51 protein-coding genes and 1 pseudogene (2 of these 52 cut by a window edge) are annotated in these 57,671 nt (G+C 58.9%); 26 read left to right on the top strand and 26 right to left on the bottom strand.

Annotated features, from left to right (window positions below):
- Positions 1-568, bottom strand: partial view of a dihydrodipicolinate synthase family protein gene (locus tag V0R60_RS06360; protein WP_136475718.1) — the 5' portion only. The gene continues 335 nt to the left of window position 1, outside the view; 568 of the gene's 903 nt are visible here — the first part of the coding sequence; its start codon is at positions 566-568; its stop codon lies beyond the left edge, outside the window.
- Positions 569-605: 37 nt separating this feature from the next.
- Positions 606-1,388: an aldolase gene (locus tag V0R60_RS06355; RefSeq protein ID WP_136475719.1), complete on the bottom strand. Its 783-nt coding sequence runs from the start codon at positions 1,386-1,388 to the stop codon at positions 606-608.
- A 160-nt stretch (positions 1,389-1,548) separates the two neighbouring features.
- Between V0R60_RS06355 and V0R60_RS06350 the strand changes: the two genes are divergently transcribed.
- Positions 1,549-2,091: a helix-turn-helix domain-containing protein gene (locus V0R60_RS06350; protein ID WP_136475720.1), complete on the top strand. Its 543-nt coding sequence runs from the start codon at positions 1,549-1,551 to the stop codon at positions 2,089-2,091.
- Positions 2,092-2,096: 5 nt separating this feature from the next.
- Positions 2,097-2,885 carry an AraC family transcriptional regulator gene (locus V0R60_RS06345; protein WP_136475721.1) on the top strand — a complete coding sequence of 263 codons (789 nt, stop codon included), beginning with the start codon at positions 2,097-2,099 and terminating at the stop codon, positions 2,883-2,885.
- On the opposite strand, the gene V0R60_RS06340 is transcribed toward V0R60_RS06345, so the two are convergent.
- Positions 2,871-3,458, bottom strand: coding sequence for a LysE family translocator (locus V0R60_RS06340; protein ID WP_330078943.1), 588 nt, complete (start codon positions 3,456-3,458; stop codon positions 2,871-2,873). The genes V0R60_RS06345 and V0R60_RS06340 overlap by 15 nt on opposite strands.
- Before the next feature lie 288 nt (positions 3,459-3,746).
- Here V0R60_RS06340 and V0R60_RS06335 point away from each other — a divergent pair, with 288 nt between their 5' ends.
- The gene (locus V0R60_RS06335) at positions 3,747-5,318 is read left to right on the top strand and encodes a TerC family protein (protein ID WP_330078944.1); all 1,572 of its coding nucleotides are present in this window, start codon (positions 3,747-3,749) and stop codon (positions 5,316-5,318) included.
- On the opposite strand, the gene rarD is transcribed toward V0R60_RS06335, so the two are convergent.
- Together rarD and V0R60_RS06325 are read right to left on the bottom strand one after the other, a co-directional pair.
- Positions 5,281-6,168 carry an EamA family transporter RarD gene (gene rarD, locus V0R60_RS06330; protein WP_330078945.1) on the bottom strand — a complete coding sequence of 296 codons (888 nt, stop codon included), beginning with the start codon at positions 6,166-6,168 and terminating at the stop codon, positions 5,281-5,283. The genes V0R60_RS06335 and rarD overlap by 38 nt on opposite strands.
- A gap of 36 nt (positions 6,169-6,204) precedes the next feature.
- A pseudogene (locus tag V0R60_RS06325) lies at positions 6,205-7,781 on the bottom strand (EAL domain-containing protein).
- 319 nt (positions 7,782-8,100) lie between these two features.
- Between V0R60_RS06325 and hppD the strand changes: the two are divergent.
- The gene (hppD, locus tag V0R60_RS06320; protein WP_136475726.1) at positions 8,101-9,177 is read left to right on the top strand and encodes a 4-hydroxyphenylpyruvate dioxygenase; all 1,077 of its coding nucleotides are present in this window, start codon (positions 8,101-8,103) and stop codon (positions 9,175-9,177) included.
- A gap of 52 nt (positions 9,178-9,229) precedes the next feature.
- On the opposite strand, the gene V0R60_RS06315 is transcribed toward hppD, so the two are convergent.
- Together V0R60_RS06315 and V0R60_RS06310 are read right to left on the bottom strand one after the other, a co-directional pair.
- Entirely contained in the window at positions 9,230-10,036 is an 807-nt protein-coding gene (locus V0R60_RS06315; protein WP_136475727.1) for a CSS-motif domain-containing protein, read from the bottom strand.
- Positions 10,037-10,145: 109 nt separating this feature from the next.
- Positions 10,146-10,850, bottom strand: coding sequence for a type 1 glutamine amidotransferase domain-containing protein (locus V0R60_RS06310; protein WP_136475728.1), 705 nt, complete (start codon positions 10,848-10,850; stop codon positions 10,146-10,148).
- Positions 10,851-10,998: 148 nt separating this feature from the next.
- On the opposite strand from V0R60_RS06310, the gene V0R60_RS06305 reads away from it, so the two are divergent.
- The gene (locus V0R60_RS06305) at positions 10,999-11,457 is read left to right on the top strand and encodes a nucleoside deaminase (protein ID WP_136475729.1); all 459 of its coding nucleotides are present in this window, start codon (positions 10,999-11,001) and stop codon (positions 11,455-11,457) included.
- 28 nt (positions 11,458-11,485) lie between these two features.
- Here the strand turns inward: V0R60_RS06305 and V0R60_RS06300 are convergent, their stop codons facing one another.
- From V0R60_RS06300 to V0R60_RS06265, 8 genes are all read right to left on the bottom strand, one after another.
- Positions 11,486-12,445, bottom strand: a complete 960-nt coding sequence (locus V0R60_RS06300; RefSeq protein WP_330078946.1) for a lysylphosphatidylglycerol synthase domain-containing protein — start codon at positions 12,443-12,445, stop codon at positions 11,486-11,488.
- Positions 12,442-13,653, bottom strand: a complete 1,212-nt coding sequence (gene clsB / locus V0R60_RS06295) for a cardiolipin synthase ClsB (protein ID WP_330078947.1) — start codon at positions 13,651-13,653, stop codon at positions 12,442-12,444. The genes V0R60_RS06300 and clsB overlap by 4 nt, the downstream gene beginning before the upstream one ends.
- Positions 13,650-14,405 (bottom strand): endonuclease/exonuclease/phosphatase family protein, encoded by a 756-nt coding sequence (locus V0R60_RS06290; protein ID WP_330079114.1) that lies wholly within the window; start codon positions 14,403-14,405, stop codon positions 13,650-13,652. Before V0R60_RS06290 ends, clsB begins: the two co-directional genes overlap by 4 nt.
- A gap of 188 nt (positions 14,406-14,593) precedes the next feature.
- On the bottom strand, positions 14,594-15,649 hold the full coding sequence (locus V0R60_RS06285) for a tetratricopeptide repeat protein (protein WP_330078948.1): 1,056 nt from the start codon (positions 15,647-15,649) through the stop codon (positions 14,594-14,596).
- A gap of 296 nt (positions 15,650-15,945) precedes the next feature.
- Positions 15,946-17,370, bottom strand: coding sequence for a TolC family protein (locus V0R60_RS06280; RefSeq protein ID WP_330078949.1), 1,425 nt, complete (start codon positions 17,368-17,370; stop codon positions 15,946-15,948).
- Positions 17,367-20,546, bottom strand: a complete 3,180-nt coding sequence (locus V0R60_RS06275; RefSeq protein ID WP_330078950.1) for an efflux RND transporter permease subunit — start codon at positions 20,544-20,546, stop codon at positions 17,367-17,369. The genes V0R60_RS06280 and V0R60_RS06275 overlap by 4 nt, the downstream gene beginning before the upstream one ends.
- Positions 20,547-20,558: 12 nt before the next feature.
- Positions 20,559-21,800 carry a multidrug efflux RND transporter periplasmic adaptor subunit MexE gene (mexE, locus tag V0R60_RS06270; RefSeq protein WP_330078951.1) on the bottom strand — a complete coding sequence of 414 codons (1,242 nt, stop codon included), beginning with the start codon at positions 21,798-21,800 and terminating at the stop codon, positions 20,559-20,561.
- Positions 21,801-21,973: 173 nt separating this feature from the next.
- Positions 21,974-22,255, bottom strand: a complete 282-nt coding sequence (locus V0R60_RS06265) for a hypothetical protein (RefSeq protein WP_330078952.1) — start codon at positions 22,253-22,255, stop codon at positions 21,974-21,976.
- A gap of 167 nt (positions 22,256-22,422) precedes the next feature.
- Here V0R60_RS06265 and V0R60_RS06260 point away from each other — a divergent pair, with 167 nt between their 5' ends.
- From V0R60_RS06260 to V0R60_RS06235, 6 genes are all read left to right on the top strand, one after another.
- The gene (locus V0R60_RS06260) at positions 22,423-22,932 is read left to right on the top strand and encodes an RNA polymerase sigma factor (protein ID WP_178084183.1); all 510 of its coding nucleotides are present in this window, start codon (positions 22,423-22,425) and stop codon (positions 22,930-22,932) included.
- Positions 22,929-23,771 carry a FecR family protein gene (locus V0R60_RS06255; RefSeq protein ID WP_136475737.1) on the top strand — a complete coding sequence of 281 codons (843 nt, stop codon included), beginning with the start codon at positions 22,929-22,931 and terminating at the stop codon, positions 23,769-23,771. Before V0R60_RS06260 ends, V0R60_RS06255 begins: the two co-directional genes overlap by 4 nt.
- A gap of 89 nt (positions 23,772-23,860) precedes the next feature.
- Entirely contained in the window at positions 23,861-26,284 is a 2,424-nt protein-coding gene (locus V0R60_RS06250; RefSeq protein WP_330078953.1) for a TonB-dependent siderophore receptor, read from the top strand.
- Between the two features lie 242 nt (positions 26,285-26,526).
- Positions 26,527-27,207 (top strand): (2Fe-2S)-binding protein, encoded by a 681-nt coding sequence (locus V0R60_RS06245; protein ID WP_330078954.1) that lies wholly within the window; start codon positions 26,527-26,529, stop codon positions 27,205-27,207.
- Positions 27,207-28,202: an FAD binding domain-containing protein gene (locus tag V0R60_RS06240; RefSeq protein WP_330078955.1), complete on the top strand. Its 996-nt coding sequence runs from the start codon at positions 27,207-27,209 to the stop codon at positions 28,200-28,202. Before V0R60_RS06245 ends, V0R60_RS06240 begins: the two co-directional genes overlap by 1 nt.
- A complete protein-coding gene (locus V0R60_RS06235; RefSeq protein WP_330078956.1) occupies positions 28,202-30,412 on the top strand; it encodes a xanthine dehydrogenase family protein molybdopterin-binding subunit in 2,211 nt (736 codons plus the stop codon). Before V0R60_RS06240 ends, V0R60_RS06235 begins: the two co-directional genes overlap by 1 nt.
- A gap of 15 nt (positions 30,413-30,427) precedes the next feature.
- Here the strand turns inward: V0R60_RS06235 and V0R60_RS06230 are convergent, their stop codons facing one another.
- Complete coding sequence (locus V0R60_RS06230) at positions 30,428-31,342, bottom strand: LysR family transcriptional regulator (RefSeq protein ID WP_330078957.1); 915 nt, start codon at positions 31,340-31,342, stop codon at positions 30,428-30,430.
- A gap of 300 nt (positions 31,343-31,642) precedes the next feature.
- Here V0R60_RS06230 and speB point away from each other — a divergent pair, with 300 nt between their 5' ends.
- From speB to betA, 5 genes are all read left to right on the top strand, one after another.
- Positions 31,643-32,614 (top strand): agmatinase, encoded by a 972-nt coding sequence (gene speB / locus V0R60_RS06225; protein ID WP_136475743.1) that lies wholly within the window; start codon positions 31,643-31,645, stop codon positions 32,612-32,614.
- Positions 32,615-32,629: 15 nt separating this feature from the next.
- Positions 32,630-34,138: an aldehyde dehydrogenase family protein gene (locus V0R60_RS06220; protein WP_136475744.1), complete on the top strand. Its 1,509-nt coding sequence runs from the start codon at positions 32,630-32,632 to the stop codon at positions 34,136-34,138.
- 98 nt (positions 34,139-34,236) lie between these two features.
- A complete protein-coding gene (locus V0R60_RS06215) occupies positions 34,237-34,416 on the top strand; it encodes a hypothetical protein (RefSeq protein ID WP_136475745.1) in 180 nt (59 codons plus the stop codon).
- Positions 34,413-35,882: a cytosine permease gene (locus tag V0R60_RS06210; RefSeq protein ID WP_330078958.1), complete on the top strand. Its 1,470-nt coding sequence runs from the start codon at positions 34,413-34,415 to the stop codon at positions 35,880-35,882. The genes V0R60_RS06215 and V0R60_RS06210 overlap by 4 nt, the downstream gene beginning before the upstream one ends.
- 4 nt (positions 35,883-35,886) lie before the next feature.
- On the top strand, positions 35,887-37,572 hold the full coding sequence (betA, locus tag V0R60_RS06205; RefSeq protein WP_330078959.1) for a choline dehydrogenase: 1,686 nt from the start codon (positions 35,887-35,889) through the stop codon (positions 37,570-37,572).
- A 119-nt stretch (positions 37,573-37,691) separates the two neighbouring features.
- Here the strand turns inward: betA and V0R60_RS06200 are convergent, their stop codons facing one another.
- A complete protein-coding gene (locus V0R60_RS06200) occupies positions 37,692-38,144 on the bottom strand; it encodes a hypothetical protein (protein ID WP_330078960.1) in 453 nt (150 codons plus the stop codon).
- A gap of 75 nt (positions 38,145-38,219) precedes the next feature.
- Positions 38,220-39,188 carry a LysR family transcriptional regulator gene (locus tag V0R60_RS06195; RefSeq protein ID WP_330078961.1) on the bottom strand — a complete coding sequence of 323 codons (969 nt, stop codon included), beginning with the start codon at positions 39,186-39,188 and terminating at the stop codon, positions 38,220-38,222.
- A 97-nt stretch (positions 39,189-39,285) separates the two neighbouring features.
- Here V0R60_RS06195 and V0R60_RS06190 point away from each other — a divergent pair, with 97 nt between their 5' ends.
- Complete coding sequence (locus tag V0R60_RS06190; RefSeq protein ID WP_136475750.1) at positions 39,286-40,284, top strand: cyclase family protein; 999 nt, start codon at positions 39,286-39,288, stop codon at positions 40,282-40,284.
- Positions 40,285-40,329: 45 nt separating this feature from the next.
- Here the strand turns inward: V0R60_RS06190 and V0R60_RS06185 are convergent, their stop codons facing one another.
- From V0R60_RS06185 to V0R60_RS06170, 4 genes are all read right to left on the bottom strand, one after another.
- Entirely contained in the window at positions 40,330-42,729 is a 2,400-nt protein-coding gene (locus V0R60_RS06185) for a TonB-dependent siderophore receptor (RefSeq protein ID WP_330078962.1), read from the bottom strand.
- Between the two features lie 125 nt (positions 42,730-42,854).
- Positions 42,855-43,790 (bottom strand): FecR family protein, encoded by a 936-nt coding sequence (locus V0R60_RS06180; protein WP_330078963.1) that lies wholly within the window; start codon positions 43,788-43,790, stop codon positions 42,855-42,857.
- On the bottom strand, positions 43,787-44,326 hold the full coding sequence (locus V0R60_RS06175; RefSeq protein ID WP_218571427.1) for an RNA polymerase sigma factor: 540 nt from the start codon (positions 44,324-44,326) through the stop codon (positions 43,787-43,789). The genes V0R60_RS06180 and V0R60_RS06175 overlap by 4 nt, the downstream gene beginning before the upstream one ends.
- Positions 44,327-44,484: 158 nt before the next feature.
- Positions 44,485-45,129: a hypothetical protein gene (locus V0R60_RS06170; protein WP_330078964.1), complete on the bottom strand. Its 645-nt coding sequence runs from the start codon at positions 45,127-45,129 to the stop codon at positions 44,485-44,487.
- A 296-nt stretch (positions 45,130-45,425) separates the two neighbouring features.
- On the opposite strand from V0R60_RS06170, the gene V0R60_RS06165 reads away from it, so the two are divergent.
- Positions 45,426-46,013 carry a hypothetical protein gene (locus V0R60_RS06165; protein ID WP_330078965.1) on the top strand — a complete coding sequence of 196 codons (588 nt, stop codon included), beginning with the start codon at positions 45,426-45,428 and terminating at the stop codon, positions 46,011-46,013.
- Between the two features lie 11 nt (positions 46,014-46,024).
- Positions 46,025-46,798: an SIR2 family NAD-dependent protein deacylase gene (locus V0R60_RS06160; RefSeq protein ID WP_330078966.1), complete on the top strand. Its 774-nt coding sequence runs from the start codon at positions 46,025-46,027 to the stop codon at positions 46,796-46,798.
- 150 nt (positions 46,799-46,948) lie between these two features.
- Here V0R60_RS06160 and V0R60_RS06155 read toward each other — a convergent pair whose 3' ends face one another.
- From V0R60_RS06155 to V0R60_RS06145, 3 genes are read right to left on the bottom strand one after another with little or no spacing between them, the layout of a single operon-like run.
- Positions 46,949-48,283 carry a di-heme oxidoreductase family protein gene (locus V0R60_RS06155; protein ID WP_330078967.1) on the bottom strand — a complete coding sequence of 445 codons (1,335 nt, stop codon included), beginning with the start codon at positions 48,281-48,283 and terminating at the stop codon, positions 46,949-46,951.
- The gene (locus tag V0R60_RS06150; protein ID WP_330078968.1) at positions 48,280-49,581 is read right to left on the bottom strand and encodes an ABC transporter substrate-binding protein; all 1,302 of its coding nucleotides are present in this window, start codon (positions 49,579-49,581) and stop codon (positions 48,280-48,282) included. Before V0R60_RS06150 ends, V0R60_RS06155 begins: the two co-directional genes overlap by 4 nt.
- Complete coding sequence (locus V0R60_RS06145) at positions 49,568-51,610, bottom strand: TonB-dependent receptor plug domain-containing protein (RefSeq protein ID WP_330078969.1); 2,043 nt, start codon at positions 51,608-51,610, stop codon at positions 49,568-49,570. The genes V0R60_RS06150 and V0R60_RS06145 overlap by 14 nt, the downstream gene beginning before the upstream one ends.
- A gap of 342 nt (positions 51,611-51,952) precedes the next feature.
- Here V0R60_RS06145 and V0R60_RS06140 point away from each other — a divergent pair, with 342 nt between their 5' ends.
- From V0R60_RS06140 to V0R60_RS06130, 3 genes are all read left to right on the top strand, one after another.
- The gene (locus V0R60_RS06140) at positions 51,953-52,987 is read left to right on the top strand and encodes a L,D-transpeptidase (protein WP_136475760.1); all 1,035 of its coding nucleotides are present in this window, start codon (positions 51,953-51,955) and stop codon (positions 52,985-52,987) included.
- Between the two features lie 99 nt (positions 52,988-53,086).
- Positions 53,087-53,809 carry a murein L,D-transpeptidase catalytic domain family protein gene (locus tag V0R60_RS06135; protein ID WP_330078970.1) on the top strand — a complete coding sequence of 241 codons (723 nt, stop codon included), beginning with the start codon at positions 53,087-53,089 and terminating at the stop codon, positions 53,807-53,809.
- A gap of 141 nt (positions 53,810-53,950) precedes the next feature.
- Positions 53,951-54,514, top strand: a complete 564-nt coding sequence (locus V0R60_RS06130) for a hypothetical protein (protein ID WP_136475764.1) — start codon at positions 53,951-53,953, stop codon at positions 54,512-54,514.
- 105 nt (positions 54,515-54,619) lie between these two features.
- Here the strand turns inward: V0R60_RS06130 and V0R60_RS06125 are convergent, their stop codons facing one another.
- A complete protein-coding gene (locus V0R60_RS06125) occupies positions 54,620-54,955 on the bottom strand; it encodes a hypothetical protein (protein ID WP_330078971.1) in 336 nt (111 codons plus the stop codon).
- A 191-nt stretch (positions 54,956-55,146) separates the two neighbouring features.
- On the opposite strand from V0R60_RS06125, the gene V0R60_RS06120 reads away from it, so the two are divergent.
- The 4 genes from V0R60_RS06120 to V0R60_RS06105 all read left to right on the top strand — a co-directional run.
- On the top strand, positions 55,147-55,641 hold the full coding sequence (locus V0R60_RS06120) for a GNAT family N-acetyltransferase (RefSeq protein ID WP_136475767.1): 495 nt from the start codon (positions 55,147-55,149) through the stop codon (positions 55,639-55,641).
- Between the two features lie 91 nt (positions 55,642-55,732).
- On the top strand, positions 55,733-56,290 hold the full coding sequence (locus V0R60_RS06115) for a GNAT family N-acetyltransferase (RefSeq protein ID WP_136475768.1): 558 nt from the start codon (positions 55,733-55,735) through the stop codon (positions 56,288-56,290).
- Between the two features lie 139 nt (positions 56,291-56,429).
- A complete protein-coding gene (locus V0R60_RS06110; RefSeq protein ID WP_218571428.1) occupies positions 56,430-57,482 on the top strand; it encodes a GGDEF domain-containing protein in 1,053 nt (350 codons plus the stop codon).
- A 47-nt stretch (positions 57,483-57,529) separates the two neighbouring features.
- Positions 57,530-57,671: the 5' end (the start) of a sensor domain-containing diguanylate cyclase gene (locus V0R60_RS06105; protein WP_330079115.1), read on the top strand. Its footprint extends 815 nt past the window's final position; only the first 142 of its 957 coding nucleotides appear in the window; the start codon lies at positions 57,530-57,532; its stop codon lies beyond the right edge, outside the window.

Genomic DNA, 57,671 nt, shown 5'->3' with positions numbered 1-57,671 from the left:
TGTAGAACGGCACTTTACCTTCACCGAGCAATTGCAGCTTGTGCATACGCTGAATGTCGCCGGTACTCTCCTTGACCATGGTTACATTCTCGACCTCCCGCACGATGCGCAAGATCAGCTCAACCGACATGTCGGTACCGCTGGTGGCAGGGTTGTTGTAGAGCATGATTGGAATGTTGATGCTGGCACCGATGGCCTGATAGTGCGCGAAGATCTCCGCCTCGCTGAGTTTCCAGTAGGCCGTTGGCAAGACCATGACCGCATCGGCGCCATGAGCCTGGGCGAAGCGCGCACGGCGGATGGCGCCAGCGGTGGTGAGGTCGGAGACGCTGACAATGGTCGGCACTCTGCCGGCAATGTGCGCAAGGCTGAATTCGGTGGCCTGGTCCCATTCCTGATCGCTCAGGTAGGCGCCTTCACCGGTGCTGCCCAGGGGCGCGATGGCATGCACGCCACCTGCAATCAAGCGATCGATGGACAGCCCCAGGGCCGCGAGGTCAAGGTGCTGACCGTCGCTGGTGAAAGGCGTAATGGTGTAGCCGATAATGCCGTGGAATTGAGTAGTCATGAACAGTGCTCCGCAAGAAAGGCAAAAGGACAAGCAATCAGCTCAGGCAGTCGGCATGTGCCCGCAGGCACTGCCGCGCATAATAGTTAAAGGCTGCGCTGTGGCGTTTCGGGCGTGAGATCCAGTCATGGGCTTCACGGCCCAGGGCTGGCTCGATGGGTTTGACTTCACCAGCGGCCATCGCCAGCAATTGCAGCTTGGCCGCACGCTCGATCAACTGGGCGATGACACAAGCTTCCTCGATACTTGCCCCGGTCGATAATTGACCGTGGTGCGAAAGCACAATGGCGCGCTTGTCACCCAGTGCGGCGCTGATGATTTCACCTTCCTCGTTACCCACCGGCACCCCGGGCCAGGCCTGAAGAAAAGCGCAGTCTTCGTAGAGCGGGCACAGATCCATGTGCGAAACCTGCAGCGGCACCTCGAGCATCGATAAGGCAGCCACATGAGTGGGGTGGGTGTGAATGATGCAGTTCACATCGGGGCGCGCGCGGTACACCCAACTGTGAAAGCGGTTGGCCGGGTTAGGCATCCCGTGGCCTTCGAGTACTTCCAGGTCTTCATTGACCAGCAGCAAGTTGCTGGCGGTGATCTCGTCGAAGCCGAGTCCCAGTTGCTGGGTGTAGAACGTGCCAGGCTGTGGTCCGCGGGTGCTGATTTGCCCGGCCAGGCCCGAGTCATGACCGTTGTCGAAGAGAATTCGACACGTCAGGGCCAGCTTTTCCCGTGCAGTCCACGTATTATCGGCAAGCGAGCCTTGCATCTGTGTAAGGGCCTGCTTTATCAGCTGGTCCTTGGGCAGTGCCAAAGTCTTGGCCATAGGGATATCCTCGATGGTGTAGAGAAAATGTCAGGCTGGCCCGCCCCGGCTACTTGGAAGGTGAAGGGGCGGTTAAGCGCATGACACAAAAAAGGATAAATGACACAATGTGTCATTAGCAAGTAAAAGCTTGCCCGTGGCATTGGGAAAATTGCAGCGCATGTCTATCCGATTGAAATTGTTGAGAAAAAAATTGGGAATTACCTTGGAGGTGTTGGCCGAAAAGTCCGGCATGACCAAGAGCTATTTGTCCAAGGTTGAGCGTGGCCTGAATACGCCCTCCATTGCCGCAGCCTTGAAGTTGGCGCGGGCGCTGAGTGTCAATGTCGAAGAATTGTTTGCCGAAGATTCGCCTGGGCAGGCGCGTTTCAGCCTGGTTCGTAGCGGCGAGCGTCAAGCGCTGTCAGGAAGTGCCCAGGGGCCAGGTTACGCAGTGCTGGCCAACCATATTGGTAGCCGCAGTTTGCTGCCTTTCATCATCAGCCCGCCGTCTGATTTCAGCGATTCCACCTTCAAGGAGCACCTTGGGGAAGAATTCCTGTTTGTTCACGAAGGCCAGGTTGAAGTGGATTTCATGAGCGAGCGGGTCATCCTCGAACGTGGTGACGCGCTTTATTTCAATGCCCAGACACCGCATCGGCTGCGCTCGCTAGGCGAGGTACAGGCACAGTTGCTGGTGGTTGTGCATGACGCTGAAGGTTGATACCGATGGGCAGTCATTCGCGATTCTGGCGTGACCCGGCGCTGCCATTCATCGAAGCGCGCAGCGTCGATGATGGGCGCAAAGTCTGCTATGCGCCGCATTCCCACCAGAGCTTTTCCATCGGCGCGATCACCCGTGGCCGCAGCACCTATGTGAACGGTGACGGCCGTCAGCAGGTAGCTGAAGGCACCGTTGTACTGATGAACCCAGGAGCAGTACACGCGTGCAACCCGATTGATGGTGAGCCATGGTCCTACCTCATGCTGTACGTGGACCTGCCATGGTTGCAGGCATTGGGCTTCCAGCCGTTGGAAGTGTCTAGCAGTGACTCGCCACGGCTGTTCCAGAACCTCTGCGAACTTCACGCGCTGTTGGAAGACGAACAAGTAAGCAGCACCAGCAAGCTTGCGGCCTTGCGTATTTTCTTCAGTGAGTTGATCGAGCGGTTGCCTTGCGGGCATCGCGCTGATCATCAGGTCAACAAGCGCTTGCTGGCGGCTGCAGCCTTCGTTCGCGAACATTGCACTGAGCCGCTTCGACTGCAGGACATCGGTGATGCCGTCGGCCTGTCCAGCTCGTACTTGATTCGGGCGTTCAAGCAACACTTTGGCTTGACGCCACACGGTTACCTGCTCGATCAGCGGGTCCAGTATGCCCGGGCACGGTTACGCTGCGGCGCCGTCATTGCTGAAGTAGCCCTGGAAGCCGGCTTTGCCGATCAGGCACACCTGCAACGGGCCTTCAAGCGCCACCTGGCGGCAACGCCCGGGCACTACCGATCAGCCCACCAGTAGATACACGGCACTGGCCAGCAACAGCGCTGCCAGCACGCGGTTGAACACGCGTACCCTGCCTGGATTGCTCAGGTACTGGCTGATTACACTTCCAGCCCAGGCCCAACTGGCAATGGATGCGTAGCAAATTGCAAAGTAGATCCCGGTGAACTGCCAGAGCAGGCCGGTTTCGCCTTCGCCGACAAACGCCCCGACACCCGCTACACAGGCCAGCCAGGCCTTGGGATTGAGCCATTGCAAGGTGGCGCCGGCGAGCATCGAAGGTGCCGCAGCTGCGTCACTGTCGGCCAACTCGCCACGGTCGCTGGCCAGTTTCCAGGCCATGTACAGCAAAAACACTACGCCGCCTGCATGCAGCACCTGGGTCAACGCTGGCCAGTGGCGCAGCAACTGATGCAGGCCCAGGCCAATCAGCAACAGCAGCAGGCTGAACCCCAGGGTGGCCCCGGTGACATGTCGCAGACTGGCGCGTAAACCATGGCGGGCGCCACTGCCTAGGGCGACAATGTTGACCGGGCCAGGGGAGATGGAGGAGGCCAGCGCAAAAGCGGCCATGGATAGCATCAGGCTCATCAGTGTGTCTTCCGCAAATAAGGTCGACGCAGTGTGCAGGCTTGGTCGTCGCGGATATTGAAGAAAACTACCCTCGTGGAGGCATCGGTGATGCGCGCGGGAAAGTTTTACAGAATTTGAAATAGTTTTGCGCTGTGAGAAAACCCTGCTGGAATTGTAGGATCTCCTCCCCAATTGATATTAGGTTGTTATGACTTCGTTTTCGGAGCCCCCCAGTACCTGGCCATCTCGGCCATCCTTCCGTCCTTGTGACGTTTCTTCCCTGTTCACCTCGATGAGTACCTACCCATGGAATGGCTAGCCGACCCCACGGCCTGGCTGGGCCTTGCCACGCTGATTGTGCTGGAACTGGTACTGGGTATCGACAACCTGGTGTTCATTGCCATCCTTGCCGACAAGCTGCCACCGCATCAGCGCGACCGTGCGCGGGTCATTGGCCTGTCGCTGGCGTTGATCATGCGCCTGGGCCTGCTGGCCAGTATTTCCTGGATGGTGACCCTGACCGCGCCGCTGTTCGAGGTATTCGACAAGAGCTTCTCCGGTCGTGACCTGATCATGCTCTTCGGTGGTGTGTTCCTGTTGTTCAAGGCCACCATGGAGTTGCACGAACGTCTCGAAGGTCATGTGGCGCAAACCAATGGCAATACACGCCACTCTGCGTTCTGGCCGATCGTGGCGCAGATCGTGGTGCTGGACGCGGTGTTCTCGCTGGACGCTGTGATCACTGCCGTGGGCATGGTTGAACACTTGTCGATCATGATGATCGCGGTGATCTTCTCCATTGGTATCATGATCGTCGCCAGCAAGCCGTTGACGCGCTTTGTCAACAGTCACCCGACCGTGATCATGCTGTGTTTGGGCTTTCTGATGATGATCGGCTTCAGCCTTACCGCTGAAGGCCTGGGCTTCCACATTCCTAAGGGCTACTTGTACGCGGCGATCGGTTTCTCGATTGCGGTGGAGGTGTTCAACCAGTTGGCTCGTGCTGGTCGCAAGCGCAGCCTGCAGCGACACCAGCCGCTGCGTGAGCGCACAGCCCATGCTGTGCTGCGCTTGTTGGGCGGGCGGCGCGTCGAGGCGGACGAAGTGGGTGAGGATATCGCCGATCTGGTCGGCGACGGTGAAGAGCACGTGCTGTTCGATCGTCGCGAGCGGGTCATGATCAGCGGTGTACTGAACCTTGCCGAGCGTCCGATCAAGACCGTGATGACCGTGCGGGCCGAGGTCGATACGGTTGATCTGGCGCAATCGGCCGAGGAGATTCGCAAAGCGCTGATGCATTCGTCCTACTCGCGCCTGCCGCTGATTCGCGACGGCCGCATAGATGAACCGCTGGGCTTTGTGCACAAGAAGGAACTGCTCAAGGAACTGCTGGCCGGTAACGAGCCCGATCTGGAGAGCCTGGTGCGTGCTCCGTTGAACCTGCTGGAAAGCTTCAGCATTCTCAACGCCTTGGAGCAGATGCGCAGCAAGTCGACCCATATTGCGTTCGTGGTCAATGAATTCGGTGACTTCACCGGCATCCTGACCATGACCGATATCCTTGAGTCGATCGCCGGTGAGTTGCCCGATGCCAGCGAGGTGGAGGGACCTGGAATTGTCGAGGACGGGCAGGGCTTTGTCGTCAGTGGCGCCTTGAACCTCAGTCAGATCCAGGCGCGCACCGGTTTCGTTGCCAAACCCACCGAGGACTACCAGACCCTTGCGGGCTTGGTGATGAGTCTGTTGGACCGTTTGCCTGTGGTAGGCGACCGCCTGGAGTGGAACGGCTGGCAGATGACCGTTGTTGCGGTTGAGGAACGCCGGGTTCGCGAGGTGCGCCTCACGCCGAACGACGCTGCTGGCGCAGCAAGTGCTTGATGCCTTCAAGGATCAGCACCAGCACCGCCAGCCAGATCGGCAGGTAAGTCAGCCACTGGTCGGGACCGATGGTCTCGCCCAGTAGCAACGCCACAGCGACCAGCAACACCGGCTCGACATAACTGAGCAAGCCGAACAAGCTGAACGCCAGCATTCGGCTTGCCAGTACGTAGCAGATCAGCGCCATCGCACTGATCACTCCCAAGAGCGGAATCAGCCAATACAATCCAGGGTGCTCGATCAGGTCCCGGGCACTCAGCGGGCCTTGGACGACGAAGTACAGTGCCGCTGGCAGTAGTAGAAACATGTCCGCCCAGAGGCCACCCAGATGGTCGGTACGGCATTTGCGCCGCAAGACGAAATACAACGGGTAGCCGATGGCGACCAACAGGGTTTCCCAAGCGAAACTACCATGCTGGTACAGTTCGTGACCCACCCCGGTTGCAGCGCATGCCACGGCCAGTTTTTGCAGGCGCGAAAGGCGCTCGCCGTAGACCACTCGACCGGTCAGGACCATGGTCAGCGGCAAGAGAAAATACCCCAGTGACACTTCCAGGCTACGCCCGTGCAGCGGTGCCCAGAGAAACAGCCACAGCTGCACCCCCACCAACGCTGACGTACCTATTTGTCCCAGTAACAGCAGCGGTTTTTCCCGCATGCGCCTGAGCAGTCCGGTCACCAGTTGCCAGTCTTTGCTCAACAGCAGGAACAGGGTCAGGCAGGGAAGGGTCAGCAATGTGCGCCAGCCAAAGACTTCTTCACCGTCAAGCGGCGTCAGCAGGGATGTGTAGAAATACATCACGGCGAACAAACAAGACGCCATGACTGATGAAACGATGCCTTTGAACACGAGGGCCTCTGAAGTAGGAAAAAGAAAGGCGCTTAACTATCCAGCGTCAGCGTCCGGTTGTCCGTGACTGACCCCAGGTCTTGTGCCTGCAAGGCCTGGATGAACGCCTCGGCCGACATGGGTCGGGCAAACAGGTAGCCTTGCTGGAAGTCGACGTTGTGCCGGGCCAGGTAGTCACGTTGCGCTTCGGTCTCAACGCCCTCAGCAACAATCCCCAGGCCCAGTTTGCTCGAGAGCTCAATGATACTGTCGAGGATATGCAGCGACAGCGCATCGCCGCCGATCATGGCCACAAAGCTCTGGTCGATTTTCAGATAGTCAACCTGAAACTGGCGCAGATAGGCCAGGCTGGATTGACCGGTACCAAAATCATCGACCGCAATCATTACACCCAGCTCATGAAGCCCGGCGAACAAGGCATGGGTGACGTCGCTTGGCGCAACCAGCTTGCGTTCTGTCAGCTCCAGGGTCAGGCGCACGCGGTCGTTGGGAAACGCCGCCAGGAATTGACGGCAATCGTCCAGCAGCGCCATGTCCTGGCAGTGGTCAGCGGTGATGTTGATGCCAATGTGAAAGCCGTCCTCCATGAATTCGGCATGCGGGGCCAGCAACTGGGCCGTACGCTGGAACAGTTGGCGAGTCATGGGCACGATCTGCCCGCTGTGTTCTGCATAGGGAATGAATAGGTCCGGACGCACCAAGCCTTCATGAGGGTGCTGCCAGCGCATCAGGACCTCGACACCGGCCCAGCGGTAATCGCTGCTGCGCACCACTGGCTGAAAAAAAGGCACGAATTCATTGGCTTCAATTGCGCGTTGCAATTCGGCACGAGGCGAACTGGCCCGGCGCAGTTGCCAGTAACAGGTTGCACCGGCTATGGCGCCGAGTATTACCAGCAGCAGGAACATGGCCAGGTACTCGCTGCGCATCTGTCGAGCAACCTTGCCCTCGCTGAATCCGCTATGAATAGAGAAGGGGTAGCGCGTTGAGACAAACTCGGTGGCTGCGACCTCTGGCTGTGGAACGACGCCGGACTGAACCTTTCCAGCGCGGTCCAGCCAGTGTTGGCCGACTTGCAGAATGAGGTAATTGTCATTGCCGAGCAGATAAAGCGCCCCGATCAGATGATCACCATCGACGGTAACAACAGCTGCCCGCTCGCCTTCAGTCATGCGGTACACCAGTAGGGGGTGTCCAGGGGTTACCGAGTTTCCGTCCATCAGCCAGAGTTTGCCGGCTACGTAGTCGCTGGGGTCGACCCGTTCACTGTGAGGGCCGAACAGTGAACTGCAGTACAGTTCACCGCGGTATTCAAGGTTGGTGGAGCGAACAAAGGCGCGCCGGGTTACCTGGTCGCGCAGGGCGAGCTTCTCATTGACGCAAGGTTGCCCCGCCAATGGCAGCAGGTCGTTAGCGGCCTTGGCTAGATTATCGAGAATGCGCTCTATCTGATTGCCGACTCGTTGCGCCGTGGCTTGGCTATGGTTGTGCAGTTCCCGCTCGGATTGCCACTGCATGATTAATAGGCCGCAGAGGACAGGCATCAACCCCACCAGCCATGGCAGCACATGGCGCCAGAAGCGTAGGGGGTGATGTTTTACCGAAAAGGGCATGGCGACTAACCTTAAAAGATGGAGCTGTGCAGAGGATAGCCGTCCGTCGGCGCTTCGTGTGTCTGGATGTTTAAGTTAAAGTGCGACAAATTTGATTACGCACTGTAGAATTGCCTTACGCATACAATAATAAGATTTCTCATCATCGAGGAATCAGCCCGCCGAGAATGGGTCCATATGAAGTGTCATGGGTTCAAGCTGATTTATGGTGACTACCTCGCACGCAGTGTGAGGGGTGTCTCCTGCGCGCCGCCATCATCGCTCCACATCGATAGCAAGCAATCACCGTTTTTAGCGCTTTGATGATGAGGTAATGAGCATGGCCGACATTTTTGAAAACCCGATGGGCCTGATGGGCTTCGAGTTCATTGAGTTCGCATCGCCGGCACCGGGTGTGCTGGAGCCGATTTTCCAGATCATGGGTTTCACCAAGGTGGCAAGCCACCGCTCCAAGGATGTACACCTGTACCGTCAGGGCGACATCAATCTTATCCTGAACAACGAACCGAAAAGCATCGCGTCCTACTTCGCTGCCGAGCACGGTCCTTCCGTTTGCGGTATGGCGTTCCGTGTCCGCAATGCCCACGAAGCCTACGCCCGCGCCCTGGAGCTGGGGGCTCAGCCGGTGGAAATCGAAACCGGTCCGATGGAGCTTCGTTTGCCTGCAATCAAGGGTATCGGTGGCGCGCCGCTGTACCTGATCGACCGATTTGAAGAAGGCAGCTCGATTTATGACATCGACTTCAACTTCATCGAAGGTGTCGACCGCCATCCGGTAGGCGCTGGCCTGAAGATCATCGACCACCTGACCCACAACGTTTATCGCGGCCGCATGGCCTATTGGGCGGCGTTCTACGAGAAGCTGTTCAATTTCCGTGAAATTCGTTACTTCGACATCAAGGGCGAGTACACCGGTCTGACCTCCAAGGCCATGACCGCGCCAGATGGCATGATCCGCATTCCCTTGAACGAGGAATCGTCCAAGGGGGCCGGCCAGATCGAGGAGTTCCTGATGCAGTTCAATGGCGAGGGCATTCAGCATGTGGCCTTCCTGACCGACGATCTGCTGCAGAGCTGGGATGCGCTGAAAAAGCTGGGCATGCGCTTCATGACTGCTCCGCCGCAAACCTACTACGAAATGCTCGAAGGGCGTTTGCCAGGTCACGGCGAGCCGGTGGACCAATTGCAGGCGCGGGGAATTCTGCTCGATGGTTCTTCACAACCTGACGACAAACGTCTGCTGTTGCAGATTTTCTCCGAAACCTTGATGGGCCCGGTGTTTTTCGAGTTCATCCAGCGCAAGGGCGATGACGGCTTCGGTGAAGGCAACTTCAAGGCATTGTTCGAGTCCATCGAGCGCGACCAGGTGCGTCGTGGTGTGCTGAACGCCGAGTAATCCGCTGCAAGTAAAAAAGGCCATTGAGCAGGTGTTCAATGGCCTTTTTGCGTTAACGGGCATGCTTTTGTGTCTGACGACCTTTTGCTCTTCTGTATAGGCCCCAGTACCCAGCCGCGGAGGTCATGATGCCTACCAGCAACAGCGAAGGGAAGGTTGAATTCATTGCCTGGCGCATCGCCCGCCAGGTCTGACCTTCGGGGTAACCGGCGTGCACGGTATAGCCAAATTGTTCTGAGGTGAGCTTCAAGCTGTTCTGCGCTTGGTTGGGTACGCGGCTGGCGTCCCCATGGCCTGTCGCCCAAATGTACTGGGTACCGAATTGCAGACTCAGGACCACTGCGTTCTGGAATCCGAGCAACTCCGCCTGCAGGACTCGCAAGTCGGCCACCGCAACCACTGCATAAGGGCTGGTCTGCTTGCGGTAGCGCAGGATGGCCGAATTTGGGGTTGCCCGGTTGCCAGCGGCCACACGAAGACGCTCGTTGACATCGCTGCCCTCGTCAATCATGTAGTCGGTGGAGCCATACAGGGTACTGCAAAAAACCCGATGGTCCTTTTCCAGAGCCATCGAACGGACATTGGGTTGTTTGATCACTTCTTTGCGTAGCTCGGGCAAAATGTCGTCGCACGGGTTACCGGTGAACTTCAATGCTTGAGTACTGGATTCATGCAGGGTTTCGATCACTCTATCGATGGCGTAGATCGCTTCGTTTGCCGTGACGGCAATGGTTTCTTCCTGCTTACGGTCGACTTGCAAGGCTAGTACTAGCAGGCCGCAAGCGACTGGCGCCAATCCGATCAGAAGGGTGACCAGAAACTCGATCAGGCTACGCCCTGCGTTTGAGTATGGAACCATGGTGGGTTGCCTCTATGCTGAACCGAAGCCCAGCATAGAGAAATGCCCCAGACGCGCCTGTAGGGTTGCATTGTTGGCATCTGTAGTCCTATTCAGCTTGAGACTTGAGTCAAGCGCGCTTGTGTCCTGCCAGCGCCTTCACGACCAAATCTGCTACCGCGCTGCCGGAAGCGGGGTTTTGCCCGGTGATCAAACGGCCTTCTTTCTGGTCGGCGATGGCAAATGCTTTCCAGGGATCCTCGCTCTTGCGGTAGAGACCACCGCGGGCGCCCAATTCGTTCTCGGTGAGGTAGGGCACCACTTTGTCCAGCTCCGCCAGTTGTTCCTCCACATTGGAAAAGCCGGTCACTTCACGATCCTTGACCAGAAGTGTGTTGTCGCTCAGCTTTATATTGAGCAGGCCTACGGCACCATGGCAGACCGAGGAAACCACGCCGCCTGCTTCAAAAATGTGGCGTGCCAGTTCCTGCAGTCCGGTATTGTCCGGGAAGTCCCAGATCACACCGTGGCCGCCAGCGTAGTAGATCGCGGCATAGTCCTGGGCTTTGACCTGGCCGGGGCTCAAGGTAGTGCCCAGGCGGTTCATGAAGGCTTTGTCGTTGTACCACTGCCAATCGATGTCCGCAGCCATTGCCAAACTGTGCGGGTCGATCGGTACATAGCCGCCGGTAGGACTGATGTAATCGACCTTGAAACCGGCTTTTTCGACCTTTTCTACAAAGTGAACCGCCTCACCCAGCCAAAGCCCGGTGGCCCGCTTGAGTGTCGGGTATTTGGCTGTGTTAGTCAGGACCACCAGGATTTTCTTACTCATCTTCAGGCTCCCTTCACAGGTTCGACCCGGTCCGTCCGGATCGCCAAGGAAAACCCCTACAGCATAGTTGGGGTTGGCCGGGATGCCATTGCGCACGTGTGCTAGTCTTGCGACAACCACTGATTTTGACATTGGAGTCAATAAACTCATGAGCACCCCATCGGTCCACCCGGATGAATTCATGCAGGCTGCCATTGATGAGGCCAGAAAGGGCCTGGATGAAGGAGGTATTCCCATCGGTTCAGTGCTGGTGCACGAGGGCAAGGTTATTGGACGGGGGCACAATCGGCGGGTGCAATCGGGTAGCGCTATTTTGCATGGCGAGATGGACGCGCTGGAAAACGCCGGCCGACAACCGGCAAAGGTGTATGCGCAATCGACGCTCTACACCACTTTGTCGCCCTGCGCGATGTGCAGTGGTGCGATCCTGTTGTACGGGATCAAGCGCGTGATTGTCGGTGAAAACCAGACATTTCTTGGCGAAGAGGCGTTGCTGGCCTCTCGTGGCGTAACCTTGCAAGTACAACACAACCAGGCCTGTATCAGCATGATGAAAGACTTCATTGCCGCCCGGCCCGACCTTTGGAACGAAGACATCGGCCGCTGATCCGTCCCGACAACGGCGCTGGCGTTCGTTAGCCGGCGCTGCCTGATCTGGACTCGCTGGTTCGTTGACTGGCCAGGCGCTCAAGCAGTAAATAGACCAGGCCGGCAACCAGCAACGGCAGCAGAAAGTACACCACCCGGTAGCCGATCAAGGCCGCGAACAACGTACCTTTGCCGTAGGTTGCCTGCAGCAGGGTCAGGAATACCGTCTCCAGTACCCCCAGGCCTGCCGGAATATGGGTGATGACGCCTGCGATACTGCTGATCATCAACACCGCCAGAATCGTCGGGTAACCGACCTTGTCGGGTAGCAGGCTGAACACGACCAGCGCCATCAGCGCCCAGTTGCTGGCGCCCATTACCAACTGCAGCGCTGCCATGGGCAAGCTTGGCAAGGTGATTCGGTGGTCACGAATACGAAAGGTCCGGCGGCGCGAAAAGCGACAGGCCGCCAGGTACGCCAGCGCCGCCAGCAGCAACAGCAGTCCGATCAGGCGCAGGCCAGTGCTGCCGATCTCGAACCCCGCCGGTAACCCTGGGAAGCCACAGAGGAACAATGTTCCTGCCAAAAAAAAGTAACCTAGCCAATTGGTCAGCAAGCCCAGACTGAGGATTCGAGTGATGGTCGCCACGGACAGTCCCAGGCGCGTGTAAAGCCGATACCGGAGGGCAATCGCACCGACCCATGCACTCAGGTTGAGGTTGAAGGCATAGCAGACAAACGCCAATGGCAGGACCTGGCGTGCGGGGAGGTCATGGCCGGTATAGCGCCGCCCGACCAGATCGTAACAGCTGAATAGGGCAAAGCTGCAGGCACTGATCAGCCCCGCCAGGGCCAAAGTCTGCCAGCGGTATGACGCAAGTGCATGGCGTACCTCCTGCCAATCCAGGTTCTTCAACAAGGTGTACAGCAGTACAGGCACGAGGATGAAGAAAGCCAGCGTGAGTAATTGCCGGGCTCGACGCCAATGGCTGGAGGACGTGGTCATATGGTCTTGCCTGTGGACGGATGGTCACGCAGCAGCGGCTGCAGGCGCGGAACATGGGCGGGAAGCCAGCCGACAATGGCCGGGAAGTGACGAATGAAGTGAAAGCTGAGAAATATCAGCGGCGCACGCCACCAGTAGCCGCGCAGCACGCGTTGCAGGTTCACAGACTTGCAGCGCTGGTCGCTCAGCTCTTGCAGGTGCTCGTGCAAGCGCTCGTTGAGTGCGGTGTCGTGGATCACCAGATTGGCTTCCAGATTCAATGACAGGCTCAAGGGATCCAGATTGCTTGAGCCCACGGTCGACCAGTGGCGGTCAACCAAGGCCACCTTGCCGTGCAGGGGGCGCTCGCAGTATTCGAAGATCTGCACACCGTCACGTAACAGATAGTTGTAGAGCAAGCGCGAACACAGGCGTACCAGCGGCATGTCCGGCATCCCCTGCAGTATCAAGGTCACTTGTACGCCACGGCGCGCGGCGTTGCGCAGGGTGCGCAGTAACCGATAGCCGGGGAAAAAATAGGCGTTGGCAATAATGATTCGCTCTTTGGCGCACTCCAGCGCCTTGAGGTAGTGCCGTTCAATGTCATTGGGGTGATCCTGGTTGTCTCGAATGCACAGGATCATGCTGGCCTGATCGCTGTCGGCCGCTAGCGGCAGTGCACGTTGCCACCAACGGCGGCTGCGTGGGTGTAGCCTGGCGGATTCGTCGAGGAGGGTGAGGGTCGAATTACGCAGATCGGAAACGATCGGCCCGCGCACCTGTACGGCATAATCCTGTTTGGCCATGGGGCCAAAGTCGTCGAGGTGATCGGCGCTGTAGTTGATGCCGCCGACAAAGCCAACTTCGCCATCGATCACCAGGATCTTGCGGTGTAATCGGCGAAATAGATTGGTACGCATCCCCAGGCGCTTGGGTCGGGGATCGAAAGCCTGCAAATGCACCCCGGCATCGCTCAAGGCTTTGAGGTAGTCGTAGCTCAGGTCTGCGGTGCCGTAGCCGTCGACCAGCATTTTTACCCGCACCCCGCGTTGAGCAGCGTCGATCAACAGTTGTTGCAACTGACGACCCACCTTGTCTTCGAAAATGATGAAGGTTTCCAGCAGGACCTCCTCGCGCGCCTGCTCGATGGCGGCGAAGACGCTGGGGAAATACGCCTCACCGTTGATCAACAGTTGAACCTGGTTGTCTTTGCGCCATTGGCCGTTCACCAGCGCACCTCCACAGCCAGGGGCAAGTGATCGGACAAATGCGTCCAGGGCTTGCGCGACATGACTTTAGGTTGATGGGCTCGGGCGTTGCGCAAGTAGATGCGATCAAGGCACAGCACTGGCCAGCGTGCGGGAAAGCTGCGCGCCGGTTTGCCGTTGGCCTCGGTGAACACCTCGTGCAGCCCACATCCGGCCAGTTGCGCATCCGCGCGGCAACGCCAGTCGTTGAAATCGCCCGCAACGATGACCGGGGCGTTGCTTGGCACGCTTTCGAGCAGCCGGCACAGCAGTTGTATCTGTTGCCGGCGTTGGCGTTCATCCAGACCCAGGTGCACACAAATGGCGTGCAGCTCTATAGCCTCTGGCAAGGCCAGGATCGAATGCAGCAAGCCCCGCTGTTCGCTGCCTTTGATGCTGATATCGAGATTTTCATGGCGAACAATGGGGTACTTAGAGAGCAGAGCATTGCCGTGCTCGCCATCGGGGTACACCGCGTTGCGGCCATACGCGAACACCGGCCAGAGCGAGTCGGCGAGAAACTCGTATTGCGGCACCTCTGACCAATTCGGGTGGCGTCGGCCGTGATGGCGATGGCTACCGAGTACCTCTTGGAGAAACACCAGGTCAGCATCTTCGCTGCGCACTGCTTCGCGCAGTTCGGGCAGCACATAATGGCGATTGAGCGGGCTGAAACCCTTGTGGGCGTTGACGGTTAAAATCCGCACATGATCCACTGCAGGTGCCTTGGCCAGGTGATCTGCCGTGCGTTCCGGGTGCTCTGTACCATTGCCTTGTCGAGCGTGCGACGAATCGACCACGTGGAGTCTCCATTGATAGAAGCACGCAGTTTGCGCCGGGGGCGGTCACTGCCAGTGCACTATCACTGGACCACGGTGCGCAGGAGGGGGTTCAACTGTAATGCCCAATGGTCAGGTTTCGGCTACAAACCTTGTTGCACCAGAGGGTCGTCGGGGTTGAGCTGTTCAAGCTGGGCCAGGAGCACCTGTACATTTTGCATTTGCCCGGTCTCTTTCCAGTACTCGATCAGCAGCACCCTGGCTTTGCGATTGGCAGGGTCCCGAGACAGCAACGCTTCGAGCTGTTTCTGCGCCGGTTCTACTTGCTCCAGCTGGTGCAGGCTGGTGGCCAGCGTATAGCGATAGGCGTTATTGTCCGGATCAAGCTCCAGAGCTCGGGCAAAGGCCAGCAAGGCATATTCGTCCTGGCCGTGGCGCAGTAGCCATTTGCCCAGTTCATGTTGCAGGAAGGCCGAGTCGGGTCGCTGTTGCAGCGCCGTTGCCAGGACCTGACGCGAGGCATCGGTTCGACCCTGGCGTTCCAGCAACTGCACCTGCACGGCCAAGGCCTCAAGGTTTTCCGGGTCAAGTTTCAGCGTTTGCTCCAACGTTGATGCGGCTTCCTTGAAGCTGTTCTCGTGTAGATAGAGCCTGGCCAAGTGCAACTGAGCGGCCGGGTCGTCAGTCTGTTGCGCAAGCACTTGTTGGTACTGCTCGAGCGCATGCTGCAAGGGGCCGAAGTACAGACCTATGTCATCCGGACCAAGGCCCAACAGCGCATCGACGACGGCAAAGCGCACGCGTTGCTCTTCATCGTCGAGCAAAGGGCCTAATACCAGGCTGCGCTGAGCGTCGGGCAACATTTCGCCGATACTCGCAATAGCGGCGCGGCGTACCAGCGGATCGTCGTGCTGCAGGTCGCGAGTGGCCAGTTTCAGTGCCAACGGCGAAGGATAATTGGGCAGTTCCTGGTACAAGCCTGCGCGGCGAATGGCTGATAGATCGGTGCGCGCCAACTGCTGGTACAGCACCCGCGCCGCGCCCGGCTGGCCGTTGTGAGCCATGGCCAGGGATTTGGCATAGGAATGCTTGAGGGCCGGCGCTGGCGCCGGGCTGTTATCGCGCCAAAAGTACCCGCCAAGACCGAGGATGACAATCAGGGTCAGGCTGATAAGGGTGTATTGACGCTGCTTCGACATGGGTGAATCCGCAACACGCGACTGGCAAAGGCGTCAGCTTGGGTGAGTGAGCGGCTGACGTCAAATCGCAGACCACCGTCAGCAGGCCTTGCATAACTCCGTAGGCGGCGGCCTTGCTTGCGATCGGTCGCAATCCCAGCTTCATGTACTGTTCATGGCGCTCATAAAAAAGGTTCTTCACGCAATCCCGGAGATTACAACCCTCCGGGATTGCGTGAAGAACCATAAAAAAGCCCCGCGAGCGGCAGCAAGCGGGGCAAAAGGCCGGTCAGAAACCAACCAAAGGAGAGGTTGAATCAGTTGATCGCAGCGACGTTCTCGGTCTGCCAGCCGCCACCCAGGGCTTTGTAGATGGCAACGATGCCCCGGTACAGGTCGACTTCACCCTGGGCCTGGGCGTCTTCAGCGCTCAGGCGTTCACGTTCGGCATCGAGCAGGACCAGATAGTCCACGGTGCCTTCGCGGTAACGAATCGAGGCGAGGTCGGCAGCCTTGCGACTGGCTTCGCTCTGGCGTAGCAGGGCGAGCAGGCGTTGTTGGCGCTTGCTGTAGTCGCTGAAGGCGTTTTCCGATTCCTCCAGTGCCAGCAGCACCTGCTGCTCATAATTGGCCAGTGCCCCTTCAGCATCGGCATTAGCGCCGCGCAGACGTGCGCGCACGCTGCCCAGGTCGAACGCCGCCCAGGTGATGCTCGGCCCCAGGGCCCAGGCTTGCGCTGCCGAAGACCCCAATTGCGAGCCACGTGCTGCAGTAAAGCCTAGAAACCCGCTGAGGCTGACCCGTGGGAACAGGTCGGCGGTGGCCACACCAATGTTGGCCGTCGCTGCAGCCAACTGCCGTTCAGCGCTGCGGATATCCGGGCGACGTTTGAGCAGTTCACCTGGATCGCCGACCGGTAAGGCCTTGGCGATTGCTGGCAGTTGGGCCGGTGACAGGTCGATTGCCAACGCTTCAGGGCGCTGCCCGAGCAAGGTGGCAATGCGGTTGCGTGCGCGTACTTGCTCTGCCTGCAACTGCGGAACGCTGGCCTCGACCTCTGCCAGCCGCGCATCGGCACGGACCACATCCAGGTCGTTGCCGACCCCGGCATCGCGCAGTGTTTCAGTAATGCCGCGCGAGTCCTGTTGGGTCTTGAGGTTGGCCAGGGCGATTTTCTCGCGCAACTGCGCACCACGCAGTTGGCCGTAAGCATCGACCAGCTCGGCAATCAGGCTCACTTGCAACTGTTGCAGATCGGCTTGGGCGGCGTCCTGCTGTGCCTCACTGGCTTCCAGTTGGCGCTGGATGCGGCCAAACAGATCCAGCTCCCAGGCCATGTCCAGGCCCAGGTCGTAGCGTTCACTGTTGACCCGGTCGTCGCTCTGCCCTGGGATCTGCCCTTTGCCCAGGTCGCTGCTGGCGCGGCTGGTCACTGTCGGCAGGGTGTCATTGCTGACATCGTCACGAATTGCGCGCGCGGCCTTGAGGCGAGCGAACGCGATACGCAACTCTCGGTTGCCTTGCAGCGACTGGCTGACCAACTGGTTGAGTACCGGGTCGTCGAACTGCTTCCACCAGACACTTTCGAACCGGCTGGGGTCGAATGCGCCTTTGGCACCGGGTGCATTGGCGGCGCTCAGTTGCGCTGTTGCGGTGTCTGGCGCCTGGTAGTCAGGGCCGACGGCACAGGCGGCCAGGGCCAGCACCAGTAAGCTGGGCATCCATAGTTTCAAGGTGTTCATGCATGGCTCTCCAGCTTTAGCGCATGGGCGGCTTTGCGAGCCTGGCTGCGTTCGACGTAACGGCGGATCAGAACAAAGAACACTGGCGTCAGCAGCAACCCGAAGAAGGTCACACCGATCATTCCGGAGAACACCGCCACACCCATGGCATGGCGCATTTCCGCCCCGGCACCAGAGGAGAACACCAGCGGTACCACCCCCATGATGAAGGCAATCGAGGTCATCAGGATTGGCCGCAGACGCAGGCGGCAAGCTTCCAGCACCGCGGCCAATGGGTCGAGACCTTCAGCCTGTTTGTCCTTGGCAAACTCGACAATCAGGATGGCGTTCTTGCATGCCAGCCCCACCAGTACAATCAAGCCGATCTGGGTGAAGATGTTGTTGTCGCCACCGGAAAGAATCACCCCGGTAATCGCCGACAGCAGGGTCATCGGAACAATCAGGATCACCGCCAGTGGCAGGCTCCAGCTTTCGTATTGGGCCGCCAGTACCAGGAAGGCCAGCAAAACGCAGAGCGGGAAGACGAACAGCGCGGTGTTACCGGAAAGAATCTGCTGGTAGGTCAGCTCGGTCCATTCGTAGGTCATGCCGTTGGGCAACTCTTCCTTGAGCAGTTTTTCGATGGCCTTTTCCGCTTGGCCGGAGCTGTAGCCAGGCGCTGCGCCCCCGTTGATTTCGGCGGTAATGAAGCCGTTGTAGTGCATGACACGATCTGGTCCGGAGGTGTCGCTGACCTTGATAAAGGTCGCCAGCGGAATCATTTCGCCCTGGTTGTTGCGTACCTTCAACTGACCGATCTGCTCGGCTTCCAGGCGGAACTGCTGCTCAGCCTGAACGTTGACCTGGTAGGTGCGACCAAAGCGGTTGAAGTCGTTGGCATACAGCGAACCCAGGTAGATCTGCAGCGTATCGAAAATATCGCTGATGGCTACACCGTGGGTCTTGGCCTTTTCACGGTCGATGGCTGCGTCGACCTGGGGTACGTTGACCTGGTAGCTGGTGAACAGTCCCGCCAATTCCGGCACGTTGTGGCTCTTGGCGATAACATTCTGGACCTCCTTGTACAGCGCTTCATAGCCAAGGTTGCCACGGTCTTCGACCTGCAGGCGGAAACCGCCGATGGTGCCCAGCCCCTGTACCGGCGGCGGTGGGAAAATCGCAATGTAGGCATCTTCGATATCGGCAAATTGCGCATTCAGTGAAGCAGCAATGGCGGCGGCCGACTGGCTAGGGTCCTTGCGCTCATCAAATGGCTTGAGCGGAGTGAAGACGATGCCGCTGTTCGGGCTGTTGGTAAAACCGTTGATCGACAGGCCCGGGAACGCCACCGAGTCGGCAACGCCAGGTTGTTTAAGGGCAATCTCGCTCATTTTCTTGATCACAGCTTCGGTACGATCGAGGCTGGCCGCGTCCGGCAGTTGTGCGAAGGCCACCAGGTACTGCTTGTCCTGCGCCGGTACAAAGCCGGTTGGAGTAGAGGAGAAGCCCAACCAGGTCATGACAATCAGACCACCGTAGACGAACAGGGCAATACCGCTGCTGCGGATAACCCGGCCGACGGCACCGACGTAGCTATGGCTGGCACGGTCGAAGAAACGGTTGAACGGGTTGAACAGCCAACCACCCAGCAAACGCTCAAGCACCCGCGAGAAACGGTCCTTGGGTGCATGATGCTCTTGGAGCAATACCGCTGCCAACGCAGGCGACAGGGTCAGGGAGTTGAACGCCGAGATGACGGTGGAGATGGCAATGGTCAGTGCAAATTGCTTATAGAACTGACCGGTAAGGCCCGAGATAAAGGCGGCAGGCACGAACACCGCGCACAGTACCAACGCCGTGGCGATAATTGGCCCGGTCACTTCACCCATGGCCTTTTGCGTAGCCTCCAGGGGTTTTAGGCCCAGGCCGATATTACGCTCGACGTTTTCCACCACCACGATGGCGTCATCGACCACGATGCCAATTGCCAACACCAGCCCGAACAGCGACAGGGCGTTGAGCGAGAAGCCGAACAGGTGCATGACTGCAAAGGTACCGATCAACGAAACCGGCACTGCCACCAGCGGAATGATCGAGGCGCGCCAGGTTTGCAGGAACAGAATCACCACCAGCACGACCAGCACCAGGGCTTCGAACAGGGTATGCACCACCGCTTCGATAGAGCCGCGTACGAACACAGTAGGGTCGTAGACGATGCTGTAGTCCATGCCCTCAGGGAAGTCTTTCTTCAGTTCGGCCATTTTCGACCGCACTTCATCGGAGATATCGATAGCGTTGGAGCCCGGGCGCTGGAAGATCGGGATGGCTACCGCCGGTTTGTTATTGAGCAATGAACGCAGTGCATATTGGCTTGAGCCCAGCTCGACGCGAGCGATGTCCTTGAGACGGGTGATTTCACCATCGGCACCGGAGCGGATGATGATGTTCTCGAACTCTTCTTCGTTGACCAGTCGGCCCTGAGTGTTGACCGAGAGCTGGAAGCTGGTGCTGCCAGGCGCAGGCGGCGCGCCGAGTTGGCCAGCGGCCACCTGACGGTTCTGCTCGCGAATCGCAGCAACCACGTCGCTGGCAGTCAGGTTGCGCGAAGCGGTCTTGTTCGGGTCCAGCCACACCCGCAGGGAATAGTCGCCCATACCGAACAGTTGCACGTCACCGACACCGCCCAAGCGCGCCAGTTCGTCCTTGATATTAAGGATGGCGTAGTTGGACAGGTAAAGCATGTCGTAGCGGTTGTCCGGCGAAGTCAGGTGCACAACCATGGTCAGGTCGGGCGATGCCTTGTCGACGGTAATGCCGATGCGGGTCACTTCCTCGGGCAGCTTGGGCTGGGTGCGGGTGACACGGTTCTGGACCTGAACCTGGGCATTGTCCAGATCGGTGCCCAGGGCAAACGTAATGGTCAGGGTCAGCTTGCCATCGGCGGTGGATTGCGAGGACATGTACAACATGTTCTCTACTCCGGTGATCGCCTGCTCCAAGGGCGCAGCAACGGTGTCACCGATTACTTTTGGGTTGGCACCGGGGAAATTGGCGCGCACCACCACGGTCGGTGGAACCACTTCGGGGTATTCGCTGATCGGCAGTTGGAACAGCGAGATGCTGCCGGCAATCAGGATCAACAGCGACAGCACCGCGGCGAAAATCGGCCGGGTAATGAAAAACTTGGAAAAATTCATCGGACCGATTCCTTAACCGCGCGGTGCCGAGGCACTGACGATTTTTACAGTGGCAGGGGCGGCAGACTTGCCTGGGACGCTAGCTTGAAGAGCCTGGCGTTGCTGGGCGAGGGCGGCCATGGTCGCCTCGCTGGCCATCGGTGTGTCCTGAGGATTGACCTCTGAGCCAGGACGCACGCGTTGCAGGCCCTTGACCACAATGCGGTCTTCCTTGCTCAAGCCACTGCGCACGATTCGCAGGCCTTCGAGCTTGGGCCCCAATTCAACGGCGCGATAGGCGGCCTTGTTGTCCTTGTCCATGACCAGTACGAATTTTTTGCCAAGGTCGGTGCCTACGGCTTCGTCATTGATTAACACCGCCGAGTAGGTCGCGCTGCCGACCAGTTTCAGACGCGCATACAAGCCTGGGGTGAATTGCCCATCGGCGTTGTCGAATACGGCACGACCGCGAATGGTGCCAGTCTTGGGGTTAACCTGGTTGTCGACGAAGTTCATCTGCCCCAGGTGCGGGTTGCCTTGCTCGTTGGAAAGGCCCAGGTACACCGGCGTGCTCTGGCCGCGCTGACCGTCTCGGGCCAACTGGGTGTACTTGAGGTACACGCGCTCGTCGGCATCGAAGTAGGCATAGACCTTGTCGGTGGAAACCACGCTAGTCAGTGGTGTCACATCGGCGCTGACGATGTTGCCCGCGGTGAACTGCGCGCGACTGACCTGGCCGCTGATTGGCGCGGTCACGCGGGTAAAACTCAGGTTCAGGCGGGCCAGGTCCAGTTGCGCCTGGATGGCTGCAACCCCAGCACGGGCTTCGGCGGCGGCGCTGGTGCGTGATTCAGCCAGCTCTGCCGAAATCGCATTGCTGCTGCGCAGGCGCTCACCGCGGCGCGCTTCGTTGTCACTGCGCGCCGCGGTGGCGCGGGCTTGCTGCAACTGAGCTTCAAGGCGACGGACTTCGGCCTGAAATGGCCGCGGGTCGATCTGGAACAGCAAGTCGCCTTTCTTGACCTGGGCACCTTCGGTAAACGCCACTCGATCGATCTGACCGGAGACGCGCGGGCGCACCTCTACTGTTTCGGGCGCTTCCAGGCGTCCGGTGAACTCGTCCCACTCATTGATGGGTTGTTCCAATACCTTGGCCACGCTGACCTTGGCCGCAGCCGGTGCCTGAACGGCTTCCGGGGTACGGCTGCAGGCACTCATCACCAATACTGCAAGTAGAGCCAAGGGGTAACGCAAAGGTTTGAGTGACTGTTCCATGGTGTGTCCGCCAATTTATTAAGAATGGGCGGATTCTGCGATTTGTAACTATTAACAACGAATCGAACGGGACGAAGATAACTATCACTGGGAATGATAGGTACGGGTAAGCCCGAGGCATTGCGACACCCCAACAGAGGCTCTGGCGCGTACCTCGCGCCTGGGGTATTGCGCTATTTGCAGTCGGCCAGCACGACTTTGCAGGTGTCAGGCGTACCGCCGGAGCGCCCGGCGTAGCGCATGCAGTTGTGCAAGGATTTTTGCCGCGCTATCTGCAGCGTCGACCCCCAGGCCAGGCCGCCTTCACCCACCGTCGGCAGGGCTTTTGCGTGACAGGCCGAGCCTGCGTTCGAGGCCAGGTAGCGTGGCTGGGCTGTTTTACTGGAGCAACCAGACGCCAGCGCCAGGCTCAAGGCGAGGAGGGAAAGCAGGGTTACTGAAGCGCTTCTGCACATTGATGTATCGCTCAAATTACGTCTGGGGCGCCTGCGGGCTTGCTCCAGTGTAGTTGCTTAACAACCAACAGGGGAGGCCTGCATTCGGGCCTGGAAAGAGTGGAGTGGATTGCTGACAGGGAAAACACCGTGATATAAATGAGACTCACTATCAAATGGGCGCTGTCATGGCTTCGACCGAAAACGATCTGCTGCGGGCCTTGGCCCTGCACTATGACGATCTGGTCGAACATATTCGCCGTCGTTTTGCCAATCAGCACTTCGCCCGTGACGTTGTTCACGATGTCTGCTTGCAGATTCTGGAGAAGCCGCCCCTCACTGGGATAAAACTGCCCATCGCGTTTTTGCGCCGGGCCACGGTCAACCGAGCCATCGACCGGCGGCGCGCCGAAAGCACCCGCACGCTTTATGTGCAGAGCCAGATAGGCCTGGCCGAGCAGCATTGCGATAACGTCGACGGCGCCATGGCTCTGGAATTTGAACAACGGCTACGGGCATTGCTGGCCGTGGTTGAGTCGATGCCTGCACGTCAACGCCAGGTGTTTCTGTTGCATCGTATCCACGGTATGGCACAGTTAGACATCGCCCGTGAGCTGGAAATCTCATTGAATATGGTTGCCCAGCACTTCATGAAGGCCATGCGCACTCTTGAGCAACGCTGGCGACCGCAGCTATGACCCCTATGCATCAACGACGCGCGCAGAACCCGTCCGATCCCCTGGAACCCTATGCCGAAGCGCTGCGTGCCCTTGTGCCCAGCCGCGAGGCGCTGTTGGCCGAAGCCAAGGCACAGAGCGCGCGCCAGGCTAACCGTCGGCGCAAGGCTGCAGGCACAGCGTTGATAATGGCGCTGGTCGGATGGACCTGGTTGGCAGACCCAAGCCTGGGTTACCGGGAAGTGAAAGTTGCCAGCAGTGCCCGAGAAGTGCTGCAGCTGGAAGATGGTAGCGTGGTCGAACTGGATGCTGGCAGCGTTTTGCGGATCGAATACCGCTTGCGCAGTCGTCAGTTCGAGCTGCTCGAGGGTGAAGGACTGTTTAGCGTCGCGCACCAGAAGGCGCCGTTCATTGTGCGTAGCCACGGTGTCATCGTCCGCGATATTGGTACCGTATTCGATGTGCTCAGTGATACGCGCGGGGTGCGAGTAGCGGTGCTGGAAGGTGCGGTGCAAGTCAGCAATGGGCAGGCACGTCAGCACCTGGTCGCTCAGCAACAGTTGCGGGCTAGCCGCCAGGCGTTGGGGGCTGTCGAAACAAGCAATCCGGCGCAACTGCAAGCCTGGCGGCAAGACCTGTTTCATTTCGACGCCACGCCGTTGGATGCGGTTGTGGCGCAGGTGCAGCGCCATCGTGTAGCACCGATTCGGTTGACAGGCGCGGGTGCTCAGCAACATCGGCTCAGCGGCCAATACCCGGCAGGCAACGTCGAGCAGTTGATCGACAGCCTGGCGCAACTCGCACCGGTCATCGTGCATCGCGAAGCCGACGGTTCAGTGACGCTGGAGGTGCAGCGCTGAAAAATAATTTCAGCACCACATCAATATCGCTGCACGACAAACGCCATTCCCTATGAAACGCACCTCTTACTGGTTTCAATAGGGATCCCATGACGTTAACTTTCAATCCTTTGTACCGTCCGCTGCTGGTGGCGAGCGTCAGCCTTGTTGTCGCCGCACCGCTGCATGCCGAACAGGCGCAATACCGTTTCGACCTACCGGCGCAGGCACTGGACCAGTCGATTAGCGCGCTGGCCAGGCAGACGGGGGCGCGCATTCTGTTCAACACCGATGCCACCCATGCGGTCCAGGCACCGGCACTCAATCAACGCCTGAGCGTAGCGCAGGCACTGGGTTACCTGATCGCTAACAGCAGTCTGATCCTGAGTGTCACCGCCGACGGCCAATACCTGATTGCGCTGCCTGCCGAACCCAGCAATGGTGCGTTGGAGTTGGAAACCTCAAGCATCATCGGGCGCCAGCCGCTGGCCACCACCGAGGGCAGTCGCTCTTATACCTCAGGTGCCGTGACCCTGGGCAAAGGCGTACAGAAGCTCAAGGACATTCCGCAGTCGGTGACGGTCATGACCCGTAAGCAAATGGACGATCAGAACACCGAGACCATCGCCGATCTGGTCGCCCGCACCCCAGGTCTTACCCCAGCCAAGTCGCCTGGTTCGGGTTTGTTCATCTATTCCCGTGGCTTCAGCATCGACACCATCCAGTACGACGGCGTGCCGATTCCGCGCAACACCTACTCCTTGGGTAGCTACCTGACCGAAGACTTGAGTATCTACGACCGCGCCGAGATTCTCCGCGGCCCGGCAGCGTTGCTCCAGGGCGGTGACAGCCCAGGTGGGGCAATGAACCTGGTGCGCAAGCGCGGTCAGCAGAAGGCAACTGTCAGCCTCACCGGCAAGGCCGGTTCCTGGGACCGCTATGGCCTGCAATTGGATGCTGGCGGACCGCTGAATGAGAGCGGCACCCTGCGCGGCCGCACCGTAGTCAACCAGAGCGACAGCGGTTCGTTCGTCGACTATGTTCGCGGCTGGAACCAGACGGTGTACGGCGCTATCGACTACGACTTCAGCCCGGACCTGACCGTGGGCATCGGCATGACCAATCAAAAAGGGCACTCGCGACCGGCCATGCTCGGCATACCGCGCTTCGCCGACGGCGGTAACCCCGATTGGCCGCGTTCATCCTATGTGGGCGCCGACTGGAACCGGGCCAACAACGATCAGAACAGTGTGTTTCTCGACGCCAGCTATCGCCTTGATGACAACTGGCGGGTCAAGGCTGCCGGCGTATACATGAGCGAACACAATGGCGCGACCTACCAGGCGCTGTGGGATGCCTTGCCAACCAATGGCTCGACCAAGAACAACTACATCGACTGGAGCACCGACTTCACCACCCATAGCAAAGGCCTTGACCTGTACCTGGACGGCCAGTTCACCGGCTTTGGCTTTGAACAGACCTTCTTGCTCGGCGCCAACTACTCCCATATCGAAACCGACGACCGCTGGGCGCGTGCGCCCACTCCATTGGCGGATTCTTCCAATGTCGATCATCACCGTCCGATGCCCGACATCTACGAGTTGGCGCGTCGGGGTCTCGGTCAGCTCACGGCGTACGAGGTCGAGCAAAAGGGCTTGTACACGCGCTGGTCGGTCAACCTGACCGAGCCACTGAAACTGATCCTTGGGGGCCGCACCAGCTGGTTTGACTACACCTATTCCGGTGAAGGTTTCGACCATACCGGTTATAGCGAGTCGACTACCTCCACCAGCGGCAAGGTTTCGCCTTACGCAGGCCTTGTGTACGACCTCAATGATCAGTGGTCGGTCTACACCAGTTACACCGATGTATTCCAGCCGCAGACTGCACGTACTGCCTCAGGTTCGGTGGTCGAACCGGTCACAGGCAGCAACTACGAGTTGGGCTTGAAGGGCGAGTTGTACGACGGCGCGGTGAATACTTCGATCGCGCTGTTTCGCTACGATCAGGAAAACCGCGCCATGCTCGATCGCAACGGCGATATGGACTGTGACGGTTGGTATTGCTCGAAAGCCTCGGGCAAGGTACGCAGCCAGGGGCTGGAGGCGCAGATCAGCGGTGAAGTGCTCAATGGCCTGCAAATGATGGCAGGGTATGTCTACAACACCACCAAGTACCTTGAGGACGCCGACTACAAAGGCAAGGTGTTCAGCACCTGGACGCCCAAGCACCAACTGAAACTGTGGGGTGAGTACACCTTGCCGGGCGACTGGAACCGCACGTCGGTCGGCCTCGGTACAACCGCCGTTACCGGTACCACGTCGTATGACCATAAATTCGACCTGCCAGGTTACGCAGTGTGGGATGCGCGCATTGCCTACAGGATCAATGATGAAGTCAGCGTGGCGGCAAACCTGAACAACCTGTTCGACAAGAAGTACTACCTGCCGGCGTACAGCACCATTGACTACAACAACTACTATGGCGACCCCCGCAACGTGATGTTCAGCGTCAAATACACACCGGTGTTTTGACGTTGCGCCCAGCCGCTGAAGGACCAGCGGCCAGACACCCCCTTCCACGTCATCGCCAATCCGACTCGATCATTGCCAATCCGCCAGATGGATTGAACTCAAGTGCCCCGGTGCGAATCGCACAGTCAGTGGCCATCGCAGTGAAACAGACAAGTGCACTACGCTCACTAACGCAGCGCTTATCCCACAAGAGCGAATGCTGGGGTGCCTGGTGCCTGTTCGGATAATAAAGGTGAAACCTGATGACGCAGAGTAAGGGTGCAGACGAACACGAACCTTCAACAGACACCGGGCGACCCGACCTCGAGCCTTCACGGCGTAATTTCCTCAAGTTCGGCGTTTCGGGAATCGCCGCCGCTACCGTGGCGACCTGGATACCGGAGGGCATGGGTGCTGCTCCGTCAGCGCCAGAGGTGATCGAGGAGGCAGGCGCGCCCAAAGCGGGTGAGCAACGCCTTGAGCTCAACGTCAACAGACAGTTGCACACGCTCAATGTTCCGGCCAACGCCATACTGCTGGATGTCGTGCGTGACCGCCTGCAACTCACCGGCACCAAGAAGGGTTGTGACCATGGCCAGTGCGGCGCCTGTACCTTGTTGGTCAATGGCGTGGCGATAAATTCCTGCCTTTCAATTGCCCTGCAGCACGACGGCGATAGCATCACCACCATTGAGGGCCTGGCCCAGGGTGGCGCGTTGCACCCGGTTCAGCAAGCCTTCTGGGACCACGACGCGTACCAGTGCGGCTACTGCACCAGCGGTCAGATCATGAGTGCCGTGGCGCTGCTCAATGACCCCGGCATTGGCGCTGACGATGCCAGCGTCAAGGAAGCCATGAGCGGCAATATCTGCCGTTGCGGTGCCTACAAGAACATCCTCGCGGCCATTCAATCGGCACGCGGCAAGATGGGAGGGGTAGCCTGATGCGTACTTTCGACTACACCCGCGCGCAAACGCCTGCTCAGGCCATCAGCAGTCACGTCGCGCCAGGCCAGCCATGCTATTTGGCCGGGGGTACCACGTTGTTGGATCTGGTGAAGCTGGATGTCATGCAACCTGACCGACTGGTGGACATCAATCACCTCGCGCTCAAGCAAATACAACCCCTTGCCGACGGACGCCTGCGCATCGGCGCGCTGGTCAGCAACACCGAGCTGGCCAATCATGCGTTGATCCGCGAGCAGTATGCGGTGCTGTCCGAGGCGATTCTGGCGGGTGCTTCTACGCAATTGCGCAACAAGGCCACGACCGCCGGCAATCTCATGCAACGGGTGCGCTGCAACTACTTTCGCGATGGTGTTTCACCCTGCAACAAGCGCCAGCCAGGCTCGGGCTGTGCGGCCATCGATGGCCATAATCGCAGCGTCCATGCCGTGCTGGGTACCAGCGAGCACTGTATCGCGTGCCATCCTTCGGACATGTGCGTGGCCATCGCCGCCATTGGTGCGCAGGTAACGGTGCAGGGCCCGAACGGGATACGCGAGATAGCCTTTGCCGACTTCCACAAGCTGCCGGGGCAGACACCCTGGGAAGAGCACGCACTCCAGCCCCATGAACTAATCACCTATGTGACCCTGGATGCGCCCCTGGCGAATAGCCGCTCTGCCTACCTGAAACTGCGCGACCGGGATTCCTACCAATTTGCCCTGGCTTCGAGTGCAGTCATTGTGGTGATGGACGGTCAGCGCATTACCCAGGCGCGAATTGCCCTTGGCGGTGTGGGCACCAAGCCCTGGCGTGCCCCTGAAGCCGAGCGTGCCCTGGCCGGCAAGCAAGCCGGCCTCGAACTCTTCACTCAGGTAGGAGAGCTGGCCATGCAAGGCGCCCAGGCCTACCAACACAACGCGTTCAAGATTCCGTTGGGCCAGCAGGTGGTGACGCGCAATCTGCGCAATCTTGCCGCCAGGAGCACACGCTGATGAGTCAGTCCATAATTGGCACCCCCCACAAGCGTATCGACGGCGGTTTGAAGGTGACGGGCGCCGCGCGCTACGCGGCCGATCATCCGCTCGCAGACATGACTTATGCCTATGGTGTGTTCAGCACTGTCGCCAATGGCCGCATCGTCGCCATCGATGACACCCATGCACGGGCCATGCCGGGGGTGGTTGCTGTGCTGCACCACGGTAACTTTCCGAAGTTGCACCGCACCCCGAATGTGGCCATGAGCTTCAAGGATATTCTCAGTGCTGCCAAGGTCGATGAACGCCGCTTACCCTTTGAAGACGACGTGGTCTCTTATCCGGGGCAATTCGTGGCACTGGTCGTTGCGCAAACCTTCGAGCAAGCCCGTGCTGCCTCGTTTGAAGTCAAGGTCGAGTACGCGCAAAAGCCGGCGATCAGCAACCTTAGTGACGCACTGCGCCAGCACGGCGCGCGTGAAGGCGGGGGCGGGCACAGCCGAGGCGATCCGGATGCAGCCTGGCAAACGGCAGCCACGCAGCTGGATGAGACTTACACCACGCCGGTGGAAGTCCACAACCCGATGGAGATGCATGCCACCACGGCCTATTGGCGCGACGGCAAGCTGTATGTCTATGAGGGCACCCAAGGGGTGGTCAATCACCGCAACGTGCTGGCCAATGTCTTCGACCTGCCGCCAGATCGGGTCGAAGTGCATGCGCCCTTCATCGGTTCGGGTTTTGGCAGCAAATTGTGGCCCTGGCCGCACGCCATTGCCGCCTGCGGCGCCGCCAAGGTGGTGCAGCGGCCGGTGCAATTGGTGCTGCCCAGGGCGCAGATGTTTACCACCAGCGGGCATCGCCCGGAAACTTCGCAGCGCATTCGCCTTGCCACCGATAAAGACGGCAGGCTGGTGTCGATTCGGCATGAGTCGGTGAACAGCACATCGCCTACCGATGCCTATGTCGAAACCTGCGGCAGTGTCACCCGCAGTTTATATGCCTGTGCAAACGTATTGGTCAGTCACAAAAGCAGTCCACTCAATCGAGGTACACCGACATCCATGCGTGCCCCTGGCGCTGCGCCGGGCCTGTTTGCCCTGGAGTCGGCAATCGACGAGTTGGCGCTGTCGCGCGGCGCAGATCCGCTGGCGTTTCGCAAGCTCAACCTGGCCAGCCGCGACGAGAGCCTGAATTTGCCCTGGTCGAGCAACCATCTTGCCGAGGCAATCGATACCGCCGCCGAGCGATTTGGCTGGCATAAACGCAACGCCGATGTTGGCTCCATGCGCGACGGCGATGAGTTGATTGGCTATGGCATGGGTGCCTGCAATTGGGAGGCTTTTCAGGTACCCACCGATGCCCGTGTGATCATTCGTGCGGATGGCACTGTGCTTGCCCAGTGTGGGCAGCAGGACATCGGCACTGGCACCTATACGGTGGTCGCGCAGACGGTGGCACAGCTTACGGGCCTGCCGTTCGAGCGTATCGGCGTTGAGCTGGGCAGCTCGACGTTTCCGCCGGGCGCGTTGGCGGGCGGATCCTGGGCCACAGCCAGCATCTTGCCGGCCATCGCCGGTGCAACCCGGGCGGCATTGGCAACCTTGCGGCAGTACGCGGTCATGGACGGTGGGTTGCTCGCCGGCGCCAAGGCCGATGACCTGAAGGTAGAGAACGGCCAACTGGTCAACGGTAGCCAGCGGGTCGACTTTGCCGATGTGCTGGTCCATCAGCGTTTGGGCCGCGCCGAAGGCAGTTTCAAGAGCGGCGCAAAGGATGGCGACTTCTCCTATCGCTCGTTCGGTGTGCACTTTGTCGAGGTACGCTGGGATCCGGGTATTTCGCGCCTGCGTGTAGCGCGCGTGGTCAGCGCCATTGATGTTGGCAAAGTGGTCAACCCGTTGGCGGCGCGCAATCAGGTCGAAGGCGCGATCATCATGGGCCTGGGCATGGCGCTGTTCGAGGCAGGTGAAAATGATCCGCGCAGCGGCTTGCCGGTGAACAATAATTACGCGGAGTACGTGGTGCCGGTGCATGCCGACTTACCCGATATCGATGTCACCTTGCTGGATTATCCGGACTACAACCTCAGTGAGTTCGGGGCGCGTGGTATTGGTGAAATCGGCGTGACCGGCCTGGCTGCGGCGGTGGCAAACGCGGTTTACCACGCCACTGGAAAACGCATTCGCAACTTGCCGATCACCAAGGAAAAGCTGATGACGCTTTGAGCGGCGGGAAGCTCTTCAGGCGAGTCCGAGCGGGTGCATGCAGGCGTTCAGGTCTTCGAGAAAAGCCTGCAGGATTGGCGGTGGCGATACACCGCGTCGGGTGATGACATCGAACGGCGAGGTGAGATCCAGCGTGCTCGCGCCCAGTCGGCGCATTTCGCCGCTCTTGACCCAGGGTTCGGCGAAATGCACAGGTAAAAAGCCGACATAGGCCCCAGAGATGATGAGGATCGCCGCAGCCTCGATGTTTTCTACGGTTGCGGCAGCCTTGGTAATACCCAGTTGTTCCAGGTCGTACTGTTGCATATAGCCGCGCACGACGATATGGCAGGCGCGCACTTCTTCGAGCAGGCGACCATTGGCAGCTTTGCTGGCATACAGCGGATGGCGACGGCCACAGTACAGTCCCAGGGCTTCGTCGTACAGGGACAGGTACGACAGCCCCGGTACATGCAGGGGGAAATGGCCTACGGCCAAGTGCAATCGACCGTCCAGCACGCGCTCTTCCAGCTCTGCGGGGGCACCGATGTAAATGTGCAGGTGTGCATCGTGACCTCGCGAGACAAAGCGCTGGGTGGTGCGCGGTAGCGGTGAGCTGGGGTCGGTCAGGGTGGAGTCGATAATGCCCAGGTTGAGCTTGCCGCTGATGTGCTGTTTGAGCACGTCGGCATCCATGCAAAAACTTTCTACGGCGCTTAGCAGACGCAAGGTGGCTTCATGAATGGCCGCGCCTTGCTCGGTAAGGCGAAAGCCGCTGCGTCCGCGCTGACAAAGCTTGACCCCCAGGCGGGTCTCCAGGTGTGTCATTTGCTCGCTGATAGTCGACTGGCCGGCGTTCAGTGCGGCCTGCGCCGCAGAAAAGCCGCCGCATTTGACGATGGTGGTGAATACCCGAAGAAGCTTCAGATCGATATCGTGGAGCTGGATCACCGTGGCCTCCCTTCCGGTCGTCACATCGTAGTGGCTGATATGAACGCCCGGGCCATGTTTTTTTTCTAAAGCTAACCCTGCGCGTATGCCGTCCGCAATGCCTGGCGTTGAGAAATATCGGTGGGCGCATGGGCTGGGTTGGATATCGGTCGGTACAGGTGCGCACACTTCGTGTTTACCGATGTATGCATCTGCACTTGCGCATTTTTCCATGCCTGGGCTGACGCCATAGTGGCTGCAACGGTGGTCGAGCAGTCGCCCCGTCTCCTGACCAGAACAATAACGTGGAGAAACTCGAACATGGCAAAGCACGGTTATGAATCCGGCCGTCTCAACCTGCCCTTTGTGGGGCATTGCACCTTCGCCAAATCACCCATCTGCACCGATTGGGCAGCCATTGATGCAGACGTTGCGATCCTGGGCGCACCCAACGATATGGGCACCCAATGGCGTTCTGGGGCACGTTTTGGGCCCCGAGGCATCCGCGAAGCATCGACGCTGTTCTCTTTCGGCCATTCGGGGGCATACGATTTCGAAGATGACGCCACCTACCTGACTGAAGAGCATCTGCGCATGGTCGATGTGGGTGATGCTGATATCGTGCATACCGACATGGCCACCAGCAACGCCAACATCGAGTGGGCCGTGCGCCAGATCCTCGATGCCGGTGCAATGCCCGTGGTACTTGGCGGTGACCATTCGATTCATGCGCCGGTCATCAAGGCGTTTGAAGGCCGCGGACCGATTCATATCGTGCACTTCGACGCCCACCTGGACTTCGTCGACGAGCGCCACGGCGTGCGCTACGGTCACGGCAGCCCACTGCGTCGCGCCTCGGAGCTTGAGCACATTGTCGGCATGACCCAAATGGGCATCCGCAACGTGTCTTCCTCCAACCGCGACGACTACGACGCCGCACGTGAAGCCGGCTCGCAGATTCTCTCGGTACGCGATGTACGCCGCCTGGGCTGCGAGGGTGTCATGGCGATGATCCCTGAAGGTCGCGACTACTACATCACCATCGACATCGACGGCTTCGATCCTTCAATCGCACCAGGCACCGGTACCCCGAGTCACGGCGGCTTCCAGTACTACGAAGTGCTGGAAATCATTCAGGCGCTGGCCCGACGCAGCAAGGGCCGGATCGTCGGCATGGACCTGGTCGAAGTGGCCCCGGCCTACGACCCTGCGGGCGTCACCTCGATCCTCGCCGCGCAGTTGCTGATGAACAGCATCGGCTTCATCTTCCATGCACGCGCCAACGCGCGCTGATTCGGGGACTCTCCAGTGGACAACAAGGTAAAAGCCTACCTGCAGGCCTTCGGCGTTTGCGAGGCCACCCAGGCATTTCTTTCCAAACCACAGCGCATGTTCATTGGCGGTGCCTGGCTCGAGGCCAGCGATGGTGCCAGCGCCGAGGTGATCGAGCCGTCGACCGAAGGCGTGCTCACACGTATCCCGATGGCGACCCGGGAGGATCTGGACCGTGCCGTACGCGCCGCCCGCGAACAATTCGATGGCGGCGCCTGGAGCCAGCTCAAGCCCCTCGAACGCGAGCGCCTGATCCATCGCCTGGCTGATCTGATCGAAACCAATGCCCAGGAGTTGGCGCAAATCGAGTCCATCGACATGGGCAAATCGGTCGTCCAAGCCCGCGCAGTGGATATTCAGGGCACAGTCGATACCCTGCGGTATTTCGCCGGATGGGCGAGCAAGATCCACGGCCGTACCGTCGAGCCGTCGCTGCCAGGCAATTACCTGGCCTACACCCGCAAGGAAGCGGTGGGGGTGGTCGGGGTCATCGTGCCGTGGAACTTCCCGCTGCAGACCATGGCCTGGAAGCTGGGTGCAGCACTGGCCACAGGCTGTACCGTGGTAGTCAAGCCTGCGGAGCTGACCTCGTTGTCGGCCCTGCGCTTTGCCGAGCTGGTCCAGGCTTCGGGCATACCTGACGGTGTGCTGAACATTGTTACCGGGCGCGGCAGCGTGGTGGGCGCGGCGATGTCCAGTCATCCTGGCATCGACAAGCTGAGCTTCACCGGTTCCACCCCGGTCGGGTGCTCGGTGGGCAAGGCGGCAATGGACCAGATGAAACGCCTGACCCTTGAGCTGGGTGGCAAGTCGCCGGTGATTGTGTTCGCCGATGCCGATATCGACGCAGCAGCCGAGGCGGTCGCCAATGGCGTGTTCTTCAACTCCGGGCAGGTGTGCGATGCCGGCACCCGTGCCTACATCGAACGCAGTATCTACCCGGCGTTCCTCGAAGCGCTGGCCCGTTACACCGCCACCCTCAAAATTGCCCCGGGCCTGGATCCGGACTGTTTCATCAGCCCCATGGTGTCACGTCAGCAACAGCAGCGCGTGCTCGAGTACATTGCCGTGGGCAAAGGCGAAGGCGCGCAGGTGTACTACGGCGGCGAGCCGGTCGAAGGTCCAGGCTTCTACGTGCAGCCTACGATCTTCGCCCACTGCAACAACGACATGCGCATCGTGCGCGAAGAAATCTTCGGCCCGGTACTGGTCACCCTGCCGTTCGATACCCAGGAGCAGGCCCTGGCCCTGGCCAACGATTCGGTGTTCGGCCTGGCGGCGGCGATCTACTCCAACGACCTGGGCAAGGTTCATGGCCTGATTCCACGCCTGCGTGCCGGCACCGTGTACGTCAATGCCCACAGCACCCTGGACCCATCCATGCCATTCGGTGGCTACAAACAGTCTGGCTATGGCAAGGACATGGGCGCAGAGCAACTGGAGTTCTTGCTGGAGACCAAGGCGGTCTGGATCACCTTGCCCTGAGGTAACGGGGCCGGCCTGCGTCGCTGAAAGTTGGCGAGCGACGCAGGTTTATCGAATGCATCGAATTTCAAGAACAAGAACCTGTCGAGGTGATGCCGATGAACAGCCAAGTGGATGTCGAGCGAGCGCAAGATCTGGAAAGGCGCCTGTGCGCCTATGAAGAGCTGGAGGGTAGGCGTGAGCGGCCGGGGGCATTGAGTGTCCTTGATGTTGTCGCACTGGTTGCGCTGATGTTGGTGATGGTCATCGGCGCGTATGTCCTGGGAGGCCGGCCATGAAGTCCCCTCGAGAGCAGGAATTTCGCCTCAGTGCCGAACGTGGCGATACGCCTTTGCTGCCCAATGAACGAGTCTGGGGTTTCTGGGGCTTTGCCTACGCCAATTCGGCGCTGGCGGTAGCCACTTGGGTATTCCTGATAGGCGGCGCTACGGCGCTGTTTGTCGGGCCTTTGCAAGGGATTGCCGCGATCATTATCGGCAATATTGTCGGGGTGGTTCTGGCGGCATCCTCGACCTGCTTGCCGTGTGGCAAGTATGGCGTCGAGCAGTTCACCTTCCTGCGCAGCATGTTCGGCCTCAATGGCAGTCGCCTGGTCTACTTCCTGTCGGTGGTGGTGCTGACCATGGGCTGGCTGGCGGTGCTGGGGCTGATGTGCGGGCGGGCACTGGACAACCTGGAAACCCTGGTGCAGCAAGGCCAGCCTGATGGTGACGGCTGGATTGTGACGGCAGGTGCCTTGCTGGCGATTGTACTCGCGGCGTTGGTGGCCATGCGTGGACCGGACATGATCCGCCGCTTGAGCGCGGTGATCGCGCCGAGCCTGATCCTGATCATGCTGGCGCTGATGTACTTCATTTCCCGTCGTTACAGTTTCGCCGAACTGCTGGCCATGCCGGCGCTGCAACCACCGTTCGAAAATCCCCATGTCAACTTCATGATCGCGGTGGAAATCAACATTGCCGCGGGGTTTTCCTGGTGGCCCTACATTGGCAACCTGTCACGTCTGTGCAGCAATCAACGCACGGCGTTCTGGCCGAATCTGGTCGGGATCTTCGGCGCCGCTGCGCTGGGGGAGTCGGTCAGCCTGTTCGCCGCCACCACCTTGGGCAGCAGCGATCCTACGACCTGGATGCGCCTGGCCGGTGGCCTGGGCTTCGGGGTGATAGCGCTGAGCTTTCTGGCACTTGCCAACCTGACCGGTATGGTCAACATCCTCTACACCGCGGTGATCGGCTTGCGTCAGTTGGCCGGGGAGCGGCTGCGCAGTATGGGCTGGGGCGTGCTGATCGGGCTGTTCTGCATCATTCCGGTGGTGATCGTGGTGTTTCTTCCAGGCATCTACGACGGCTTTTTCATTTTCCTGGTGTGGACCTCCGCGCTCAACAGTGCCCTGGCTGGTATTGGCATTGCCGATTACTTCTTCCTACGCAAGCAGCGTTTGAACCTGCGTCATCTCTACGCTGAACAAAGCGCGTCGCCGCTGCGCTACTGCAAGGGCTTCAATCCCATCGCACTGGTCGCGCTGGCGGCGGGCTTTGCCATTTACGTGGTGATATTCAACCCGCAAACCCTGGCGCATACCGATTTCTTCACCTTGGCCACGGCCTCGCTGCCGTCCTGCCTGCTGGCCGGGCTTGTGCACTACAGCCTGACCCGACTGCTGGCCGTGCGCCTGGGCTGGGGCGGCTACCCCAAAGGCAATGAACGCAACATCAAGGCCGCAGGCCTTCGAGTACAGGACTAGAACCATGAACAAGAAATATGACTACATCATCATCGGTGCAGGCTCTGCTGGCTGCGTTCTGGCCAACCGCTTGAGCGAAGACCCGGCCACCTCGGTGCTGGTCCTGGAGTTCGGCGGTAGCGACCGTAGTGTGCTGATCCAGATGCCCAGTGCGTTCTCGTTGCCGATGAACACCAAGAAGTACAACTGGCGCTACGAGACAGTCGCCGAGCCGCACCTGGATGGCCGACGCTTGCATTGCCCACGGGGCAAGGTGTTGGGCGGTTCGTCCTCGATCAACGGCCTGGTTTACATCCGCGGTCATGCCTGCGACTTCGATGAATGGGAAAATCTGGGCGCGAAAAACTGGAGCTATCGCAATTGCCTGCCGTACTTCAAGCGCGCCGAGCACTATAAATTCGGTGGCGATGATTACCGCGGCGGCGCCGGACCGTTGTCCACCAACAATGGCAACAACATGCAGAACCCGCTGTATGGCGCCTGGGTGGAAGCCGGTGGCGAGGCTGGCTACATCAAGACCGATGATTGCAATGGTTACATGCAGGAAGGCTTCGGGGCCATGCACATGACCGTCAAGGACGGCGTGCGTTGGTCCACCGCCAATGCGTACCTGCGCCCGGCCATGACCCGGCCGAACCTTACGGTGATCACCCACGCGATGACCCGGCGCATTCTACTTGAAGGCTCGCGTGCGGTGGGTGTGGAGTACGACGAGGGCGGCCAGACCCACAAGGTGTATTGCAATCGCGAGGTGCTGGTGTCGTCCGGTCCGATCGGCTCGCCGCATCTGTTGCAACGTTCGGGTATCGGCCCACGGGACGTCCTGAAAAAAGCCGGGATCGAGGTGCTCCATCACTTGCCCGGAGTGGGTGAAAACCTTCAGGACCATTCGGAGATCTACATTCAGTACGCCTGCAAGGAACCGGTGACGCTCAATGGCAAGATGAGCCTGCTGGGCAAGGCGATGATCGGCTTGCGTTGGCTGCTGTTCAAGGACGGCCTGGGCGCCAGCAACCACTTCGAGGCCGGTGGCTTTATCCGTTCGTCCAAAGGTCTGCGCTGGCCAGATATCCAGTTTCACTTCCTGCCGGCGGCGATGCGCTACGACGGCGACAAGCCGTTCAAGGGGCATGGTTTCATGGTGCTGACCGGGCCGAACAAGCCCAAGAGCCGAGGCCACGTGCGAGCGCTGTCGGCCGATCCGTACCAGCATCCGCAAATTCGCTTCAACTATTTGGAGCGCGAAGAGGATCGCGAGGGCTTTCGTCGCTGTGTACGCCTGACCCGGGAAATCATCGCCCAACCGGCCATGGACCGTTTTCGTGGCGAAGAACTGGCGCCGGGTCCGCAGGTGCAGACCGACGAAGAAATTGACGCCTTTGTGCGCGCCAACATGGAAAGCACCATGCATCCTTGTGGCTCATGCCGCATGGGCGAGGACGACATGGCGGTTGTCGACTCGGCGCTGCGTGTACATGGCTTGCAGGGGCTGCGGGTAATCGATTCGTCGGTGTTCCCAAGCGAGCCCAACGGCAACCTCAACGCCCCAACCATCATGCTCGCCGAACGTGCCAGCGACCTGGTACGCGGACGCGAGACCCTGGCAGCGGTCGACGTACCGGTCGGCTTGGTGGAGGGCTGGGAAGAAGAGCAGCGCAGCCGGGCGCCGCGGCGCAAGGTGCGTGCATGATGTAGGTCGCTAACAGGGGCAAGACCTGGCGAATGAGCTTGGCGTTGACGCAGGGCAGTCCGCAGATGATCCGCGCTGCCCTTTTTGGGGGAAATTGTGTTGTGATCAAACGATCTTGGTCATTGTCCTGAGCTGCGCAGTGGCTCGCGTTGAGTGATCAACCAGGTCGTGGTAGGTCTCGACAAACGACCGATGGCAACCGCTTCGCACTGTTCCAGAATCGGTAGGATATAGGTGATGACAACGGTGCCGAGGTCGCCATTGGGCAGCTCGCGTGCAGCTTTGCACAGAGGCCCGGCCAACTCGCCGTTATGATTGGATTCGATTTTGATCGCGTTGCTTTCACCGACGTGTTCATGTTTCACGAGATAGTCCAGGGTTTGCTGGAAGGCTTCTCGTCTCAAGGCGACAGCGCTACCGCCTTCGCCTGTGCGTATCACAACGGCGTTTGCATTGACGGATTCTACTTGGAAGTATTTGTTGCTCGGCGTGTACGGCGTCTGTATCTCGGCGCCTTGCAGGCGGCCGATCAATGCCCAGAGCGTGCTGTCGACTTGGGTGATGCAGGTCATGCGAAAATTCCTTGATGAAGGGGGCTCGAAGCCTGTCCATGCTCTCTATTTGCCAGGGGTGATGTCAATATGCCCTTATCTGGCTGCCGGGCATGGAGGTGTCAACGATGTTTTCACCGCGCCAGCAGAGGCGTCGGATGCTGGCGTGTCTGGCGGCAGCGCTTGCAGCGCACAGGCGAGAAAATCCACGAACACCCTGACTTTCTGCGACACATGCCGATGGCTGGCATACAGCGCATAGATCGAGCGTCGCGGCATCGATTGTTCGGGAAGCAATTGCATTAACTGGCCGCTGTCGAGCAAGGGCTGGGCGATAAAAGAGGGTAGGGCGCCGATGCCCAGGCCGGCCAGGAGCATCTCGCTCAACATCAGACTGTTGTCTACCGCAAGGCGTACGGGTAGCTCCAGGCGGCTGTTGCCTTGCGGGCCTTGTAACTGCCAACTGCCGGGATGCTCGGCCAGGCGATAGGCCAGGCAACTGTGCTCGCGCAACGCCTCGACGCTGAGTGGCGTACCGTTTGCCTTCAGGTAGGCCGGTGCAGCGCAGATCACCTGCGCCACTTCACCCAGACGCCGGGCGACCAGCGAAGAGTCGGGCAAATGGCTGCGAATTCGCAACGATACATCAAAGCCTTCACTGACAACGTCCAGCAGACGGTCGTCGAGGGTCAGCTCTACCTTGAGATCCGGGTAGCGCTGCATAAACGCTACCAGAATCGGTGACAGCACCTTGAGTCCAAACGAAAGCGGTGCGTTGACCCGCAGACGACCGCTGGGTTCGCTGGAACCGCTTTGGGTCGCCCGTTCGAGGGCGTCCAGCTCCTCGAGCAGGTGGCAGCACTCGCTGAAATAGGCTTGGCCGGCTTCGGACAGGCTCATGCGCCGGGTAGTGCGCAGCAGCAACAGGCTGCCCAGGTGCTTTTCCAACTGGCGCACCTGCTTGCTTACCGCCGCCGTGGATTGTCCCAGGTCGACTGCCGCCTGGCTGAAGCTGCCGCGCTCGACCACGCGGCGAAAAGTGCGCATGGCCAGCAACACATCCATATTTTTTCCTCCTGGTTGAATATCAATTAACCTTACGCCTGATTATCTTTGAATTTTCTACTAATAACATGAGCGCTCCCCTTTGAGGAGTTCTCTCATGTTGCAGCGTTCGTGGATCAAAACCCTTACCGGTCTGGCCGTCTTGTCGATGTTCAGCTCACTGTGCAGCGCTGGTGCGCTGGCCAAGCCCGAGGTGGGCATCAGTCCCTGGGGGGAGAAAGACGAGATCGGTCGCCTGAACCTCATGACGCCGCAGTCGCAGGCAGCGATTCTGGCGCGGGTCAATGGCGCCCAGGCCTACGACCTGGCGGTGGAATACTTCGTCGGCATGCCCAGTTGGCAAGCCGCAGGTGATCCGCCGTATCAGATGTGGATGACCCACACCCCCCATGGCAATGTGGTCGCCGATCCGATGCAGGTCGGCGAACCGATGAACCAGCATGTCAGCTACAGTGGTTCGGCGGTGTCGATGTATGCACACATGGGTACCCATATCGATGCACTCAACCACTTTGGCCTCAACGGCAAGATCTGGAACGGGTTTCGCGCCGATGAGCACTTGGGTGATCGCGGCTGGAACGTCACTGGCGCGGAAAAGCTGCCGCCGATCATTGCTCGGGGAGTGATGATTGATGTCGCCATGGCCAAGGGCCTGGAGCAACTGGCGGATAACTACCGCATCACCCGCAGCGATTTGCAACAAGCGTTGGCCAAGCAACGTGTGGCGCTGGAGAAGGGCGACGTGGTGCTGATCCGTACCGGACGCATGCGCGACTATGAACATGCCCAGGCCTACATGGCCAACCCGCCGGGCCTGAGTCTGGATGCAGCGAAATTTCTGGTAGAAGACAGCGGTGCAATGGTGGTCGGTGCCGATAATCTGAGTTTCGAGACCTTCCCTTCGGAGGTCGAGGGCAATTACCTGCCGCTGCACACCTATCTGTTGGCGATGCAGGGCGCACCGATTATCGAACTGGTGAATCTGGAAGGCTTGTCCAAGGATCGCGTTTACCAATTTGCCTTCGTGGGCGCCTCGTTGAAGCTGCGCGGCGCCGATGCAGCGCCGATGCGACCGATGGCCTTACCGGTACATTGAGGGTTGGTGGTGCCCACTCAACCAGCTGGACACCACCATGACGCACTAGAAGTCGTATTTCAGACCGACCGTGGCATTACGTGGGGTACCGTAGTAACTGCTACCGGCGGTGTTGGTGTAATACTCCTTGTCGAACAGGTTGTTGACGTTGGCGGTCGCACTCAACTGACGGGTGATCGGGTAACGCGCCATCAGGTCGACCACTGCGTAGTCACCCTGGGTGAAGCGCACGCGGTTCGGGCCCTGATTGTTGCTGTAGATCTCGCTCTGCCAGTTCGCGCCTCCGCCCACGGTCAGGCCGTTGCCGATACCGCGCAGGGTGTAGGTGGTGAACAGTTTGAAGGTGTTTTGCGGAACGTTGGTGTTGAGCTTGCTGCCCGCGGCGTCCTGCACGATGTTGCGGCTGAAGCTGGCGCTGGCTTGCCAGTCCGGAGCCAGCTCGCCGCTCATTTCCAGTTCGAAGCCACGGGTCTTGGTGCCGGATTCGGCGCGGTAGGCGAAGCCACCGCCGGGAACCGGGACGTTAGGCTCGATGAGGACGGCGAGGTTGTCCTGCTTGATTTCATACAACGCCAGGCCAAGGTTCAGGCGGTCGTCGAAGAATGCGGCTTTGCTGCCCACCTCATAACCGTCGCCTTCGAGCGGATCGATGTACTGACCGTTGATGTCCTTGTTGCTCTGCGGTTTGAAAATGCTGGTATAGCTGGCATACACCGACCAATGTTCATCCAGGTCATAGACCACCCCGGCAAACGGCGTGACCACGCCGGTTTCCTTGCGGCGTTCGTCAGTGTCTGGCGTAGTGTCGTAGTAGTCGGTTTTGACCGTGTTTTTCCAGTCGTTGACGCGTGCACCGAGAACCAGCGAGAGATCATTGGTAAGGCGCAGGCGCGTGCTGCCGTAGGTGGCAGTCTGGTCTTCCTGATAGTCGATGCGGCTGGTGGCTGGCAGTGGCGGCTTGCCAGGGGTATCACCGTTCCAGGTGTAGATGTTAGGGATGGCGTTGCTCCAACCATCGAACCACCACAGCGGATAGCCGTTGGTACGGTACTCAGTGTGCTGGCGGGTATAGCCTACGACGGCGTCGTGCTCCAGGCCCCAGAGGTCGAAGCTACCGGCGATGTTCAGGTCGACACTGGTCTGCACCGGTTTGGCTTCCCAACGCCCGGCCCACAGATTGACCCCGGCCCCGGTGGCTGGATTGGGGTTGCCGCCAGCGGCATAGCCGAGCACTTCATCATATTCGTAGCGATCGCGGTTCAGCGTCAGTTTGGCTTTCCAGCGCTCGGTGAGGTTTTGCTCGAGGGTGGCGAAAGCGGTCGTGAAGTTGCGGTCGGAGTAGGCCCAACTGGCGGCCGCCGAATCCGAACGGGACCATTTGGCCCGCGAGCCGTCGCTGTTGAATAACGGACGACCGCTGCGGGCATGGTCATCGGCCTCGTGGGACTGCGAGTCCATACCGAAGGTCAGCAAGGTGTCGGGTGTGAGGTCGGCTTCGACCACGCCGTAGAACACCTTCTTGCGCTCGTTGAATCGGTCGATGTAAGACTCGTTGTCCTGGTAGGCACCGACCACGCGGGCGCGCAGGGTGCCGCTGTCATTCAGCGGACCGCCCACGTCGACTTCATTGCGCTGGTAATTCCACGAGCCGGTCGCGACCGAGACGCTGCTTTTGAAGTCTGCGGTCGGGCGTTTGCGGATCAAGTTCACGGTGGCCCCGGGGGTACCCACGCCATTGGTCAAACCGGTGGCCCCGCGGATGATCTCGACGCGGTCGTAGAGGATCATGTCGTTGCTCTGAGCCACGGACTTGTAGTTGCTGTCCAGGCGTTGCAAACCATCGATCTGATAGTTCTCTACCTGGAAGCCGCGCGAGTAAATGTTGCTGGAATCCGAGCCGGCGTTGCCACCCTGGTTGACGTTAAGCCCCGGGGCCTGCTTGACCACGTCCAGGAGCTGGGTGAGGTTCTGGTCTTCCATGCGCTGGCGGGTCATGACACTGACTGCCTGAGGCGTCTCGCGGATCGACAAGGGAAGCTTGGTTGCGGTAGCGGTGGAACCGCTGGTGTAGGAGCCGGTGCCCTCGGTGGTGGCACCGAGACCAACACTGTTGATGCTGGTGGCGCTAAGCTCAAGGGCATCTGCGCTCGGCTGGCTGACGATCAATGTGTTTCCGCTTTGTTGGTAACTCAGGCCGCTGCCGGCCAGCAGTCGCGACAGGGCGTCATGCGCCTCCAGTTGGCCGCTGACCGCCGGAGCCTGACGACCCTGCACCAGCGCACTGTCGACGGCGATGGTCAACCCTGCGGCTTCGCCCAGCTGACGAAGCGAGGTAGCCAGCGGCTGTGCTGGCAGGTCGAGATCGATCGGCGCGGCCAGCACCTGGGTGGCCAGCGTCATGGCCACTGCGGCCGAGAGGGCGCGCAGGGTCGGTTGCATCAACATGCAGAGTTTCCTTCTTGTGTTTGGTTGCTGTAGCACTAACGCGCGAAGGGCGATTTACCCTGATGTCGAAATGAAAACTATTTGCAAAGCCGACAAATGGTATTTCACTCGACTGACTTTAGGGCCTAGCGGGGCAGAAGAACGGTAGTGCCCGCGTCGTCGCGCAAGCGCACCGGTACGACCTGCGGCAGCGATTGCAGGAAGCCTTCGACATTGGCGAGTTGCACCACAGCGCTGACGCGCGGGCTGGTGCCAGGCGCAGCGCGCACGGGCGACTGCCGGTAGCGCGACAGGCTGGCGGCAACCTCGGTCAAATCGGCCTGGTCGAACACCAGGCTGCCGGATTGGAACGTGAAGGCATCGTTGGCGGCGCGGGGCAAACGCTGCAGGTGGCCATCGGCGCCCACTTCGGCAACTTCACCGTCGCCCAGCACCAGGCTTTCGCCGCTGCTGGCAAGGCTCTCCACCTGCACTCGACCCTCTTCGACACTGACCCGCAGCCGGTCGGGCAGACGATTGACCACGAAACGGGTGCCCAGTACCCGCACCCGTGCCAAACCGCTGTCAATGACGAAGGGCCGTTGCGGCTGGCGGGCGACATGGAAGATTGCCTCACCATGCACCAGTTCTGCCTGGCGCTGGCCAGGCTCGTAGCGCAGGTGCAGGTGAGTGTCGGCATCGAGGATGATTTCGGTTCCGTCTCGCAGATGCTGCGTCTGTTGTTCGCCAATGCCCGTGTGCAAATCAAGCTCCAGCGGGCCGTATCGATGGGCGTGCCAGCCCAGCGTGCAGCCCACTCCCAACAACACGGCCAGCATGCCACCTTGCAGCAAGCGGTGGCGCTGACGTTGAGCATTACTGCGCTCCATGGCTTTGGCCAGCGCCTCGGTACGTTGGGTAGAGGCGAAGTCGCCCCAGAGTTCGGCAAGGGCACGGTATTCAGCCACATGGCGCGGGTCGGCCGCGAGCCAGTTGTCAAAATCGGCGTGTTCAGGATGCGCGGCATCGGCGTTGTACATGCGCGCAAACCACAACGCTGCCTGTTCGCGAATCGAATTCATGCGCGCAGCAAGTCGCGGGCGTCGCGTAAGGTGACCAAGGCGCGGGCCATATGGCGCTCGACCATGTTCAGGGAAATTTCCAGCTTTAGCGCGATTTCCTTCTGAGCATAGCCCTCGATGCGCGCCAGCCAGAAAACCTCGCGACAGCGCGGTGGCAAGCAGTCGAGGATACGATGCAGAGCGGTCAGCCGTTGCTGGATGTCGAGCAGGTGTTCTGCCGAAGGCGCAACGTGCTCATCGCGGGCTTCCTCATAATCAGGCAGCGGTTGCAAGCGGTCATTGCGCCGGTAGTGATCGATCAGCACCGATTGCGCGACTTGCCTGAGGTACGCATTGGGTTGAGTCACAGGCTGGGAATGCTGGGCCAGGGCAAAGCGCAACAGGGCGTCATGCAGCACGTCGTAAGCGCGGTGCACGCAACGGGTCTGGCGACTCAGGCTCAGCAGCAGGTCGTTGTACGCCCAGCGCAGGTCGATACCTTGCCAATTCAGCGACGGGCTCCGGGGGATTGTCGGGGAGGGAAGGGCAAAGGGCACGGTCGGCTGCTCTGTGACACGACCGGGCTGGCCGCCTACGGAGCTTAAGCTTTTGTCAAATCCAAGTAAATAAGAAGTATTGCTATTAGCGTTCTTTCTAGGTGAGTGGTGTTTAGCGCGCGACAGATCGCACCTGGCTTCAACGATCCGGACAACCATCAGGTATTGATAGGCTCGCCAAGCAACATCATCATCGGCGGGTCGTACTCTGCAATGGTCATCGCAGTTTTAATCATGATGCAGCCAGGATTATGAAGCTCAAGTGTGCTTTGCAGGTCCGAGTAGTGAGCCAGTGAGAGATCTACTGGTCCTGCAACGCAACTGTAAAGCGTCCGGTAGCCCGCCCCCGTGTGTTTGTCGTATGGAACAGTGGCGTGGTCATCGTAGGGGATTTTCTCAAATCGAAAACGCTTGGAGCTTGAGAAATGAATAACGGTCAAAAGGTCTGCAAAATCGACACTGACCATCCCTAACCTGAACAGCATCAGGCGCATGAACTCAACCAGTGACATCGCCCATTGCACAAAGGTCTCTTTCAATGGGCCGCCTGCGTCATAGAGCACCTGAACTTCGTTCTCGCTCAGGTTGCGCTTCATCGGTTCCGAATCAACGTAGAATGTCACCACTCTATTGGTATCTAGCGAGCTGTGCTCTCGAGGCGCGCCAATTAAGAAGAGAACATTGGCAAAATGGTCAGCCACTGCATCAACCGGCGCATCCATGGATGACAATGTGGTTGTTGGTCCATAAGGGAATTGTCTAACAATTATGCGGTGATACACGGTTTTGAACGTAAGCGTCATCTAAAACCCTGAAAAACCGAGAATGGATTAAGTTGCGAATGTATCACTAGGTTGTCGGATATTCGATCACCTACTTCTAGCCTATAGGGCGTTCGACGCCGCAACGACTTTATCATTAGCCAGCGCCTGGACTGACTGGATTGCGCTCGTCCGCGACCCATTTCGTCGCACGTGCATGCAACATGCTGTTGGCGAACCACTGCTCAAACCTACTAACGCAGACTGCACTTATGTCCTTTGTACCTTCATTTTTTGATTTCCTGATTACTCATCTCCAGCAGGAGGAGCGCCGACGCATGCTGATGTCCATTGCCGTCACGGCGGCCCCTGAACATTGGTTGAGTCTGGAAGCTGCAGCGCTCCTGGACGTTAATCGCGCCCGGTTTGGCTTGGGCGAACCTCTGGATGAGCGACACAATGTGCCCCGCTGGCTGATCGCTGCCGAGCGCAAGAAAGTAGATGTGTGGATCGAGGATCAGACAGGCGATCAGCCCCCCCATGCTATGGAGTTCAAAGTCGTCCACAATAATAAAAATGCCTACCAGAAAATATGGGAAATCCGCCGAGACCTGCAAAAGGTAATACCCAATACCGAATCAAATGACCACGTCATTCGCTGGGGGGTGGTCTTTCTAGTGTTTCATCGATTCTACCAAGATCAAGCCGGCGGTTACGCTGTGAATCCTCAGTTCAAGGATTGCCCGGGAATGCTTCAGGCCTTCGAACATGCGCTGCATGACGACGAAGAATGGTATGCAGATGCGCCCAAACTGGAGCTTGCGTTAGAGCCCGTGCATCTCTGCGACATGTCCACGGCAAACTATATAGACCCGGCGAGTGGACAGTCCGCTATCTATGCTGCATTGGTAAAAAGAAAACACTGAGGAGGCCTGCCGTGGAAATTGATCAGGGCGTGCTTGATGTACTACAAAGCGCCAAACATGTCCTTGTCTTTACTGGCGCTGGAGTTTCTGCGGAAAGTGGAATTCCGACGTTCCGTGACGCCCAGGCAGGATTGTGGGCACGCTTCGACCCCGCCGCCCTAGCTACCCGTGAAGCCTTTAGACGAGATCCCACATTCGTATGGGGCTGGTATGAGTGGCGGCGAATGCAGGTGTACAAAGCGCACCCAAATCTGGCACATCGGGCGATTGCGGAACTATCCGCCATCGTTCCGAAGCTGACACTGGTCACACAGAACGTAGATGACCTGCATGAGCGTGCTGGCAGTACTGAGGTTATCCATCTGCATGGAAGTTTAAGCAAACCACGTTGTTTTGCCTGCGCCAGGTTCGCTATCGATCCTCTGCCGCCGCCTGATGAGCCCATAGAGGGGCGGCACGTGGAGCCGCCGCGTTGCAGTCATTGCGGTGGCAAGCTACGCCCTGGCGTAGTGTGGTTTGGAGAAAGTCTCCCTACCCAGGCATTGGCGCAGTCTTTTGCCGCTGCGAAAGACTGTGACGTACTCCTATCCGTGGGTACATCGGGCGTTGTCGAACCTGCGGCACAAATACCAGATATTGCCTGGCGGGCGGGCGCTACCGTGGTGCATATCAATCCTGACACCAAGTGTGTCCGTAGCGCGCGGGAGTTTTGGTTAGAGGGGCGAGCAAGTGAGGTATTGCCACAATTGCTGAAAAAAAGATTGCAGTCTGATGATGTGTCATGACGAATGTAACAGCCAACATGGACTTCTCTAAGTTGCAATGCTTCGGACATTCAATGTCTCGCTTTTCGATGTGACGTTGAAGACTGCAAGCGCCGCCCACTTGAATTGCCGACTCGCACTAAAGGGCAGCTTGCTCACCCTCGTGTCACCCTACAGCGATTCAAGAAACGCCCGAATCGCCCGTCGTTCCTTCGCAGCCAATGCGACATAGCGTTGTCGAGCAATTTCTGCCTCACCGCCATGCCAGACAATGGCTTCTTCCAAGGTGCGTGCGCGACCGTCGTGCAAGTATCCACTGCCGGGGTTGATGCGCTCTCCCAGGCCAAGTCCCCACAGCGCAGGTGTGCGCCATTGTCGGCCATTGGCGAGGTAGTCTTCACGCCCGTCGGCCAGGCCTGCGCCCATGTCGTGCAGCAACAGGTCGGTATACGGCGCAATGCGTTGCTCGGTCAGCGCCGGGTAAAGTGGATGCTTGCCGGTGATCAGCGCGGGGCGGTGACAGGCGCTGCAGCCAAGTGCAGCGAAGAGCTTTTCGCCCTCGATGACTGTGGGGTCGGCCTGTTGTCGACGGGCCGGTACGGCCAGGTGGGCGAGGTAAAAATGCAGATCGCCCAGTTGCATGGCGTCCAGTTCCGGCTCGCCGCCGTGTGGCGCCCGAGCGCAGTCCTGCTGCGCGGGAGTGCAGTTTTGCACGGGGGCTAACGTGGAGGTTATGCCAAGGTCACCCAGCATGGCGTGGGCGATTTGTTGGCGCAGGTCGGGTTGGTTGGCCTTGAGGCCAAAACGGCCTGCCTCGGCACGTTGTCGCTCGACGCTCCACACTTGGTTGACACGCCCTGACACGCCGTCCGGTTTGGCTTCGGCGGCCATGGCGTGGAGGGTGGCCTCGTCAATGGCCTCCAGCAGACCGAGGCCGAATACCGGCGAGCCGACCCGTGCCGAGGTCATGACCCCGTCCAGCGGCCCATAGGCCAGCTCCCGTAACTGCACACGCGGCGTGCGCAGCATGACGGTTTCGCCATCACCGAGGGCTAGTGCATGCTCTTGCCAGTGGACATGGGCCCGGCCTTCACCCGGCACACCGGGCACAGCCAGTTCATTGAGCTGATCGCCATAGACAAGGTGAGGCTTTGGCCCTCCATGAGCGTCGTGCCCCGGTACGGACAAACGCAGCAGCATGCTGCGCATTGCCTCGCCCTGCCGGGGCGCCTGGCCGCGGCCATTCTTAGGGTGACAGGCGATGCAGGAAACCCGGTTGTACAACGGCCCGAGGCCATCCACTGCTGCGTCTCTGGACGGTGCCACCACCCAGGCCTGACGGAACAGGCTGCGCCCGCGGAAGAAGCGTTCCAGTTGGTTATCGTCCAGCTTGGCAAATGGTTGGGCATATGCTTCACGGTTGGCCGCGGTGTGAGTGACATCGGCGCTGGCAAGCCCGCTCACCAGCAAGCCGATCAACAATCCAGCAGCGCGGAGGGCGTTCACAGACCCAAACCATCCAGCAATCGGGCAGCTTCTGCCCGTTGACGTGCGGCCTGAAACTGCCAGGTGATTTCCCTGCGGCCGAGCTCGTCCAGGTCGCTTGCCGGTTCGTGCGTCATGCCGCTGTCCTGACGGGCCGCGTACAGGGCCAGTAACGCTTGCTCCTCCACTTGCTCAGCAGCCAGTGGCGGCGTGATCAGTAGCTGGCGTATCGCGCTGACGTCATGTCCTGCTGCTTCGGCAGCATGCAGTCGAGCCCACAGCGTGTTCAAGGCGTCGTGGGGCAGGCTTAGCCACTGGGTAAACAGGGAACTGATCAGCGCGAGGCGCTCGCGCGAGCTACCTTTGCCGTAGTCATAAGCGCCTCGGCCCGCTGCAACGAACGGGTCGTGATAATGCTCCGGCAACTGCGCGTAGACGCTGGGTCGCACCGGCAGCTTGCGGATGTCTGCATCAGCCAGCAGCGCCTGTCCCGTTTCAGACAGCAGGTACTGTGCGAACGCTCTGGCGCCATCAGGCGCCTTGCTATGGGCGGTTACGGCAATGAACGCCGGGTTGAGGCCGCCATGGGCCGGATACACGAAGTCTACCGGTTCGCCATTGGCCTTGGCCGAGGCGACAAAGAAATCAATCGACAACCCTACTGCGGCACGCCCACTGGTGACTTCATCGCTGACCAAGGTACCCCCGCGCGTAACCAGGCGTGCATTGGCGCTTAGCTCGCTCCAGATGGCCCAGCCACGTTCCCAGCCGTAAGCACGCAAGACGATATCCAGCAGCACTGGCGCGAAGCCGACACGGCTCGGGTCGGGTAGCGCGACGCGCCCGCGCAACCGGGGGTCGAGCAAGTCGGGCCAATCCCTGGGCATAGTGACCCCCAGTTCGTTCAGCGTCGTGGCATTGATGGCAAAGCCGTAACCAGCCAGCTCGGTTGCCTGGTACAGCGCTTGTTCGTCCCGCAGTGACAGGCCACCGATCTGTGCCGGCAAGCCCTCCAGGCTGATACCCAGCGGTTGCCAACTGCCTGCTTTTGCCAGTCGGGTGAAGTTTCCCGGTGACGGTGCCCAATACACATCGACACCGCCCTGTTTGGGCTGCATCAAGTACGGCAGGGCATCGAAGCCCTGACGCCAAAGGATGTGCAGACGATACTCCGGTTGAGCCTGGGCAAAACCCTCCTCAACCCGCGTCATCATTTCTTCGGGGTAGCTGGTCATCACCACCACAGTTTGCGGCGCTGCGTTCAGCAGTGAGCTGAACGTCAGCAGCAGGCCCGCCAGCCAGCGATTACAGCGGCACATTGAATTGCACGAAATATTGACGGCCAATTTCCGGATAACCCTCGCTGTATTCATACAGCCGATCGAACAGGTTGCGAACACCGCCCTCGATCAACACGTCATTGCTGAATCGGTAACCGGTCTTGAGGTTGTACACGGCGTAGCCTGCTGCCATTTGTGTGGCATCGGAGGTGTTGTAGCGACGCGAGGCGGCCTCCACGCTGGCGGTGTGCTTCCAGGCGTCGAGATTCAAGGACGCCGAGCCAAACAGGCTATGGCGAGGTGTGTCGGTGGGATGCAGGTCGTGGTCGCTGAGGTTTTCCCGGTCAAGCCATGTGTAGTTGGCTGCCAACTCCCACTGGCCCAGGTCGCCGTTGATGCCCAGTTCGACGCCCTGATTGCGCGCCTTGGCGATGTTCTGGAACTGGCCGCAGGGCTCGGCACAGTTAGTTTGCGCGGGCACCGTGACCTTTTGGATGGAGTCTTCGATATTTGCCACGAACAGCGCCGCGTCGAGCTGCCATTGCGCTGCCACCTGGCCGCTGTAACCGAACTCATAATGAGTCGCTCGTTCGGACTTGAGATCAGGACTGGGAATGACGGTGCCAAAGCGCGTCGAGTAGCGATCCTTGATAGTGGCGAAGCGGCTTTTGCGCGACACGGTCAGGCGCAATTGGCCGTTGTCGTTGGTGCCCAATAGCGGGTTGGTATTGGCAAACAAACCGAGCTGCGCGTTGACTGCGTCGTTGCTCCCGGTAGGTTCGTCGTAGAGTACGGCCTGCGTTGGTGAGTTGGCGTTAGTGCCGTAGTTCTGCGCATCGAGGCTCTTGCGATAGTTGTAGGAGACGCCACCCACCACGCTGAATATCTCGTTCAAGCGCAGCGTGTCTTCCAGGGCTATCGATTGGGTCTGATCACGGAAGTGGGTCTGCGGGCTTGAACCATCACGGGAGCGGTGCACGTCGTCTTTGAAGTGATAGGCAATGCCGAGGCGGTTGGCCTCGCTCAAAGCCAGGTCGCCTTCTACCGAGAAGCCGGTGCTCTCGTCATCGTATTTGCTTGGGAAGCCTTTTTGTAAAGCACCGACGACCCCGTTGCGGTAGGCGTAACTCTCCAGCGAGTTCTTGAAGGTGTCGTGGTAAACGCGGGTTTTTAGCGCGTGCTCGCCAAACGCGGTTTTAGTGGCGATGAAGACACTGGTGTTGTCTGAGCGTGGCCACTCCCACCAACGTGCGCGCTGGCCGGTCGCCGGGAGGTCGCCGGCATACGGCGGTTGGCCCTTACTCCCTTGTTGATCAACGTAGCCGAGCACGTATTCATCGGTTTCATTAGGAGTGAAACCAAGCTTGAAACTGAACTTGGTGTCACGGTGGTCACTGTTCTCGCGACGACCCGTTCCCTGCTGGTTGTTGGTGGGCTTGAAGTCATCAGGCAGCAGGGTGTAATCGTAATCGACATACGACACGCCGCCCTGCATCCACCAGGCGCCCTGATTGGAGCCGACGTTGGCGTAGCTCCGGTAGGCGTTGACGTTGCCATGATCGGTGAGCTCCAAGCCGCCGCCCACTTCGCCTTCGAACACTTCAGTGGGCCGACGGGTCACCAGGTTGATTGCACCGCCTAACGTGTTGGGACCATACAGCAGCGAGGCGAAACCCTTGTCCACCTGGATGCGCGACAGATCGTAGGTAGTGAAACGTCCCAGGTCGATGTTGCCGTCGTATGGCACGTAGGTAGGGATGCCGTCGATATACACCGGCACCTGCAAGCGATCGAAACCACGCACAAAAACCACCTGCTCGGCGCGACCGCCGATATAGCCAAGGTTGACGCCAGGGGCCAGGGTCAGCGCGCTGGCGACGGTCTCACGATCGTGCAGGCGAATGTCTTTCAGGTCGATGACGCTAGCGCCGGTGGACAATGTTTCGTCCTGCGGTGCAGAGATCTGGATTTCGCCGAGGGTGAAGGTATTTTTCTGTTCCGCGACGGCGGTCTGGGCACTGATGGCTGCGACGGCAACCATCAGGGCGCGTGGTGTTAACGGCTTCATTACTGCTCCTGCGTCGGCCATGACAGAGGCGCTGCCTGGCTCGTTATATATTTTGTTATATAGCGATAGATGGATTTTCCCTGACCACGACCTCCCCAGGAGGTGATCAGCCATCGTTCGCGATAGGGGAAAACAGGATGGCGCAATGCCAACCGCGAGGAATCCTAGCGCTGTTCGGATGGGGTGACAACGGTGTATATAAAAATATATAGCGATAGGGTTTGCAGGGATATTGCAAGGTTCATCATTACCTGTCTGGTTTGCACCGCTACCATTAGGGTATTTGCCCGATGGCGAATATTCCGCTTAAGCTCGCATCATCGTGCTATGAGGATGGATTCGATGTTGCACATACCGCTCGGAATGGGTCTTTTGCTTGCCGCCGCGTTGATTGAGGCCGCTCCGCTGCAGGTGCCGAGCCCGGCCGAGCTCAGGAACCAACTCGAAAGTCTCAAACCCGGTCAGTTTCTCTGGTACCCGCAGGTCTCGCCGGTGGGGCCGGTAACTGTGGTAGTCAGCCTCACCGAGCAACGTGCCTACGTTTATCGCAATGGCATCGCCATCGGCGTCAGTACCGTGAGCAGCGGCAAGGCAGGGCGGGAAACCCCCACTGGGGTCTTCAGCATTCTGCAGAAAAAGGTCGAGCATAAATCCAGTCTCTACAACAGCGCACCGATGCCGTACATGGAGCGCCTGACATGGGACGGCATCGCCCTGCACGCAGGCCATTTACCGGGTTATCCCGCGTCGCACGGCTGCGTGCGCTTGCCGTTGGAATTTGCCAAGAAGCTGTATGAAGTCACCGGTTTCAGTTCGACCACCGTCATCGTTTCCGACACCCATAGTGCACCGGTGGAGGTCTATCATCCCGGTGTGCTGGCGCCTACGGTCAGCGAAGGTAAAGCCCAAGGTCCGCTGGTGTTGAACAACCAACAGTTCTGGAACGATCCAGACCCGACGGCGGGGCCTCTGTCGATCCTGATCAGTCGCGCCGACTTGCGCGCCTATGTGTTTCGCGGCGGTCAGTTGATTGGCTCGGCGCCAGCACTGTCACCTGAAAACAGTCGACCTCGCAGTGGAATGGCGGTGTACTCCCTGCTGCAAAAGCCCACCGCCCTGGCGCTCGACGCCGCGTTACCCTTACGCTGGTCGGTGGTTGCTTTAAGCAACCCGGAGTACGGGAATACACCCTATGAACAATTGGGGCAATTGAACATGAACCCGGAATTTCGTCGTCATCTACATGCGGCGATGGACGTCGGCACCATGTTGGTGATCACCGATTGGGCGTCCACTCGGGATACCCGCAGCGAAGGAAAATTCACAGTGATCAGCACCGAAGACAGCGAAGAACTTAAACCGTTGGTCAAGAAATGATCGGAAATCCCGCAAAAATCAAGCATGGTAGCGGGCTTTGAGCGGGCTTTGCTGGCAAATAAGCTGAGCCAGCAGACAGGTTTTTAAAAAGGATAATCAATGTCGATGTTCGAACCATTGCGGGGAGCCATCCGGCTCTCAGTGGCCAGTGTTGGCCTGTTACTCCTCAGCGCTTGGCATACCGCCTTCGCGCAGGCCCTGCCTAGCGCCGCCGAGCTGCAGCAATTGGCGCCGAACGCCAGTCTTTCCACCCTGGCCCTGGCACTCACCGCTTATTCGTGCGCCAGTCACAGCGATGGGGACAAGTTGCTGACGGTGATCGATTACTCCAAGGCCTCACGTGACAAGCGCTTGTGGGTGTTTGACTTGCGCGCCAGGAAACTGTTGTTCGAGGAGTGGGTGGCCCATGGCAAGAACAGCGGCGCAGATGTGCCGACCACGTTTTCCAACGTCCCGAACAGCTACCAATCCTCCATCGGCCTGTATGAGACCGGTAAAACCTATAGCGGGAAACACGGCCGTTCGTTGCGTCTGCAAGGGCTGGAGCCGGGGTTCAACGACAACAGCATGTCGCGGGCGATTGTCATGCATGCTGCCGCGTATGCCGATCCCAAGGTCGTTCCTGGTCTCGGTCGTCTGGGTCGCAGCCAAGGATGTCCTGCCGTTCGGCCAGCCATTGCCGGCAAGCTGATCGATACACTGCAACGCGGTAGCTACGTGTTCGCCTACTATCCGCAAAAAGACTGGCTGAAAAAATCGCGCTACCTCAACGACCAGAGCTGCCCGATGGCTGATCACACACTTGCCAGCATCGGTCAATAGCACGTTCTGCAGCTCGGCATCTGAGCCTACGGGCGCAAGGCTTACTGGACCTGGGCGCAATCCCTCTGCTGAGTGATTGCGTCAAACAATTGGTGTCAATTTGCTATCATGGTCACCATCGTCCAAGTAAGGAACTGCATCATGAGCTCGCGTGCGAGAAATACGTTCTGTTTGCCTTTTTTTCTGCTGCTTGCAGCGTTTTCTTCTAATGCTGACGCTGGCCAGTTTGTTATCGACATGCATACCGATGAAGGTCGAAAACTGGCGAAAACCATGGGGACCGATAGATACCGCTATGCGTTGTTTAACGAGTTCAGCAAGGACAAGCCTTATAGCGCCATTGCGCTTAGCAATTCGGAGGGTTTCAAGGGCGAGACGGTGGTCTACAACGCGGTTGTCAATGCCACTGACCAGGGGGCGCAAATGATCTTCACGCAGTTTGCCGATTGCGGAAAGTTGCAAACCAACGAGAGCTTTATCGAGGTTAGTGACCAACCGATCAAGGTGCTGTATGAGTGCCGTGAGGACAAGCCAGGCACTAAAGTTTCGATCTTTCTGCCATTCTCCGATGCAGCCCAGAAATTCATCTACGACGCCTTCGCGCAAGGCGTTCCGGTGAAAGTCCGAATGGGCGCGCACCCCGTGGTATTCCCGGCGGACGGCTTTTTGGACGCATGGAGCGTGAGAAACAAGAAGGTGCTTTGACTGGATCGCTCAGGAAGTTACTGCGCGGGGGGCGTGCGGCAAATCAAGGGAGGGGTGGTTTAAGGCCGCCACGCCCTCCGTGGCGGATGATGGTGCAACCTAGGTTTACCTCATCGTGATTGCCCACGTGATAAAGCCCGCAATTCCCGTGGTGCAGGTCAGTGCGGTGAGAAACAGGCCGTCGATCAATTTTTCCAACACGTGATTTCGGTTCAACTTTCGGGTGCGTAGGGCCCAGTACGACAACAGTGTTGTGATCAAGTACAAAATGGCATTGATCGCAAGAAAGTCATCGCCCAGGGAGTCCTCACTTCTCAATGTGCTGACCACTTGAAAAATACCGATAACCGTAATGCAGACGCCCACCATCGCAGCGGAGGCGGTAAAAATATGAACACAAACGTCTTCATTCAGGCTGACAGGAGACTTTGTTTCACTCATGGCATTTTCCCTCGCAAGGGTTAATAACCGGATCGGTATACGGACAACCGCGCAACATTGTGCAGTGTAGAACAGGCATGGGGCACGCAAAAACTGGGCCCCTGTCCAAACAGTATCTCTGTTCCCAGAAAGAAAACGGGACTGAAGCGAGATATTTCTATTATGTTGTTCGTATTTCAATCGAGATCACCATGACAACTCCCATCTTCCGAAATGCGACGGCACAAGATACCGATCGCTGCTTCCAGATCGAGACCGCGGCTTACGAAGGCGATGAGGCGGCGACGAGGGAAAAAATCGCAATTCGAATCGAGCAATACCCCCAAGGCTTCCAGGTCATGGAGCTTGGCGGCCAAGTCATTGGTTTCATCAACTGTGGTTGCGCTCACAAGGTCGTGATGTCCGACGAAGCTTTCAAGGAATTGATTGGGCACGATAGCGAGGCACCCAACGTGGTCATCATGTCGGTTGTGATAGACCCGGCTTACCAAGGTAAAGGCTACGCGTCATTAATGATGCGCACCTTTATTCAAAGTATGCGGGCCAAGGGCAAACGATCCATCCATTTGATGTGCAAGGAGCGTCACGTGGCGCTTTACACGCGTATGGGATACCAGTATGTGCAGCCTTCGACTTCCGATCACGGGGGTATGTCGTGGCATGAAATGGTGATGGACATTCAATGATTTCAAGGAGGCAGTTCCAGGCCTCAGTGGCATTTGCAGCCGAAGCGGCAGGCCACAAAACCTTTACGCCACGTGCACAGGAATGAATGCTATGGATTGCCTTCCAACGTTGCTCACCGATCGCCTGATTCTCACGCCCTTGCAACTAGACGATGCAGCTGAAATACAGGAGCTGTTTGCGCAATGGGAGGTTGTTCGTTATCTCGATAGTCGTGTGCCTTGGCCGTATCCGGATAACGGAGCGCTCGTGTATGTGCGTGATGTTGCCCTGCCAGCGATGGCTGCGGGCCGTGAGTGGCATTGGATGATCCGTACCAGAAGCCAACCCGGGCGTTGTATTGGAAGTATCAGTCTGTATGAGCAGTCTGGGAACAACAGAGGCTTCTGGCTTGCACCACAGTGGTGGGGCAATGGCTACATGCGGGAGGCGTGCAAGATCATTAACGCTTACTGGTTCGAAACACTGTCGCGTCCGCTTATGCAGGTGCCCAAGGCCGTCGCCAACATCGCCTCACGAAAAGTATCGGAGCACGAGGGAATGCGCATGGTAGGGGGGCGAGAGGGTCATTTTGTCTCTGGGCCCATGCAGGTGGAAATATGGGAAATCACACGAAATGAATGGCTCGAACGGGCTCATAACGGCCTTTAGCCAGTAGACAATGGGGGCGGCGTCTCGTACCGTGTAGAGCGCAAGCTTGGTGTCAGTCTTTTCTTACGCCTCGACTGCCAGCGATTAGTAAACACCTGAAGAGTGGAACTCATAAGCGGGCCGCAAGGAAGCAAATGACATGCAAGCAATGCATTCAAAAAGCCCTTATAAAGTCGACGCTCGTCCCGGGTTTTGGCAACTTTCAATGCGCTGCTGCTTATTGGCGGGGAGCGTTGATGTCGCGTTTTTCTTTATTTTTCTTACACTTGACTCCCCCATTCTGGCCTGGATAAACGTGATCAGCGTGGCCATGTATGTGAGCGCCTATCGTGCGCTCATCCAGCGGCGCAACCGGCTTGGCTTTGTGTTGATTCAAACGGAAGTGCTGGTGCATGCAGGGCTGGGAACGGTGCTGATTGGTTGGGACAGTGGCTTTCATTATTATTTGCTGATGTTCATTCCCGCACTGTTCGTCAGCACGCGCGCCCGCATCGCATGGATCCTCGCTGGATGTTTGTGGATCTACTACGCAGGGCTGCATGTGCTTATGTGGTATGTGCAGCCTCTGCAACCCATCCCCTCAAACGCCTTGTTGGGTGTGAATATTTTCAACCTGACCGTGGTGTTCTTCATGTTCAGCTATCTTGCGCTGTTTTATGTGATCACGGTAACCCGTGCGCACACAGAACTGTCGCGAATGGCAACGACAGACTCGTTGACCGGCCTGCTCAATCGCCGGCAGATCATTGCCCTGACCGAGAAGGTACTGGCACGCCACCATAGGCATCCCACAGACCTCACCTTGATGTTGATGGATATAGATCACTTCAAGCAGATCAATGATGAGCACGGACATGATGTTGGTGATCGGGTGCTCATCGCGGTAAGCCAACACTTGCAAAACGCAATGCGCGAACAGGACTTTATTGGTCGCTGGGGCGGTGAAGAATTTCTTGGGGTGCTGCCGGACACCGATTTTGGGCAGGCGGCGCAAAGCGCTGAGCGCCTGCGCCTGGCAATCCAGGCGCTGGAGATTGACAGCCACGGCAAGAAAATCTCCGTGACTCTGTCCATCGGCATCACCCAATACCGTGCAGACGAGGCGTTGAGCAATACCATCGCACGGGCCGATCACGCGCTTTACAAAGGCAAGTCATCGGGGCGCAACAGGGTAGAAGCCATTCATGTTTGAGCGCCCACTTACTGATATGGACCTGAGGGCTATTGTGTATGTCCGATATGAGCGAGTTTGTGAATGACAGTGAGGTGTACAAAACCTTACTGGAGTCGACCAAGGCGATTCCTTGGAAGATAGATTGGGCCTCGATGAAATTCGCCTATATCGGCCCTCAAATCGAGGCGTTGCTGGGCTGGAGTCCTG

It is taken from the genome of Pseudomonas auratipiscis, assembly GCF_036324085.1.
GTDB classification, from domain to species: Bacteria; Pseudomonadota; Gammaproteobacteria; order Pseudomonadales; family Pseudomonadaceae; genus Aquipseudomonas; species Aquipseudomonas auratipiscis.
Note: the sequence above shows the minus strand (reverse complement) of the source record. Positions and strands in the feature narration are given on the sequence as shown.

Coding starts and splice junctions, on each gene's coding strand:
- mexE (WP_330078951.1), bottom strand. CDS start 21,800: ATGGAACAGTCACTCAAACCTTTGCGTTACCCCTTGGCTCTACTTGCA.
- V0R60_RS06165 (WP_330078965.1), top strand. CDS start 45,426: ATGCTGATGTCCATTGCCGTCACGGCGGCCCCTGAACATTGGTTGAGT.
- V0R60_RS06140 (WP_136475760.1), top strand. CDS start 51,953: ATGTTGCACATACCGCTCGGAATGGGTCTTTTGCTTGCCGCCGCGTTG.
- V0R60_RS06350 (WP_136475720.1), top strand. CDS start 1,549: ATGTCTATCCGATTGAAATTGTTGAGAAAAAAATTGGGAATTACCTTG.
- V0R60_RS06200 (WP_330078960.1), bottom strand. CDS start 38,144: ATGACCTGCATCACCCAAGTCGACAGCACGCTCTGGGCATTGATCGGC.
- V0R60_RS06190 (WP_136475750.1), top strand. CDS start 39,286: ATGTTGCAGCGTTCGTGGATCAAAACCCTTACCGGTCTGGCCGTCTTG.
- V0R60_RS06255 (WP_136475737.1), top strand. CDS start 22,929: ATGACCCCTATGCATCAACGACGCGCGCAGAACCCGTCCGATCCCCTG.
- betA (WP_330078959.1), top strand. CDS start 35,887: ATGAACAAGAAATATGACTACATCATCATCGGTGCAGGCTCTGCTGGC.
- V0R60_RS06115 (WP_136475768.1), top strand. CDS start 55,733: ATGGATTGCCTTCCAACGTTGCTCACCGATCGCCTGATTCTCACGCCC.
- V0R60_RS06110 (WP_218571428.1), top strand. CDS start 56,430: ATGCAAGCAATGCATTCAAAAAGCCCTTATAAAGTCGACGCTCGTCCC.
- V0R60_RS06345 (WP_136475721.1), top strand. CDS start 2,097: ATGGGCAGTCATTCGCGATTCTGGCGTGACCCGGCGCTGCCATTCATC.
- V0R60_RS06245 (WP_330078954.1), top strand. CDS start 26,527: ATGACGCAGAGTAAGGGTGCAGACGAACACGAACCTTCAACAGACACC.
- V0R60_RS06315 (WP_136475727.1), bottom strand. CDS start 10,036: ATGGTTCCATACTCAAACGCAGGGCGTAGCCTGATCGAGTTTCTGGTC.
- V0R60_RS06210 (WP_330078958.1), top strand. CDS start 34,413: ATGAAGTCCCCTCGAGAGCAGGAATTTCGCCTCAGTGCCGAACGTGGC.
- V0R60_RS06135 (WP_330078970.1), top strand. CDS start 53,087: ATGTCGATGTTCGAACCATTGCGGGGAGCCATCCGGCTCTCAGTGGCC.
- V0R60_RS06265 (WP_330078952.1), bottom strand. CDS start 22,255: ATGTGCAGAAGCGCTTCAGTAACCCTGCTTTCCCTCCTCGCCTTGAGC.
- V0R60_RS06180 (WP_330078963.1), bottom strand. CDS start 43,790: ATGAATTCGATTCGCGAACAGGCAGCGTTGTGGTTTGCGCGCATGTAC.
- V0R60_RS06145 (WP_330078969.1), bottom strand. CDS start 51,610: ATGAAGCCGTTAACACCACGCGCCCTGATGGTTGCCGTCGCAGCCATC.
- V0R60_RS06250 (WP_330078953.1), top strand. CDS start 23,861: ATGACGTTAACTTTCAATCCTTTGTACCGTCCGCTGCTGGTGGCGAGC.
- V0R60_RS06275 (WP_330078950.1), bottom strand. CDS start 20,546: ATGAATTTTTCCAAGTTTTTCATTACCCGGCCGATTTTCGCCGCGGTG.
- V0R60_RS06335 (WP_330078944.1), top strand. CDS start 3,747: ATGGAATGGCTAGCCGACCCCACGGCCTGGCTGGGCCTTGCCACGCTG.
- V0R60_RS06185 (WP_330078962.1), bottom strand. CDS start 42,729: ATGTTGATGCAACCGACCCTGCGCGCCCTCTCGGCCGCAGTGGCCATG.
- V0R60_RS06125 (WP_330078971.1), bottom strand. CDS start 54,955: ATGAGTGAAACAAAGTCTCCTGTCAGCCTGAATGAAGACGTTTGTGTT.
- V0R60_RS06285 (WP_330078948.1), bottom strand. CDS start 15,649: ATGTCGAAGCAGCGTCAATACACCCTTATCAGCCTGACCCTGATTGTC.
- V0R60_RS06235 (WP_330078956.1), top strand. CDS start 28,202: ATGAGTCAGTCCATAATTGGCACCCCCCACAAGCGTATCGACGGCGGT.
- V0R60_RS06170 (WP_330078964.1), bottom strand. CDS start 45,129: ATGACGCTTACGTTCAAAACCGTGTATCACCGCATAATTGTTAGACAA.
- V0R60_RS06215 (WP_136475745.1), top strand. CDS start 34,237: ATGAACAGCCAAGTGGATGTCGAGCGAGCGCAAGATCTGGAAAGGCGC.
- V0R60_RS06355 (WP_136475719.1), bottom strand. CDS start 1,388: ATGGCCAAGACTTTGGCACTGCCCAAGGACCAGCTGATAAAGCAGGCC.
- speB (WP_136475743.1), top strand. CDS start 31,643: ATGGCAAAGCACGGTTATGAATCCGGCCGTCTCAACCTGCCCTTTGTG.
- V0R60_RS06310 (WP_136475728.1), bottom strand. CDS start 10,850: ATGAGTAAGAAAATCCTGGTGGTCCTGACTAACACAGCCAAATACCCG.
- V0R60_RS06305 (WP_136475729.1), top strand. CDS start 10,999: ATGAGCACCCCATCGGTCCACCCGGATGAATTCATGCAGGCTGCCATT.
- V0R60_RS06280 (WP_330078949.1), bottom strand. CDS start 17,370: ATGAACACCTTGAAACTATGGATGCCCAGCTTACTGGTGCTGGCCCTG.
- V0R60_RS06120 (WP_136475767.1), top strand. CDS start 55,147: ATGACAACTCCCATCTTCCGAAATGCGACGGCACAAGATACCGATCGC.
- hppD (WP_136475726.1), top strand. CDS start 8,101: ATGGCCGACATTTTTGAAAACCCGATGGGCCTGATGGGCTTCGAGTTC.
- V0R60_RS06300 (WP_330078946.1), bottom strand. CDS start 12,445: ATGACCACGTCCTCCAGCCATTGGCGTCGAGCCCGGCAATTACTCACG.
- V0R60_RS06195 (WP_330078961.1), bottom strand. CDS start 39,188: ATGGATGTGTTGCTGGCCATGCGCACTTTTCGCCGCGTGGTCGAGCGC.
- V0R60_RS06150 (WP_330078968.1), bottom strand. CDS start 49,581: ATGTGCCGCTGTAATCGCTGGCTGGCGGGCCTGCTGCTGACGTTCAGC.
- V0R60_RS06130 (WP_136475764.1), top strand. CDS start 53,951: ATGAGCTCGCGTGCGAGAAATACGTTCTGTTTGCCTTTTTTTCTGCTG.
- V0R60_RS06260 (WP_178084183.1), top strand. CDS start 22,423: ATGGCTTCGACCGAAAACGATCTGCTGCGGGCCTTGGCCCTGCACTAT.
- V0R60_RS06240 (WP_330078955.1), top strand. CDS start 27,207: ATGCGTACTTTCGACTACACCCGCGCGCAAACGCCTGCTCAGGCCATC.
- V0R60_RS06340 (WP_330078943.1), bottom strand. CDS start 3,458: ATGAGCCTGATGCTATCCATGGCCGCTTTTGCGCTGGCCTCCTCCATC.